Origin of the sequence: Olsenella uli (assembly GCF_901212675.1) — a bacterium.
Taxonomy (GTDB): domain Bacteria; phylum Actinomycetota; class Coriobacteriia; order Coriobacteriales; family Atopobiaceae; genus Parolsenella; species Parolsenella uli_B.
In genome coordinates this window covers 57,672-114,666 of sequence record NZ_CAAKOQ010000036.1, presented here as the reverse complement: position 1 = coordinate 114,666, position 56,995 = coordinate 57,672, and the positions used below count along the sequence as shown (strand labels likewise).

Genomic DNA, 56,995 nt, shown 5'->3' with positions numbered 1-56,995 from the left:
CGCGAGGGCATCTCCTACGAGCAGACGCCGGTGGGTGACAAGTACGTCTCGGCCTGCATGGTCGAGAACGGCTACTCGCTCGGCGGCGAGCAGAGCGGGCACGTGATCTTCTCCAAGTACAGCGCCACGGGCGACGGCATCAACACGAGCCTGCGCGTGATGGAGGCCATAATCGGCTCCAAGAAGACGCTGGGCGAGCTCACCGAGCCGGTCAAGATCTACCCGCAGCTGCTCAAGAACGTCGTGGTGCCCGACAAGAACGCCGTCATGGCCGACGAACGCGTGAAGGCGGCCGTCGCCAACGTGGAGACGGCGCTCGAGGGCGAGGGCCGGGCCGTCGTGCGCGCGAGCGGCACCGAGCCCATGGTCCGCGTGATGGTGGAGGCCGCGACCCCGGCCATCTGCGAGCAGTACGTCGACGAGGTCGTGAAGGTAATCGAGAGCCTCTGACGCGGCTGTCCGGCCCGCCGTCAGCATTCCTCCCCTCGGGGTCACTTTGCTTTGCAAAGTCCCTGAGCCCCTCGGTCCGGAATGCTGGCGGCGGGCCTGCGTTGACGGGAGGGCTCTCGATGGCCGGCTGCGGCGGGCTGGCTTGGACGGGGTCGAACGGCTGTGCTTCTTGTGATTGTTGGGAGGGGTGGGGAGTTGGGAAATGACCCGATAGGTCGGCTTGAGCGGGGTATGGAGGCGTTTACGCCTTCGGAGGCCGCGGCGGCCCGGTACTTCCTGGCCAACCCCTCCTCCGTCGTGAACAAGACCATCTCCAAGGTGGCCGAGGAGGCGGGCCTCGCCAGCACCTCTATCATGCGAATGTGCCAGCGGGCGGGCTACAGCGGCTATGCCGAGTTTCGCTTCTCGATGAACCGCTACCTGCTCTCTCGCGACGGCGGGGCGGGCGAGAGCTCAAAGCCGGCGGATAGCCTCGCGTTCCTTGCCGACGCCTATGCGCTCTATGCGCGCAAGCTTGCCGACGGCGTCGACCGAGACCAGCTGCGCCGCCTGGCCGAGACCATCGCCCGTGCACGGCGAATCAGCATATGGGGTGCAAACCGCACCTACGAGAGCGTCATGCAGCTCTCCATCAGGCTCATGCGCATCGGCATCTTCAATCAGACGACGTCCGACCCTCAGGTCATGGATGACATCTCCACCATCCTCGGCGAGGGTGACCTCTGCATCGTCATCTCGCTGAACGGACGGGGAAATCGCTCGTACGGCTCGCTCATGGGGTCGCTTCGCGACCGCGGGTGCACGGTCGTCCTCATCACGATGAACCCAAAGATCGCCTGTGCCCAGAAGGCCAGCGAGACGGTCGTCCTGCCGTGGATCAGCAACGACTTTGCCTCGCGCCATGCGCTCGAGGACCAGGTCGTGGTCTTTCTCTACCTGGAATGCCTGCTTCGCGAGGTGGCCTCCATAGCCGGGGCGAACGAGTAGCTGCGCTTGGATACTGGCTCCACCTTCGCCACGTGTGTCGCTTCACGCTACCTTCGCTTATCAAACGGCTGCTGTCTGACTTGACCGCGCCGGCGGATGATTCCCGTCCGACTTGAAGCTCGCTGTCTGTCTGCCGCTCGGGCCCCATTGCCTCCCGTTGGCCGGAAAATATTCCATATACCGAGAGGAAATAATGTCGAAACAGTAGACTGGTATTGTTTCCAATAAATCCATGGAACTTTTTCCATAGTTCTCCTCCGGTACCGATGCCTGCTGGCCGAGCATACCGGTTCGAGACAGGCCACGGCCAAGGGAGCGCCCATGAACGTCCTGTACCTGCATACGCACGACACGGGATGCGTCGTCTCGCCCTATGGCTATGCGGTCGACACACCCAATATGCAGGCGCTTGCCGAGGACGGTCTGCTGTTCGAGCACGCCTTTAGCGTGGCGCCCACCTGCTCGCCCAGCCGGGCGGGCCTCCTGACCGGTACGTACCCGCACCAGAACGGCATGCTGGGTCTGGCGCAGCGTGGCTTTGAGCTCGACGCCTCCAAGCACCTGGCCCACGTGTTGGCAGGTGCCGGGTGGCGCAGTGTTCTCTGTGGCGTGCAGCACGAGGTTGGTTACTACACCGACCACGCCCTTGCGCTTAGAACGCTTGGCTACGAGGAGGACATCACCGCCGACGCGACGCCCTATGCCGAGCGCGACCTCGTGGCGTGGGACGCCGAGAACGCCCGCAACCTCGTGCGTTGGCTCGAGGCCTATGACGGGAAGCGCCCCTTCTTCGTCTCCTTTGGCCAGCATGCCACGCACCGTGCCTGGCCCGAGCCGGCCTCGGGGGCGGCCGACTATGCCCGCCCGCCGGTCAACATCGCAAACAACGAGGTCACACGCGAGGACTACGCGGGCTTCCTGGCAAGCGCGCGCTTGGCGGACGAAAACGTGGGCCTCGTCATCGACGCGCTCAAGCGGACGGGGCACTACGACGACACGGTCGTCCTGCTCACCACCGACCACGGCCTTGCCTTCCCGTTCGAGAAGTGCACCCTTTCCGACGCGGGTGTGGGCGTGCTTATGGCGATTCGCGTGCCGGGCGCCACGCTGGCACGTCGCACGTTCGAGGGTCTCGTCTCCCACATTGACGTCGTACCTACGCTGCTCGACCTCCTGGGGATCGACAAGCCCGCCTACCTCGAGGGACGGAGTCTCGCCGCGCTCTTCTCGGGCGAGGAGGTCCCCGGTGACGACGCGGTCTTTGCCGAGGTCAACTTCCACACCTCCTACGAGCCCATCCGCTCCGTGCGCACCGAGCGCTACAAGTACGTGCGCTGCTTCGACGAGGGATGGCTGCGCGTCAACCGGTCGAACGTGGACGGCTCGCCCACGAAGGACTTCTACGAGGCCCACGGGCTCGCCGACGTCACCAAGGACGCCGAGGCCCTCTACGACCTCTACTACGACACCTTCGAGACGAACGACGTGGCAGGCGACGAGCGCTACGCGTCCATGCTTGCGGACATGCGCACCCGGCTGCGGGCGTTCATGGAGAGGACCCACGACCCGCTGCTCAAGGGGCCAATCGCCATCAAGCCCACATGGAAGGTGAATCGTCGGGAGTGCGTGGCCGCCGGTTCGAGGGACCCGTCCGACTACGAGAGCCTCGGCGGGCACTTCACGGTGCGCGAGCGCGGCATGGCGTAGGGCAACCGGGCCGGCGGGCGCAGGAGTCCGTCCGCATCGTTTTCATCGCTTCTTGCGGGCGGCACCGGCGGTTGGCCCCATAGTCCGGCAAGCGTGGACAACGGCCGTGGGGGCACGGAAGGCGTGAAAGGAAGGGCGGGTGCAAGCCCGCGCGGGGCGTCGTGGGGCAATCCCAGCGACGCGAAAGGGAAGGGAGGAGAGCCTTGGACGCAATCGTCTTGGTAGGACACGGAGGACTGCCCGAGGCGCTGAAGGGCTCCGTGGGCATGATCGCGGGCGAGCGTGACGACATCCTCACGGTTAGCCTGGCTGTCGAGGATGGCCCCGACGACCTCGAGCGCAAGCTCTCGGCACTCGACGAGCGCCTGGCTGGGTCGGAGCACGTACAGGTCTTCGCGGACCTGTTCGGCGGCTCGCCCTGCAACGCTGCGCTCAAGCGCTATGCGGACGACGACCGCGTGAGCATCGTCTCCGGGGCCAACCTGCCGATGGTGGTCACGGCTGCCATCCAGGGAGCGGACGCGAAGACGCTCATCGCCGAGGGGCGCGCGGGCATCCGCGACGTCAAGGCCGCGGCCCGCGGCGAGGAGGAGCCCGACGCTGTGCCAGCGCCGGTTCCGTCTGCTCCGGCACCGGCATCTGACGAGCCGCATCAGATCGTCGGCGTGCGCGTCGACGCCCGCGGCATCCACGGTCAGGTGGCGACGGCCTGGGTGCCGCGCCTCGACGTGACGCGCATCGTGGTCATCGACGACCTCGCCGTGCGCGACGAGACGCAGAAGATGGCACTCAAGGTGGCCAAGCCCATCTCGGTGAAGCTCTCGATCCTCACGCCGGCCAAGGCCGTCGAGCGCCTGAGCGATGAGCACGCCTATCCCGGCGAGCGTGTCTTCGTGGTGCTGCCACATGTGGTCACCCTGCGCGAGCTCGACCGGCTGGGCTACGACTTCGACGTCGTGAATATGGGCAACGTCCCCAATCGGCCCGGCACGACGGCGTACGCAAACACCGTCCACCTCACCGCCGACGAGGCAGAAGCCGTCCGCGAGGTCGCCGCAAAGGGCACGCGCTTTACCCAGCGCCAGGTCCCGGCAGATCCCGAGAATGACTTCACCCAGGCGCTCAATCGATAGGAGGAGACCATGGCACTTTGGCAGGCGGCCCTCATCGGCCTGTTCGCATACCTTGGCCGCAACCAGGTTCCCTGGCTGTGCGGCACCACCGGTGGCTGGTACGGCATCGGCAGGCCCCTCGTCGCGGGCCTCATCTGCGGCATCATCCTTGGCGACGTCACCGGCGGCGTGCTGTGCGGCGTGGCCGTGCAGGCGCTCTTCATCGGCCAGATCACGCCCGGCGGTGCGGTCCCGTCTGACCTCAACCTGGCGGCCTTCATCGGCATCCCGCTGGCCCTGGCCGCGGGCGGCAACTCCGACATGGCCGTGACGCTCGCCATCCCGCTGGGCGCTCTGGGCGTGGCCCTGCACAACTTAACGATGACGTTCAACGCCATCTGGCCGCACCGCGCCGACAGGTGCGCCGAGGCCGGGGATGCCCGCGGCATCCGCGTTGCCAACATCAACGGCCAGATCATCGAGTTCGTCGAGCGCTTCTTCATCGTGGCCGCCACGTGCTACCTGGGCGCCCCCTTTGCCGAGGGCCTCTTCGCGGCCCTGCCGCCGGTGGTGCTCAGCTGGCTGGCCGTTGGCGGCAAGATGCTGCCCGCCCTGGGCTTCGCCATCCTGCTCAACCAGATCATCCAGGAGAAGTGGATGGTCTTCCTGTTCATCTTCGGCTGGGTCATCGCCTCGTCGTTCGGCGTCACCACGACGTCGCTCGTGTTCGTCGCCATCGCGTTTGCCCTCATCTACGTGATGGCCCGCTATAGCGGCAAGGGCGCGGGTCCGGCCGTCGCCGCAGCCGCCGCCGCATCCGCCATCGAGGACGAGGAGGGCAACTATGAGGAGCGCTAACGACCAGGCGACTACCACGACCGCCACGAGCGAGACCGCATCCAAGCGCCACGAGGTACACCTGTCCAAGCACGACGTCTCCGTCGCCTCCTGGCGTTGGGCGTTCTTCAGCCTGAGCTCGCAGAACTACGAGCGCATGCAGGGCACGCCCTTCTGCCACAGCCTCTCGGGCGCGCTCGAGAAGCTCTACGGCGACGACAAGAAGGGCCTCTCCGAGGCACTCAAACGCAACATGACCTTCTTCAACACCGAGCCGCAGCTGGGCTCCGTCATCCCGGGCATCACGCTGGCCCTCGAGGAGGAGAAGGCCAACGACCCGAGCTTCGACGAGGAGATCATCAGCTCCACGAAGAACGCCCTTATGGGGCCCTTCGCCGGCATTGGGGACTCGGTGCTCGTGGGCACGCTCAACCCGATCCTGCTCTCCATCGGCATCGGCCTCTCCACGGGCGGCTCGCCCGTGGGCCCCATCGTGTTTCTGGCGCTGTGGTGCGGCATCGTGGTCCCGCTCAAGTATTTCCTGTTCGTGCGCGGCTACTCGCTGGGCCTCGACGCGGTGAAGCTGCTCACCAACGCCGAGCTCAAGGACAAGATCACCACGGCCCTCACCATCGTGGGCCTCATCGTGATCGGTGGCGTGGCGGCCACCACCATCAAGGCGCCCATCACGTGGGTCTACACGGCAGGCGACATGAAGATCGCAATCCAGGACATCCTGGACAAGATCATGCCCAACCTCGTGCCGCTCGTCGTGGCCGTCGTGAGCTACCTGCTCATCTCCAAGCGCGGCTGGAGTGCCAACAAACTGCTGGTGGGCATACTCGTCTTCGCGGCCATCATGGTCGCGCTCGGAATCATGTAGGGGGAGACCAGGTGGCAAACGAGGCGACGGAATCGAAGTATCGTCCCATCGGCCCCCATCGCGTCGAGGTCAGGGGCCATGCGGACGAGAGCGGCTATACCAGCTTCATCACCGACCTGCACCTCAACCTTCATCCGGGGCAGATCGACGAGCTTGAGAGGTGGTTTGAGCACTGCGAGCGCGTGAGCGACTTCTTCACGCTTGCGTACTATCCCTACCACGTGGTGAAGGTGTCGGACTCCTTCTCCACCGAGGCCGAGATAGACCCCGAGCCCATGCGCGAGCAGTGGGGGCGCATCTGCGACTTCCTGCGCAACCGCGAGGAGTCCGACGGCTTCGTGAGCCTGCCGGGCTTCGAGTGGCAGGGCACGGGCGAGGATGGCGACCACAACGTCTACTTCAAGACGGGCGGTGACATCGAGCTGCCGGTACGATATCAGCAGCTGGTGGAGGACTACCGTGGCCAGGACGTCATCGGCATCCCGCACCACTTGGCCTACTCGCTGGGCAACCGCGGCAAGAACTGGGCCACGCACGACGAGACGTTCTCGCCGTTCGTGGAGACGTTCTCACACCACGGTAGCTCGGAGCGCGGCGAGACCTCCATTCCCATGGAGCGTCACATCCACATGGGACCGCGCGTGGACGAGACGAGTGTGGTGGCCGGCATCAAGCGCGGTTATCACTTCGGCATCATCTGCTCGGGCGACAACCACGAAGTGCCGGCCATGGTGCGCTACGGCCGTGCCGGCGTGTGGGCGGCAGACTACAGCAAGGACGCGATTTGGGACGCGCTCGTGTCTCGGCGCGTGTACGGCTTCACGGGCCCGCGCGTCGACGTGTATGCCGAGGCCGAGGGCCATCCTTTGGGGTCGGTGTTCTCGACGGCCTCCGACGAGGTTGCCATCGACGTGCGGGCCGCGGCGGCAAGCAAGGTGGAGCGCATCGAGCTCTACCGCGACGGCGACCTGGCCGACGTGCACGTGGTGCCTTGGCCCGAGCTGGGGGCGGCAGGCACGCCCGGTGCGGCCGACGCCGTGGCGTCGGCGGGTGCGACCATGCGCTTCAAGTTCCGCGTCGAGTTTGGCTGGGGTCCCAACGTCAAGTACTTCCCCGAGGCCACGAGCAAGCTCTGGCAGGGCTCGCTCGAGACCGAGGGTCGCGTCGTGAGCGTCGAGCCCGTGTTCTCGAGCTTCGAGAATCGCTTCGAGGTGGTGGGCAAGCGGCGCGTCGAGTTCACGGCAAAGTCTCAGAAGACGAGCGGCACGCACTGGATGGGCGACAGCGCCATGCGCACGGAGGGCTTCGTCTTTGAGCTCGAGGCGCCCGTCGACGGCGACGTGAGGCTCTCGGTGTCCGGGCGTGACTTCGCGTGGCCCGTCCGCAAGATCTTGGCCGGCAGCTTCCTCGAGGTCTTCGAGGACGAGGCCAAGCGGCTCGTTGAGCAGGCCGGGCATCCCGCGGAGTTCTATCGCAGTGATGCGTGGTACCACAACGCCTACAAGCTCAAGGTGCACCAGGGATTCCTGGCCGACCAGTACGAGGTGGCCACGAGCTTCTCCGTGAGGCCCGAGGCGCGCGAACACAGCTGGTTTGCCAAGGTCGTCCAGGCCGACGGTCAGACCGCCTGGGCCTCGCCGATCTGGATCACGAAGGAATAGCTCACCTTTGGGGCCCGACTGCCACTTGGCGTCGGGCCCCTCTTTTGGGTGCCGACTCGCGGATGCGGGCAAGAACTTGGGCCAGGTGGTCCGCCGGGAGGAGGCCCGCAGAGCCGGAAGAATGGGCGCGCGGCCCGTCGGCGTACAATGTCATCATGACCAAACACATCAGCTTCCTCATCAAGCCAGCATCCTCGGCGTGCAACATGCGGTGCCGCTACTGCTTCTATCACGACGTGGCAGAGCATCGCGAGCATGCGGTCACCTCTCGCATGAGTGCCGCGACCGCCCACGCGATCATCGACAAGGCGCTTGCCCTCGCGCCGGACGCGCAGGTGGCCTTTGCCTTCCAGGGCGGCGAACCCACGCTGGCGGGTCTGCCGTTCTTCCGGGACTTCGTTGCCTACGTTGAGGCGCATCACGAGAGCCAGACGGTCACGTACGCCCTCCAGACCAACGGCCTTGCCGTGGCGGCCGACCCCGCGTGGGCCGACTTTCTGGCCAGGCATCGCTTCCTCGTGGGCGTGTCGGTGGACGGCACCAAGGACATCCACGACTACCTGCGCCCGGACGCGGCAGGTGCGGGGACGTACGGTCGCATCATGAGGGCCATCGCGCGTCTCAAGGACGACGGCGTCGAGTTCAACGTGCTCACGGTGCTGACCGACCAGCTGGCCAAGCATCCCCAGCAGGCGTTTCGGTTCCTCATGCGCGAGCGCGTCGACTACGTGCAGTACATTCCCTGCCTGCCGGGACTGGGGGAACAGGCGGACGAGTACTCGCTCACGCCCCACGCCTTCGCGGGCTTCTATCGCGCGCTGCTCGACCAGTGGCTGCGCGAGCTCGAACGCGGGCACTACATCTCGGTGGGGCTCTTCGATGACATCATGGGCATGAGCCTGGGCCGCCGTCCCGTCCAGTGCGGCATGCTGGGGCAATGCGCGCCGCAGTTCGTGGTCGAGGGCAACGGCGACGTGTTTCCCTGTGACTTCTATGCCCTCGACGAGTGGCGCTGCGGCAACGTCACGCGCGACTCGCTCGAGGACATGGCGACCTGCGATGCCGTGCGGCGCTTCCTTGCCGAGCCCCGCCGCCCGTGCTCCGCCTGCGCGACCTGCCCCTTCGAGGGCATGTGCCACCGCAACTGCAAGCGCCTGAACATCGCCTACTACGACGATGCCTACTGCGGCTACCGCGAGTTTCTCGAGTATGGCTACCAGCGCCTTGCCTGGGCGGCGCGCCTCATCACGCGGGCGCGGTGAGGACGGCGCGCCGTTTGCGAACGCCACCGCCCACAAACGGCGCGGCCCGTCGCAACCAAGGCGACGAGCCGCGTGTCGTTTCTCCGCAGGCCGAGCGTGGCTTCTCGTGCGCTGTCCCTAGATCCTCTCGACGGTGGTCTGGGCCCGCAGCCGCTCGGCAACCTCGAGCTCGAAGTTGCCCGTGCTGGGCGTGAGGCAGTTGGCGCTCGCGCAGGCCATGGCATAGCGCAGGCGCTCGGGCAGCGAGAGGCCGCGCGCGGTCGCCACGGAGAATGCGCCCACAAGCGTGTCGCCCGAACCAACCGTGTTCACGACCTCGATCTTTGGTGCCGTGCCGCGGAACTCCCCGTCCGCACAGCTCATGATTGCCCCGTCGCCGCCAAGGGAGACGACGACGATCTCCACCCCATGCTGCTCGCGAACCTCGCGTGCTGCGGCGACGATCTCGTCGAGTGAGCTGGGTTTGCGCCCAAGAATCGCCGCGATTTCGTCCGTGTTGGGCTTGATCATTGCCGGCCGCGCGCAAAGGCTCTCCGTGAGCAGCTTGCCCGACGTATCAAGGATGACGGGTTTTCCCGCCTTGCGCACGATGCCGATAAGGCGCGCGTACACGTTGTCGTCCGCGCCCGCCGGCACGCTGCCGTCGATGGTCACGACGTCGCTCCTGCCCGCCAACTCGCGCACCTTGTCCTCGACTGCGGCGACGTCGGCCACCGTGACCTCGCGGCCCGGCTCGAGGAACTCGGTCGACGTCCCGTTGGCGTCAAGCACATTGATGCAGCAGCGCGTCTCGTTGGCGACGGTCACGAAGTCGTGGCGGATGCCGTCCGCGTCGAGCAGGCTGCGCAGCAGCTCGCCGTTGTGGCCGCCCACGAATCCCGTCGCGATGACGTCCTCCCCACAGGTCGCCACCGCGCGGCTCGCGTTGAGGCCCTTGCCGCCAGCCGTGTCGTGGGCGTCGGCGACGCGCATGACCGACCCCACCTCAAGCCCCTGGGCGATGCGGTACGCCTTGTCAATGGATGCGTTGAGCGTGACAGTGGTAATCATGGACGGCCTTTCTCGACTTTGGGATTGGAAAACGGCTGCGCCCGAGAGGGCGTTATACGACAAAGGGATGGATGGTCACCCCGTGGACCACGCGTGTGACTTGGCCCGTGGGGCTAGGTGTATCGGGTGTGTCGTCCACGCGAATCGAGTTGTGCAGGGCGATTGTCTGCCCAAAGATCACGAACGGCAGAACGAGGTAGCCATCGGGGAGCGCCTCCTCGCCAGAGAGGTCGAACGACGTGCCGCCAAAGAGCTCGCCCGTATCCTGCTCGATTGCAACCACGCGTTTGCAGATGCCATCCGCCTTGATTTCGTTGAGCATGTCGAGGTCGTACTGGCGGGTGTAGTGATCGTTGCTGACAAAAAGAAAGACGAGAGTGCTGGCGTCTACGAAGCTCTTGGGCCCATGTCGGTAACCCATCGAGGTCCCAAACGACGTGGCCGTCTCTCCGGCGGCAAGCTCGAGGATCTTGAGCTGGGCCTCCTGGGCGAGGCCCCCGAGGGCTCCGGACCCGAGGTATGTGACACGGGAGAAGTCACCCTCGACGTAGGAAGAGACCTGCTCCTCTCGCCTCAGGACATCCCTTCCCAGTCGAGAAGCGGCTTCGACCCACGCGCGCTTGCTGTCGTCGTCACTGGGGTCAAACAGCAAGGTGGCGAGCAGATACATGCAAGAATAGCTGCCCGTCATGGCGAAGCCGTCGTCATTCGCCTTGGGGAGCAGCAGCGTGAGGGCGTCGGGGTCGTTCTGCATCTCGGTGGCAAGGCGGCCGTCGGGCGCGCAGGTGATGTTAAGGAATTTGACCGAGGTGCACACCGTGCGCACCACCTCGATTGCGGCGAGGCTCTCGGGGCTATTGCCGGAACGCGCGAACGAGACGAGGACGGTCGGGTCGTCGGGGCTCAGGAACTGGGTGGGGGCGGACACGAGGTCGGTCGAGGCGACCGGCTTGAAGTCGAAGCCGTGGCCACGCACGACCGAGCGCAGGTAGGGGGAGCAGGTGTTGCCGACGTACTCCGAGGAGCCGGCGCCCGTGAACACGACGGTGACGCGTCCTCCCTCGGCTGGTCGCGCGCTCTCGAGAAACGCCCTGACCTCCTCGGCATGTTGGGCATAGACGTCGAATGTGTCCAGCCAGATGTCCGGCTGCTGGATTATCTCGGAGGTGGTCGCGTAGGCCCCGAGCTCCTCGAGCTCCGCGGCGCTCTTCTCAAACATAGGTGCCCCTTTCGTGGAAGTGGTGCTGATGGGTGGCGCGACTCCCGGTGGGGAGGCGCGCCAGAGAGCTTGGAGAGGACCCTAGGCCTCGGAATCGATGAGGATTTTGCCCTTCACAGCGCCAGGCGTCCGATACATGTCAAACGCCTCGTCGATCTTCGAGAGGGGGAACTTCTTGAAGACGAGCCCTTCGTCGAACTTTATCATACCTGTTGCATAAGCCTCGGCAGTGAGCGACCACTCGTGGCCGGGGAACGGGGCGGAGTAGCTCATCCAGGAGCCCGTCATCGCGAACTCCTTGCGGTTGATGCACTCCCACTCGTCCACGGTGAACGAGATCTCCTTCTTGGGCGTGCCGATGAAGCAGATCTGCGCCTTGTTGGCGGCCAGGTCGAAGGCCATCTTCATCGTGGGCGTCGCACCGGCCGTCTCGAAGAGGTAGTCGTACCCGCGACCGTCCGTGAGGGCCAAGGCCTGCTCGCGATAGTCCTTGTCAAGCGTGTTGACGCCGGCGGTCGCGCCCATCTTCTTGGCGAACTCGAGGCGCTCGGGAACGATGTCGAAGACGGTCACCTCGCGGGCGCCGAAGGCCTTGGCCCACATCGCCGTGAGGATGCCGATGGTGCCGCCGCCGAGCACCGCTACGGTGTGGCCGCCCTTGAAGTCGAGGCGCTCGATGCCATGGAGGGCGATGGTGGTCGGCTCGAAGAGTGCCGCCTGCTCGAAGGTGACCTCGTCGGCGAACTTCACGGTGTTGAGCTCGGGCACGCAGACGTACTCGGCAAAGCTGCCGAACTGGCGAGAGCCCACGAAGCTGTAGTGCTTGCAGAGCGAGAAGTCGCCGCGCTTGCAGTCGTCGCACTCCATGCAGGGCACGAGGGGCACGCCCGCCACGCGGTCTCCCGGCTTCACGCTCGTGACCCCCTCGCCAACCTCGGCGACCGTGCCGGAGAACTCATGGCCCAAGACGTTGGGGAAGTAGTGGCAGGCGGTGCCGAGCACGCGCGGTACGTCGGAGCCGCAGATGCCGGTGTACTTGACCTTCACGAGCACCTCGCCCGCCTTGGGCGTGGGCTTCTCGATCTCCTCGTAGCGGATGTCGTCCTTGGCGTGCACGACGCCGGCCTTCATGGTGGTCATGATTGTTCCTTTCCTGGGGTTTTGAGACGCGACGTCCCAGACACCCCTTTTCAGGTGACACGACAGGTGGTCTTTAGTTGTCGAATGGGTGGGAATCGTTGGCCAGGTGGCCGAGAAAAGCTGAGGTTCGGGAGGCGACGGTCGGATTAGGGGAGGCTGCGGCCCTCCTGGGTGGAGCCGGCTACTGCTGAGCGTCCTTCTCGAGCTCGGCGCGGCGCTTGTTGGAGAGACGGACCGTGAACACGAGGCTGACCACGTAGATGGCGGCCACGGCCACGAGCCCTGCGACGTTCTGGAGCGTGAGACACTGGGTCACGATGTAGGTGATGGGGTTGCCGCCCTGGTCGAGCGCGGCGATCGTAGAGTTGGGATCGATGGATCCCGTGGCGATGCCAAGCGCGGTAAGCCAGGGAATTGTCTGGTTGGTGATCCAGATGGTCAGCGCCATGATGATGAGGCCGGAGAACAGGGTGCGGAAGAGGTTGCCCCTGTGCACGCCCACGGCCATGGCGATGAAGAAGCCGATGGTGGCGAGATCGGCGAAGGGCAACACGCGGTTGCCCGGGATCAGTACGGCAAGCAGCAGGGTGAGCGGGATGAAGATGAGCCCGGCGGTGACGACCTGCGAGTCACCGAGCAGGATCGCGGGGTCAAGGCCGATGTAGAACTTCTCGCCGTTGAAGTGCTTGTTCATGAGCTCCTTGGCGCGCTCGGAGAGCGGCAGGAGGCCGTCCATGATGCACCTGACGACCTTGGGCATGAGGATCATCACCGCAGACATGTTCACGCCCAGGGGCAGTGCGCTCTTGGGGTCATAGCCCGCGAGGAATCCGATGCCGGCGCCAAGGATGAAGCCAATCACGACGGGCTCACCAAACACCCCCACGCGCTCCTGAAGCGTGCCGGCGTTGATGTCGATGTCACGGACGCCGGGGATGCGGTCCATGACCCAGTCGACGACGCAGGCGATGGGACCCATGGTGGCCGAGGTGCCGTGCGGGACGGTGATGCCGTCAAGCTCGAAGTAGTCCTCCATAATCGGCACCCAGAGGTCGCCGAGCTTGTAGGCGATGACCGCGTGGATCGCCACGCCGAGCAGGCCAAGCGCGAAGTTGCCGGTCACGGTGGAGACGATGGCGCCGGTGAACGTCATGTGCCAGATGTTCCAGATGTCGATGTTGACCGTGCGAGTGAGCTTGAGCGCGAGCATGACGACGTTGATGGCGATGGCGAGGGGAATGGCGACCATGGCGACGCTGGAGGCCCAGGTGATGGGCGAGGCGCCCGGCCAGCCGATGTCGACGACGGAGAGCGAGAGGCCAAAGCGCTTGCTCATGGCCGCGGCGGCGGGACCGAGCTGGTCGTTCATGAGGTTGACGATGAGGCCGAGGCCTACGAAGCCCACGCCGATCATGAGGCCGGCACGGATGGCCTTCCCGGGCTTGACGCCGAGGATGATGCTGAGGACCGCGATGATGATCGGGAGCATCACGGATGCGCCCATGTCAACGATGTACTGGATGACCCACATGATGTGCTCCTTACGGGGGCGGGGTTTACTTGTTCAGGACGTCCAGGATGGCCTTCTCGGTCTTCTCGACGCCGACTCCCGAGATGAACGGCATGCCCGTGATGAGGGGGATGCCGTAGTCGCGTTTGACCCTCGAGGTGGTGACGATGAGGCTCGTCCCGTCGAGGTTCGACTCGATCTCGGAGATGCGGCACTGGCAGATCTCGACGTCGATGCCGTTGTTCTTGGCGAGCTCCACGACCTTGTTCGCGGCGATGGTGCTGGTTGCGACGGCACCTCCGCAGGCGACGATGACCTTCTTGTTCACAGTGACTCCTCCTTGGCACGGATGGTTTCGATGACGGCGCGTGCGTCGGTGCACTCGAGAAGCGTCTCGAGGACCTTGCGATCCTGGATGACGGTGACGATGCGTTGCAAGAGCTCCAGGTGGGCCTTGGGATCGACGACGGCGAGCATGAACACGAGGCTCACGTCGACGGGGTCCTCGGTGCCCATCTGGATGAATCGAACGTGGTTGTTGAGGCGGGCGATTGCCAACCCGGCCTTCTTGACGTGACTCACGTCCGTGTGGGGAATCGCGATTCCCACCCCGTCGATGTCGAGCCCGGTCGGGTACTCGGCCTCGCGGGCCACGAGGGCGTCGATGTACGTCGACTTCGCGTACCCCTCCTGGATGAGCCTTCCGCCCACCTCGCTCATGACGTCCGTCGACGTCTGCGCCTCGACGGAGGGCAGTATCAACGGCTCTGTCAGTTCCTCCCAAATCATGTCCGTACCTCTTCCCTTCCCGCACTTCGGCGGTGTCCGGTCCGGCGGTGTCCGGGCCTCCGCCCTTGCGCTGACCCCATGGTATGGACGAGCTTTTCGGGCAGACAGAAAAAAGCCTTTCACGTTCCGTGAAGGGCTCTGTTCTATGCCGTTGAGCTGGAAAGACGCGATTTGCCTCGTGATGGCTGGAACATCGTTTGATCCTGTTTTGGCCCTGTTTTCCTGCCACTTTGCCGCTTGCCGACGCTTTGCTACCGCTCGCGTCCGGCTCGGCCCCCGCGAGTCGTTGACGGGGCGAGGTCTGTCCTCCCACGTGCTGCCAGAGGGCCGCGATGCGGGAGTTGGGCTCTCGCGCCAGCTTTCTGAGCTCGCGGGCGAGGTCAAGGCAGAGGTCCTCCGCTTGGGGACGCGACCCCAGTAGCTCAAGGGACCCGTGGTCGCAACCCCCATAGCGGACGATCCTCGCCGGAGCCCCGAGGACCTCAAGGCGCGTGGCAAACTGCTCCCCCTGGAGGCGGAGGTAGTCAAACTCCGAGGTCACGATCGTTGTTGGGGGAAACCGGGAGAGCGTCCCGATTGCGGCGGGGAGAGCCGAGGCGCACGGGTCCATTGGTGCTATGGGTGACCGTTCACCAGCAATATTCGACCGTTTACCAATTAGATTCTATTGTGATTGGTGATAACGCGTGCGCAGCTTCCACCGCTCAGGCAACGGTGCCGTACTCGTAACGCTCGAGAATGCCGGTAATCTCGGACGGAGACGAGGCGTCGTGCAGCTCCTGCTTGAACTTTGGGTCCCGAATCATGTTAACGAGCGAGAAGAGGGCCTTGAGGTGGGTCTTCTTGTCCGCCGCAGCAAGGCAGCAGACGAACTCGACCGGGTCGAAGTCGCCCGCCCCAAAGCTGACGGGCTCGGCAAGGCGCACGAAGCTCATGCCGGTCTCCACGGCGCCCTTGTTGAGGCCCTCGTGCGGCATGGCAAAGCCAGGTGACAGCACCACGTAGGGGCCATTCTCGCGAATGTTCTCGATCATCGCCTCGATATAGCGCGGCTCGATGTAGCCCTCGGAGAGCAGCGGCTCGGCGGAGACCCTCACGGTCTCCTCCCAGGTGTTTGTCCGCTTGTCGAGGAGGATGTGGCTCGGGATGAGCAGCTGGGGGAGGTAGGGGGCAAAGACCTCGTCCGCGCCGGCGCCGGAGCGCTCCTCGAAGTAATGGCGAACGGCGCGGCGAATCCTTCGTATGAGCAGGGGAGCCAGGTCCTCCGGGGCGACCTCGTGGACGATGGGGGATAGGACGCAGATGAGGTTTTTCGCCTCGTCCGGCTCGTCGTCGACGTGGGTGGGGAGGTTGCGGCTGTTGCGCAGGGCGTCCGCCTTGGCCGCCACACGCACGACATCGTTGTCGTCGAGGAGGGGTGACACGTGGACTGACTCGATGCGGCAGGTGTCCAATGGCACCGTGGTGACCACCATGTCGACCTCGCTGGGCTTAAGGTCCTTGACCTCATGCGAGGCGACGGCTCGCACGATGTCGAAGTCAAAGTGACGGCGGAGCTTCTCGAGCAGAAGCTGGGACGTCCCGATGCCGCCGTTGCATGCGATTGCGATGCGCAACCGGGTCTCGCGATTGTGCTTGCGCTCTATCGCGGCGCAGACGTGGAGCGCGATGTAGCCGGTCTCCAGATCCGTGAGCTCGCGTCCGGCGAAGCTGCGCAGGATCGCGTCTCGCCTGCGCACAGCATTGATGATGCTCTGGTTCTCGGCAATCGCGCGGCGGATCACCGGCGTGTCCGGATACTCGACGGGCACGGGCCGCATCGTGGACTCGAGGTGGCTTGCGAGCATCTCGAACAGGTCGAAGTCGCTGTTGAGGTCCTCGCCAAGCTCCTCGGATATCCTCGCGATGAACTGGCGGGTCACGAGCTGGACGAGAGGCGCGTCGTCCTGGTCCGCCTCCTGGCGCAGGTACTGCATGCGGGAGAGGAGGCTTGAGAGGGCGAGCGCCTCGTCGCGGCCCGCCTCGATGTCGCAGTATTGGGAGACGAAGCGCACGATGTCGAGCGCCATGGGAAACCAGCTGTTCTCGGCGAGGTCCTGCGGCTCGACGGGCTCGCCCATGCCGCAGCGGCTCACCATGATGCGCAGGTAGCGCACAACCTCCTTGAATGACTCCCCCGTGAGCCAGCGGGCGTGGCCCGTCTCCTGCTCGGTGACGATCTTGCTGATGACCTTTGGGTTGCCGGCAAGCAGTGCCGGCGGCGAGAAGACCCCACCTGCTGTCGTGGTCGTCTTGCCTGACGGCGCCAGGGGACCGGCAGGGTCCGCGTCGCCAAGGGACGGGCGCTCTGCGAAGGAGCTGCTCACGTCCGGCTTCGTGTCGACGTCGCTCTCGCGGAGCAAAAACAGCCTGCGCACACTCTCAGGCCCGTCGACGCGCAGGCCGCGGCTTGGGTGCGAGACCACCGTCAGCCCGCTCGCGCCGATGAGTCCCTTCGTGTGCTCCAGATCGTTGATGATGGTGCCGCGACTCACGAGCAGGGCGTCTGCCAGGTTGGAGAGCGTGAGGTAGCCCTGGTAATTTGCGAGCATGAGGGCCTCGGCACGGACTCGCTCTGGGGGCGTGAGCCGCCACTCGTAGAGGTCCGTCGGTGCCAGCTGGGGCAATGCCTGCGAGAGGTCATCGGGCGTGCTCAGCGTGCCGCCACGCCCGATCTCTATTGGAGAGCAGCCCAGGCGGCCGAGCTCTGCGTTGAGCGACTTGAGGTCGTTGCGAACGGTCCGCTGCGACACGCCGAAATGCTGCGCGAGCACGGCGAGGCTCGCCTGCCTGCCGCTTGCGACTTCGCGTGCTATGTCAGCGATCCGCGTGTTCATGGTCAGAATGATACTTGCACGTCTCATCTTTTGCCCGGCACTTCGAGGGGCGCATCGGGCGGGGGCTTAGGTCCGGGTCTTCATTTTTCGGAGTGCGGCCCCGGGACGGACGTGCCGGGGCCGCACCTGTCACGTTGCAAGGGGTGGCTTGACCCTAGGGAAGCCTAGAAGACCTCTATCGTGAACTCGCGCTCGATTGTCTCGCCGGGCTGAGCCACGAGGCAGCCGCGCTTGTGCTCGAGCACGTCGTCCTCGTCCGAGCAGGTGGAGAGGCCGCCCCAGGGCTCGACGGCGACGAAGTCGCCTGCCGGCTTGCTCCAGACGATGAGGTAGGGGAACTTGGGGAACGTCAGGCGGACGCCGAGCGAGCCGTCGGCGTTCTCGAGGGTGGCGGCGCGGCTCTCCAGCGTGTCGTAGATTGTCTCGGCCGGATCGAAGAGCTCATGCGTGATGGCGAGCACGCGGCCATGCTGCGGCGCCTCCAGCCGGTGCTCGACGTCGATGAGCCCCGTGTCGACCTCGGGCGTGGGCACGGTGCGGGACTCGTCCTTCTCGAAGACCACGCGGTAGTCCTCATAGCGCTCGCCCGGGAGGACGGGAACGCGAAATGCGGGGTGGCCTCCGATGAAGAAGGGCATGGGCTCGCTGCCGGTGTTGGTGGTCGCATACGTCACGCGCACCGTGGGGCCCTCGAGCGCATAGTGCGACTCGAAGTGGAACGGGAAGGGGTACTGCTCGAGTAGGGTCGGGGTGCTCTCGAGCGCAAAGGTGATGTCCCTGTCGCTGTGCAGGACGAGCTGAAACTCCTGCTTGCGGGCAAAGCCGTGGCGTGCAAGCGCAACCTGCTTTCCGGAAAGCGTCGTGGCCTTGCCATCGCGGAGGCCCCCGCACACCGGGAAGCAGATGGGCGCCTGGCCCGTCCAGACCGCCGGGTCAGGTTGCCAGAGCCGCTCCCTGCCCTCGGGGTCCTTGATCGACGTGAACGTGCCGCCAAGCGTAGTGAAGCCCAGTGTAAGCATACCGTTGGAAAGCGTGTACTCCATGACGAGCTACCTCCAGCCAGTTACTTAGAGAAGCCCCAACCCGCGCGCGTCCACGGCCCGGGCTTCCGCAACGTTACCGTAGGTCCTCTGGCACATTCCGAAGGAAGGGGCTTAGGGACTTTACGAAGCAAAGTGACCCCGACCGGAGGAATGTGCCAGAGGGCCGTGCGACCGTGTCCTACGCCCGGCCCGTGGAGCCGAGGTTATCCATGTGGTCACCGACGATCTTGGTGATGTTGGCCATGCCCACCTTGGCCGGCTTCTTGGGATCGAAGCAGCCGGGGTTCTCGGCCATGTACTCCATGAAGCCCTTGGTAAAGACCTGACGCAGCTCGGTGGCGTAGTTCACCTTGCAGATGCCGTTTTGGATCGCCTCGGCCACCTGGTCGTCGGGCACGCCGGAGGTGCCGTGCAGCACCAGCGGGATGTCGAGCTTGGAGCGAATCTCCTTCAAGATCTCCTGCTCGATGTGCGGGGTGCCCTTGTAGACGCCATGTGCCGTTCCCACGCCCACCGCGAGGCTCGTGCAGCCGGTGCGCTCGACGAACTCGACGGCCTCATCGGGGTCGGTGAAGGGGTTCTCCTTGCCGGCGTCGGGGCCGTCGTCCTCCTTGCCGCCGACTTTGCCGAGCTCGGCCTCGACGGGCACGCCCATGGCCAGGCCAGCCTTGGCGACCGGCGCGGTCACGGCGATGTTCTCCTCGAAGGGCACGTGAGAGCCGTCGATCATGACGGAGGTGTAGCCTACGCGAAGGGCCTGCATGCAGCGGTCGTAGCCGTCGCCGTGGTCGAGGTGCAGGGCCACGGGGACGTCGGTCTGCGCGGCCGCGGCGGCGACGAGCGCGTGGAAGTACTCGAGGCTCGCGTACTTCACGGTGCCCGGCGTGGTCTGCATGATGACGGGGGACTTGCGCTCCTCCGCGGCGGCGAGCACGGCCATGACGAACTCGAGGTTCTCGACGTTGAACGCGCCGATGGCGTAGTGGCCCCGCTGGGCCTCGAGCATCATTTCCTTGGTGGTGACAAGCATGGCGTTTCCCTTCTGCCGGGCCCGCGGTCGGACCATCCCGGCGTCGCGAGTCGCTGCGCCGGGGATTGCTGATGCCTAGATTCTATGGGACGAAGGGGACGACTCCGGGCCGTCCGGACGGGCTTTGCGCCGCTCTCGGCGAAAGCAAAGCTAAGCCCCGCGTACATGGGGTATGGCCAGTGGGCCGTCTCCGATTCGAAGGCCTTTGCGAGCCAAGTCCCGCGTATGTGGGGCGTGGGGCGAGAGGGCCCTGCGCGCACAGGTGATTCTCGGGATTCGACCCTGCCGTTCGCCACCGGACTGGCTTGGGCGCGGATTCCGCTGGGGAAGCGAATCGAAGGCTTGTCCCACCTTCTCTGCAGATTGAGAAAAAGAAAGAAACGAAAGCTCTTTACTTGTCAAAAAAGAAGGAAAAAGAAAGATACACCATCATAAAATCTACATGATTGAATGACAACTTCGTGAATAGGTGGCGACCATGACGAGAGCCCTGGCATCGAAAAGGCGGGTACCGAAGGACCGGACAAGATAGGGCGTGGGGCCGGGCGCCGAAAGGCCAGGCGAGGAAATTACGGGCCGAACCCCCTGTGGCGCCATTGTGGAAAGGGGCCGGTGGCATCCTTTCCACCGGCCCCAATTCGGGTGAGCCATCAATCTCAGCCAGGGCGCGCCTACCGCTTGGCTTCATAGGTGCGCGGACCGCCCGCCGTGAGACGACCCGACCTGCTAGTCGTGATACTCGCCGCGGTCCCACTTCTCGAGGAACTCGTCGAAGAAATGCGGGTCGGCCTGGGCATGCGGGTCCGCCTGGTTGACGGCGTCGATCTTGGCGACGAGGGCGTCGTGCTCGGGCGTCTTCTGGTACTCGGCGGCGAGGAACGCATCGACGATGTCGGCAATGAGGAACTCGCCGGTGATCTTTCCGCCAAAGCCGAGGACGTTGGCGTTAAGCGCCTTGCGTGAGTAGACGGCGCTGGCCATGTCGCGGACGAGCGCGCAGCGTGTACCCGGCACCTTGTTGACCGCGTTGGTGATGCCCACGCCGGTGCCGCACATCACGACGCCGAAGTCGGCCTTGCCGGAGGTGACCGTCTCGCCGACGCGCTTGCCGTAGATGGGATAGTGCGTGCGGGCGTGGTCGTACGTGCCGCAGTCGATGACCTCGTGCCCAAGCTTCTTGAGGTGGTCCGAGAGGGCCATCTTCTCGTTGGTGACGATGTGGTCGCAGCCAATGGCGATGATCATGGATAACTCCTCCCTAGGCCATCTTGTTGAGCATGTCGACGCGGATCTGGTGGCGCCCGCCGGCGTATGGCTCGCGGAGGAACTCGTCGACGATGCCGCGCGCGAGGTCGGGGCCGACGAGACCGGCGCCCATGGTGATCAGGCGCGCGTTGTTGTGCTGGCGCGTCATGTAGGCGCTGCGCTCGTCGGAGCACTCGCAGGCGATCATGCCCTTGACCTTGCAGGCGGTCATGTAGCTGCCGGCACCGTAGCGGTCGAAGGCGAACCCGAGGCTATCGGGGTTCTCGAGTAGGTCGTGGGCGACGGCGAGCGTCGAGTCCACGAAGTCGGCCGCCGGTTCCGGAGTCTTGTCGACGACCTCGTGGCCAAGCTCGTGGAGGTACGCGGCGACGACCTCCTTGAGGGACGTGCCCTCCGCGTCCGAACCGATGACGATTCTCATGCGCGCTCCTCTCTGGTGAGATTGCGCGGCCGGCGACCGCTGGGTGGCCGGCCGTGGCTCCATCGATTGGGAGTGTACACGCTTGGGTGTTCGAATAGATAAGAACTCGACCAACGGTGAACGAATTAGAACACTTACTATCGCTTTCGCGGGTAGGCCTGCGGTGGGACGCGGGGCTCCGAGTAGCGTACGTTCGAGAGCGCTCGCAGGCATATCCCCCGTCAGATGGCTCGGGGCACTGCTCTTGATTGTTGCCCCGGCGCATCGCCCTAGCAGACAACTCGGCAGTACTGCTCGACCGCCTGGCGCTGGTCTGGCGCGATACCCCCGTCCGTGAAAACGTTATCGATATTGCGGAGTTCGTAGAATGCCGAGAAGTCGCGCCGTCCGAACTTGCTTGCGTCGGTGACGACGTAGCGGTTGTCGGCAGCGTCGAGGGCGGCTCGCAGGATGCGACCGGCCGCCATCGTGTGGCCGAAGATCTGGGTGCCCAGAATGCCGTTGGTTCCCACGAAGGCGCGGGCAAGCCCAAGCGTGCCGAGCGCGTCCTCCGCGAGCGGCCCCACGAAGGCCATCGTCGTTTTGAGGTACGAGCCGCCGATGAGGCAGAGGTCCCAGAGACCGCTGTCGTACTCCGGGTGGGCGACGAGCAGCGTGAACACGGCGAGGCTCGAGGTGACGATCTTGAGCGGCTCGGCGGGCAGGTGCGCCACCATGGCCTCGCACGTGGTTCCCGTCCCGAGGTAGATGGCGTCGCCCTCTTCGATGACGCTCGCCGCCAGCGTCGCGGCATGGTCCTTCTCCGCGGCGTTGAGCTCGTGCTTCTCCACGTGGCTGCGCTCATGCCTGACGAGGGTCTGTCGTACGCCTTTGCTGCGCGCCCCGCCGTGGACGCGTTCGATGCGCCCCTGTCCGTCGAGCTCGTCGAGGTCCCTGCGCACCGTCATCTCCGAGATGCCAAGCTCGCGGGACAGGTCGCGCACCGAGATGGCCCCCCGCGCTTCGCACAGGGCGACGAGTGACTCCTGCCGCTCACTCTTCAACATGTCAACCACTCCCTAGATGCCCATTGTCGCACCGGCCCCGCGCTGGCCTCGCGTCGGACTCGATGTCCCCTCGCCCCGGTCGTGTCAGACTCGAGCCCCCCAACGGCTCCGCGTCCCCTCGTGCCGTCCTTGCGCCCCATTCCAATCCATCTTGCATGATGCGGTGCATACGTTTGCGCACAAATTCATACCGCTCGCCGGCCCGCTGACCTATCTTTGTCCGACAGCGGTTGACGAACAACTTCACACATTTTAGAACGTAGGGGAATAGAAACGCACAATTATGAACACATCGACGGAATCGGAGACGGGGTTCGGCCAGGCTTTGCCGAGAGTCCAAGCGCCGTGGATCGCGAGGGGCGCGCAGGGAGACCCCAATATCCCAGAGGTTACGTATGAGGCGGGGGAGGTGAGTGTCTCCCGCTACAAGGAGCAGGCAATCGCCGAGGTGCGCAAGGCGCTCGGCGCGAGCAAGGAAGGCACAGGGAGAGGAAGCCATATGAGACTGGGAGTGATCGTTGCGAGTCACGGGGACTTTGCCCGTGCGGCTCTTGGCGCCGTCGAGATGGTGGCGGGCAAGCAGGCCGACGTCTACGCGCTCGGGCTTGCCGCAGACACGTCGCTCGAGGACTTCGAGGCCGAGTTCAACGCCGACTACGACAAGCTCAAGGCCGAGTGCGATGACGTGGCGGCCATCTGCGACATCCACGGCGGCACGCCGTTCAACGTCATCTCCCGCGCCCTCGCGAGCGGCAAGGACATGATCGCGTTCACCGGCCTCTCCATGCCGGTCCTCATTGAGCTCATGCTCACCCGCGATCAGCTCTCGGGCCGTGCCGACATCCGCAAGCTCGTGCTCGCGGCCCACGCGCAGACCCTCGGCGAGATTCGCCTGCCAGGCTCCGAGGAGTCTGGGGACGGCAATGCGGCCCCCGCGCCCGCAACGAAGACCGACGCGCCCGTCCACTCCGCGGGGGAGGGCATCGGCAACGTCCGCATCGTCAACATCGACGACCGCCTCATCCACGGCCAGGTCGCCACGACGTGGATTCCCGACTACGGCGTCAAGAGCGTCATCATCGTCTCCGACAAGGTTGCGAACGACCCCGTCCAGAAGTCCGTCGCCGGACTTGCGGTCCCCGGCATCAAGGTGACCGTCTTCTCCGTGGACAAGTTCATCCACGCCCTCACCAAGACCACCATCAAGCGACCGACGATGGTGCTCTTCACCAACTCCGTGGACGCCCTGCGCCTGCACGACAACGGCCTGCCGTTCACCTATCTCAACGTCTCCGGCATGCGCTTCAACGAGGAGCGCCACCGCCTCCACAAGAACATGTCCGTCACCCCGGAGGAGAAGGACGCGTTCGAGAGGCTGCTCGACGAGGGGGTCGAGTGCTGGATGCAGACGACGACGCGCGACACCAAGGAGCCGGTCGCCGAGCTGCTGAAGAACTACGCGTAGCCGGGCAGGATGCTGCGCGCGAGGTGACGCCGGGCGATGCCCGGGCACCCCTTGCCCCGGTCGGTGCGGGCCGCGCCGCGGGGAGACGTTTTGGAAAGGGAAGAAGAAGGAGGAGCCATGATTCAAGCGCTGTTGCTCGCGGTCTGGGCGGGCCTGTGCACCTGGGACCAGTATGGTCCCCACCTCGGATTCAGAAAGCCCCTGCTCGCCTCAGTGGGCGTGGGCATCATCCTCGGCAACCTGCCGCTCGCCATCATGATTGGCGCCACGATGGAGCTCATGTGGCTCGGCGTCAACAACATCGGCGCCTACGTGCCGCCCGACGTCATCTCCGGCACCATCGTGGGCGCGTCGCTCGGCATCATGTCGGGCACTGACACCGCCAGCGCCATCGCGCTCGCCGTCGCCATCGGCGTCCCGACGGCCACGCTCGTCCAGCAGCTCAACATCCTCGTCATGACGACGAACATCACATTCCTGCACGGGGCCGACAAGGCCGCCGAGTCGGGCGAGTTCAACTCCGTTGACAAGTACTTCTGGGCTGCCGCCTGCTGCTTCTTCCTGACGCGCGCCGTCCCGGTCTTCATCGCCACGGGCATCGGCTCCTACGTCATTGAGGACATCATGGCCTTCCTGCAGAACCAGGTGCCCTGGGTGCTCTCCGGCTTCTCGACCGCCGGTGGCGTCATGCCCGCCGTGGGCCTCGCGATGCTGCTCACCATGATGATGAAGAAGGACATGTGGATTTTCCTCGTGCTCGGCTTCGTCTTCGCGGCCTACATGAGCCTGCCCACCGTGGGCGTCGCCCTGCTCGCCGCCGCCGCTGCCGGCGTCTACGACCTCATCATCGAGGGCCAGAAGAAGGCGCCTGCCATCGCGGCCGATACCGTGACCCCTGCCGGCGACAACGATGACGAGGAGTATGATCTCTAATGGGAAAAATCTCAAAGAGCACGCTCAACAAGGTCCTGCTCAGGACCCAGGCCTGCCAGTTTGCCCACAACTACGAGCGCATGCAGAGCCTCTCCATCACCTACTGCCTCGAGCCCGTCCTGAAGGAGCTCTACAAGGACCGCCCGAAGGAGGAGCGCGTCCACGCCCTCCAGCGCCACCTCGAGTACTTCAACACCCACCCCATCGCCATCCCGTTCATCCTCGGTATCGCGACGGCGCTCGAGGAGACGACCGACGAGGACCACAAGGACACAGTCGTCGGCATCAAGACCTCGCTTATGGGTCCGTTCGCCGGTCTTGGCGACTCGCTGCTCAACCTTACGTGGTTCCCGATCGCCGGCTCCATCGGTGCCTCGATGTGCGTGAACAACGGCTCGATCGTCGGCCCGATCGTGATGTTTCTGCTCATCAACCTGCTCTACTGGCCGCTCAAGTACTTTGGCCTGCACAAGGGCTACGAGCAGGGCATGGCGCTCGTGGAGAAGGCCGGCATGGCCATCTTCGACCGCCTTGGCAACCTCGCCAACGTGCTCGGCGTCATGGTGACGGGCTCGCTCGTCGCCACGGCGGTCAAGCTCAAGCTTGGCATTAAGTTCGCCTTCGGCGAGGGTGACCCGCTCGTGATCCAGGACCAGCTCGACAAGATCCTGCCGTGCCTGCTTCCCGTGGCCGTGACCTTCATCTGCTACCACCTCCTCAAGAAGGGCCAGGGCAAGAACTCCGCGCAGATCATCGTGGGCATCATCGTGATCGCGCTCGCCTTTGCGGCGCTCGGCTACTACGTGCCGGCGCTCAAGATCTTCGCGTAAGACGCGTCGCCGTGGCCGTCCGCTCCTGCATGGGGTGGGCGGCCCGGCTCTCCGGGGCCGACATGGCACGTGCCACGCCGGTCCCGGAGAGCCGTGTGCCGCGCAAGCCATACCGTGTGCCTCGCAAGCCGTCGAGAGAAGGAGCTCACATGAGAGCCGTGCTCGTGCTCATGGACACCCTGCGCAGGGACGTCCTTTCGTGCTACAACCCCGAGACGCCGGTACAGACGCCGAACATCGACGCGTTCTGCGAGGACTCCTGCACCTTCGACCAGCACTGGATTGGCTCGGCTCCGTGCATGCCGGCTCGCCACGACATCCTCTGCGGCCGTCCGACCTTCCTCGAGCGCGCCTGGGGACCCATCGAGCCCTACGACGTGACGCTGCCGCACTGCCTGCGCGATGCCGGCTGGTACGCGCACATCACCACGGACCACTGCCACTACATGCGCACGGGCGGCGAGGGCTACCTGCAGCAGTTCAACACCTGGGACTACCATCGCGGTCAGGAGGGCGACCCGTGGGTCTCGCAGATCGACGACCCCTCCAACATGCCCGAGACCCACTACGGCCGCGTGCGGCGCCAGTACCAGCTCAATCGCCAGATGTGGCCCAACGAGGAGGACATGCCAAGCCCCAAGACCTTCTCCTCGGCCTGCGACTGGCTCACCGAGAACAAGGGCAAGGACGACTTCTTCCTCATGGTCGAGGCGTTCGATCCGCACGAGCCGTTTGACGTGCCGGACAAGTACATGGACCTCTACGGTGGCAGCGAGGGCCTCGACCGCGACTACTTCGAGATTCCGGCGTACAAGCGCGTCTCCGAGACCGACGTCGACGCTGGCGCCCTCAGGTACCTGCGCCATCGCTACCAGGCGCTCGTGACCATGTGCGACCACTGGTTCGGCAGGCTCGTCGACCACCTCAAGGAGCTTGGCATGTACGAGGACACGCTCATCGTCCTCACGACCGACCACGGCTACTTCCTCGGCGAGCGCGACTTCCTCGGCAAGAACTACATGCCCCTCTACAACGAGCTTGCCCGCCTGCCGCTCATCGTGCGCTTCCCGGGTGGCGAGCGAGCCGGCGAGCATGCCGGGCAGCTCACGCAGAACATCGACCTCATGCCGACCCTGCTCGACTACGCCGGTGCGCCGGTGCCTGCAGGCGTGCTCGGTCGTTCCCTGCGGCCCATTGCCACAGATCCGGATGCCCCGGGCCGCGATTACGCGCTCTTTGGCTACCACGCCATGGATGTCAACGTCACCGACGGCCGGCACGTCTACATGCGCGCGCCCGTGCCCGGCAACAAGCCGTGCTACGAATATGCCGTGATCCCGACGACAATCCGCCGCATGCTCGGCTGTGACTGCGAGGACCAGATCGAGTGGGGCCGGTTCATTCCCCGCACCGACTATCCCGTCATGCGCATCCCGGTGACGAAGCTTGCCGTCGTGGACCAGAGCGACGACCCGTTGCGCGAGGTCAGCACGACGCGCCTGTTTGACCTGGAGGCCGACCCTGGCGAGGAGCGCAATCTTGCCGGCACTGACGAGGAGCTCGAGGGTCGTATGGTGGCGCTGCTCGATCGCGCGATGCGCGAGTGTGAGGCTCCCGCCGAGCAGTGGGAGCGCCTCGGCCTGGCCAGATAGCGGGCGGGTGCTGGCCATTCGGGGCAAACAGGCGTGAGATGCGGGAGGGATGGGGTTGGCGCCAGCCAGTTTTGGTTGGTGTCGGCCCCGTCCCTTGGTATAGCATGCATTCGGGCTTGAGGGTCGGCACGCGCTCGTGTTTGGGGCGTCGCATACGCTCGGGCCCGAGATTCGGCATGCCTCGGGCCCGGGACCCGGCATGCGCTCGTGTTCGTGGCTGGGACGCGGCTGGAGAGACGCCGGAATGCTGGCGGGGAGACGTGCGGTGAGAGAAATAGCCGGAAATGCACACCGACGGCGCACCTCCACTGTCCTGCCTATGGGCCGTAGGGCCCTTTTCATCGGGATGAGGAGGCCAATAGTGGCGAATTACCTTTCAACGTCCCTAAAAAGGCGACCTTGCGGGGATTCGATGCGCCTCGGGGTGGTTGCGTTTGGCTGGAAGACTGTACATTTCGGTCAATTCTTCTCATTGTTCCGTCAAAAGGGCGCACGATGACCGCCCGGGCCTTTGCGGACGAGCGTCGCGCCGCGATTCTTGACCTTCTCGAGCGCGCCTCGTCGGTGCAGGTCGCCGACCTCTCCCGCACGCTTGGCGTGTCGACCGTCACCGTGCGCGCCGACCTCGACGCCCTCGAGCGCGACGGCAAGCTGCGTCGCACGCACGGCGGGGCCGTCTCGCTCTCGAAGACGATCACGGTGTCCATCCAGGACCGTCGCGTCAACGTGAACGCCGAGGCCAAGCGCACCATCGCGCGCGAGGCGGTGCGGCTCGTCTCCGACGGCGACTCCATCCTCGTCGACTCGGGCACGACGGCGCTTGAGTTCGTGCGCGCTCTCGCACCCCTGGCCGACGTCACGGTGGTCACCGCGGACCTCACGGTGGCGGACTTCATCGACCGCAGCCTGCCGGCCGTCAACGTCATCCTGCTTGGCGGGTCAGTGCGCAAGGGGCACCGCTACCTCTCCGGCCCGCTCACCATTCGCTCTCTCGAGATGCTGCACCCAGACTGTGCGTTCGTGTGTCCCACGTCCTTCGTCCCGGGGCGCGGGTTCATGACCAACTACGCACAGATGGCCGAGGTCAAGGAGCGGTTCCTCGAGTGCGCGGCATCGAGCGTGGTGCTCATGGACTCGTCCAAGGTCGGCGCGCCCGGTCTCGTGAGGTTTGCCGGCCCCGACGCGGCAGACGTCGTCATCAGTGACGCGGACCCTACGGGCGCGCTCGCCGAGGAGCTTGCCGAGACCGGAACGAGGCTCATACTTGCAGGGGAGGCGGACGGTGAGGCTCCCGAGGAGCCGGAGGCGAGGACATCATGAGGCTCATCCTGACAGACATCGACAGCACGATCCTCCCCTGGGGACAGGCCGAGGTCTCCGACCGCATGCGGGCGGCTTTCCACGCGGCGCTCGACGCCGGGCACGTGGTGGGAGTGGCGAGCGGCAGGAGCCACACGTGGTTGCCCCGCTTCTTTGGCGGGGACGACGCCTGTTGCGCCACGGCGGTGGCCACGAACGGCCAGGAAATCTACTGCAGAGGCGAGCTCGTCTGCGAGAAGGCCCTTCCGGCGGAGGCGCTCGAGGACATGCGGCGCGTGGTACGCGCCTGGCCCCATGCCGGTATGCTCTGCTTCGAGGGCTCGACGCCCCTGCTCGTGGAGGGTTCGGTCGAAGAGCTTGCCCCCATCTTTCCCGGCTACGCCAAGACCTGCGTGCCCTCGACGGACATCCCGGCCACGCCGGTCATCAAGGCCAACGTCTTCGTGCCGGGCGATGTGACCGAGCAGCGCTACCTTGCGGAGGCCATCATGGCCGAGGTGCCGGCCCTCGATGTCGACCTCGCGCGCCCGAGCTTCTCCAACGTCATGCCCCATGGCTGGAATAAGGGCACGGCGGTGGAGTTCCTGCGCGACCGCCTGGGCGTGGCCCCCGACGAGGTCTTCGTCTTTGGCGATGCCGACAACGACCTGCCGATGCTGCGCGCCGTCAAGAACTCGGTGGCCGTGGCCAACGCCACGCCCGAGGCAGCGGCGGCGGCGCGCTGGCACATCGGGGATGTGCGCGACGATGCCGTGGCCCAGGCGATCGAGGCCCTCGCGAGGGAAGAGTTCCCGTTCGACAGGTGAGGCGGGACTTCGCTTGACGGCCGCCCGCGTCGTCTGCGGCTCTGCGCCCCTGCGCACGCGGTGACTGGTGCGCCGCGGCAGGATTCCCGCCCGCTCCCTCACCCTTATTGTGACGCGCCCGCGCGAATACCACAGTTCGGTCTCGGACGGCACCAGAAACCGCCACGCGGCAAAAACATACCTTTCACGGGATAAAACAGACCAGTTGCGACTTCTCAACGCACAGGACACCCCCGCGTAACGTACTATCCACATGGCCGCTTAATATATTAAGCAGACAACTTGCTCAACGATGATGAGTACGTTACCGGAATTACGTACTTCACCTCGGAAGATGGGGTATGACTTCGATAGGGTGGCGCCACGGGGGCGCAAATCCCAAAGATGAGAGACGGGGGCAGACGATGGTAAACCACGCGTACACGCAGGGCGAGAGCCACAGCTTCGAATTCGACGAGCACTTCCTGCTCGACGGCGAGCCCTTCAAGGTGCTCGGCGGTTCCATCCACTACTTCCGCGTTCACCCGACCGACTGGCACCGCTCGCTCGCCAACCTCAAGGCCGCGGGCCTCAACACGGTCGAGACCTACGCCGCTTGGAACATGCACGAGCCCCACGAGGGAGAGTTCGACTTCTCCGGCCAGCTCGATATCGCGCGCTTCGTGGACGAGGCGGCCGAGCTCGGCCTCTGGGCCATCGTGCGCGTGAGCCCGTTCATATGCGCCGAGTGGGAGTTCGGCGGCCTTCCCGCGTGGCTGCTCCCCAAGCGCAACATGCGCATCCGCTCCAAGGACCCCAAGTACCTCGCCCAGGTGGCCGCCTACTACGACCACCTGCTGCCCCAGCTCGTCGAGCGCCAGGTCACGCACGGCGGTAACATCATCATGATGCAGGTGGAGAACGAGTACGGCTCCTACTGCACGGACAAGGACTACCTGCGCGCCATCCGCGACCTCATGACCGAGCGCGGCGTGGACGTCCCGCTCGTTACCTCCGACGGACCCTGGCGCGCCTGCCTGCGCGCCGGCTCGCTCATCGACGACGGCGTCCTCGCCACGGGCAACTTCGGTTCGCACTCCGCCGAGAACCTCGCCGCCCTCAAGGCCTTCCACGCCGAGCACGGCCGCACCTGGCCACTCATGAACATGGAGTTCTGGGACGGCTGGTTCAGCCGCTGGGGCCAGCCCGTCAACCGCCGCGCCGCCGACGACTTCGCCCACGACGTGCGCGAGTGCATGGGCATCGCCGACGGCATCTGCCTCTACATGTTCCACGGCGGCACCAACTTCGGCTTCATGAACGGCTGTTCGGCCCGCCGCGAGCACGACCTGCACCAGGTCACCTCCTACGACTACGACGCCCCGCTCAACGAGCAGGGCAACCCCACGGCCAAGTGGTACGCGCTGCGCGACGTCGTGCGCGACCTCTTCCCCGACGCCGAGACGGGCGAGCCGCTCACCAAGGGGAGCATCTCGGCCGCTCCGGCCAAGCTCACGGCCAAGGTGGGCCTCTTCGACACGCTCGAGTCCATCGCCGAGCCCATCCGCTCGCAGTTCCCGCGCCCGATGGAGGACCTGGGCCAGGCCTATGGCTACACCCTCTACCGCACCTACGACGAGGCCGACGCCGACGAGATAAAGTACCGAATCATCGACGCCCGCGACCGCGCCCAGTTCTTCATGAACGGCGAGCTCAAGGCCACGCAGTACCAGGAGGAGATCGGCGCCGACATCATGGCGAGCCCCTCCAAGCCGGTGGGCAACCGCATCGACGTGCTGGTCGAGAACATGGGTCGCGTCAACTATGGCGCCAAGCTCCTGGCCGACACGCAGCACAAGGGCATCCGCACGGGCGTCATGGCAGACCTGCACTTCCTGACCGACTGGGAGCAGTGGTGCCTGCCCATCGACAACACCGACCACATCGACTGGGGTGCGGGCCACGCCGCGGGCCAGCCCGGCTTCTATCGCTACGACCTCGAGCTTGCCGCCGGCGCGCTCGGCACCGAAGAGCAGCCCAACGACGCCTACCTCGACATGCGCGGCTTCGGCAAGGGCTGCGTCATTGTGAACGGCGCCAACGTCGGGCGCTTCTGGGACCTGGGCCCGATCCGCAGCCTCTACGTCCCGCACGGCCTTCTTCGCGAGGGCGCCAACGACATCATCGTGTTCGAGACGGAGGGCGTCTTCGCAGACGTGCTTCCGCTGAGTTCGGAGCCCGTCATCGACGAGGTCCCGGAAGGGGAGGAGTAACCCATGATTGTTGGAGTTCGCATCGACTTTCGCCTCATCCACGGCCAGGTGGCCAACCTCTGGGCCAACGCCAAGCAGGTCTCTCGCTTCATGGTCGTTGACGACCAGCTTGCCACCGACGATATGCAGAAGCAGGTCCTGAGGATGGCCTGCCCAGCTGCCGTCAAGCTCTCGGTGCTGCCGCTCGAGAAGGCCTCGGCCAACATCCAGGCCGGTAAGTACGACGCCCAGCGCCTCTTCATCCTCGCCAAGAAGCCCGAGACGCTCCTGCGCCTCATCGAGAGCGGCGTGCAGCTGCCCGAGATCAACGTGGGCAACATGTCGAGCCTGAACGAGGTTAAGCGCGTGGGCCTCAACATTGGCATGGATGAGGGTGACATCGAGGCCTTCAAGAAGCTCCAGGAGAAGGGCATCCGCATGTATGCCCAGATGGTGCCCTCCGACACCCCGTCCGACTTTACCGTCTAGCGCACATTCGCGCATGACCTGCCGCGCGGGTCGCCTCTCCCGCGCGGGCACATGAGACTGCTGCGATGCGTCGGTTCAGTCCCTGTGCTTCCGAGAGGTACACCTTTTGATACATGGCCACGACCTGGGAGACCGTGGCCCTGTGACAGCGCAGGGCACCTACGTGGGGGCTGCGCGGTACTGCGCGGGGCGTCGGACCCCGTGACTCGGAATCCGATGCCCCGTGGCACCACGGCACTGTTCTTTGCACGTGCACGAAAGGGAAAGGAAAGGGAGGTAAGTCTATGTTTGCCTGGTGGCAGATCCTCTTGCTTACGCTGTACTCGGCGTACCAGATCATGGACGAACTCGGGCCCTACAGCTCCGCGGGCCAGGCGGTCTTCGCCGGCCTCGTCTCGGGCCTCATCATGGGTGACATGGTCACCGGTCTCTACATCGGCGGCTCCATGCAGCTGATGGTCCTCGGCGTCGGCACCTTCGGCGGCGCCTCTCGCGTCGATGCCAACTCCGGCACCGTCGTCGCCACGGCCTTCGCCGTCGGCGCCGGCATGCAGCCGGAGCAGGCGCTGGCCGCCATCGGCGTGCCGGTCGCGGCGCTGCTCGTCTACACCGACATCCTGGCGCGCTTTGCCAACACCTTCTGGGGTCACCGTTGCGACGCTGACGTCGAGAAGATGAACTGGGGCGCCTTCAACGTTCACTACCTGCTCGGCGGCGTCTCCTGGATGCTCTCCCGCTGCCTGCCGATCTTCCTGGCGCTCGTCTTCGGCCAGGGTCTCGTCGAGGTCGTCGTGAACGCCCTCAACAGTGACTTCGCTTGGCTCGCCAAGGGCCTCACGGTCGCCGGCGGCGCGCTGCCCGCGGTTGGCTTCGCCATCCTGCTTCGCTACCTGCCCGTCAAGAAGCACGCCCCGTACCTGCTGCTCGGCTTCACGATCGCGGCGCTCTTCTCCACGGTCTTCACGAGCATCAAGGTCGTTGCCAGCGACGTCGCCACCATCGGCGCCTCCGACGCAGTGGCCTCCGTGCTCGCCAATGCCGGCGTGACGCTCAGCGGTGGCACCTTCAACACGCTGTCCATGCTGACCATCGCCCTCATCGGCCTTGCGCTCTCGCTCATCTACTACCGTAACAACCAGCAGGCGCCTGCTATCGCCGCTGCCTCGAGTGTGGAGGAGGACGACGATGACGAGCTCTAAGCTTCCGAACGGCACCACCGGCTACAAGCTGACCAAGGCCGACTTCCGCCAGATCAACATCCGCAACCTGGCCGCCTTCCAGGCCGGTTGGAACTACGAGCGCATGCAGCACTCCGGCTACCTGTGGATCATGCTGCCGCAGCTCATCAAGATCTACGGTGACGGCACCCCCGAGCTGAAGGAGATGGCGCAGGCCGAGTGCTCGCCCTTCTTCAACACCTCGAACTTCTTCAACACCATCGTCACCGGCATCGACCTGGCCCTCCAGGAGCAGGACGGCGTCGCCTCCAAGGACGCGGTCGCCGGCCTCAAGACCGGCCTCATGGGCCCGCTCGCCTCGATCGGCGACTCGATCTTCGGCTCGCTGCTCCCGACGATCTTCGGCGCGCTGGCGGCCAACATGGCCATCGCCGGCAACCCGCTGGGCATCCTCATCTGGGTCATCGCCAACATCTTCGTCGACTGGTTCCGCTGCAAGCAGACCTACATCGCCTACGAGCAGGGCACCAAGCTCGTGACCACGATGAGCGACAAGCTCAACTCCATCACCGACGCCGCCTGCGTCATGGGCGTCTTCATGGTGGGCGCGCTCGTCTCCACCAACGTGGGCATTGTGTTCTCCTGGGCCCCCGAGATCGGTGGCGTCGCGGTCGACGTGCAGAACATCTGCAACATGATCCTTCCCAAGCTCGTCCCGGCCTGCCTCGTGGGCTTCGTGTACTGGATGCTCGGCAAGAAGGGCATGACCTCGACCAAGGCGATCTTCGTCGTCCTGATCCTCACCATCGCCCTCGGTGCCCTCGGCATCATCTCCAAGGGCTAGGCCTCGGTCCTGGCCTGGTTGCGGCGCCGGGTTACGCCCCGGCGAGGGTTCGGCGCCGCAGTCTCCCGCTCTACAATGGGCTCCGGCTTGGGCTCTGCCCGCCGGGGTCCATTGCCATTTTTCGGCCGCGCCCGCTTGGGCGGCGTCGCGTTGCGTCACAGACGAAGGGATGCGCATGTCATTCGAGATGAAGCCGGAGGCGGTGGCCTTCATCATCCTGCTCGTGGCCTACTTCCTGGGCAGCGAGTTTGCCCGCAGGCACACGTTCTCAAAGTTCGAGCGCACGTTCCAACGCGGCGACTTCGACGAGTGCCTGAGGCAGCTCGACGGCGTGCCGCTGCGCATCTCGCAGCCGCGCTACAACCAGCTCATGATGCGCTTCAACGTCTACCTGGCGCTCGACGACACGGCCAAGGCCTCCGACATGCTCGACATCCTGCTCAAGATGCGGCTCTCCAAGAAGCAGCGCACGGTGCTCATGCTGCGCGCGTTCAACTTCTTCGTCGAGAACGAGGACAAGAAGCGCGCCAAGTCCGCCCTGGACGAGCTTGGCAAGCTCGAGGTGGGCGACGCCATCCTCAAGGACTGCCAGCGCACCTTCGACATCCTGTGCGCCAAGGGCTACGGCTACATCGACGAGATGACTGCCGAGCTCGAAGGGGCCAACGAGGAACAGAAGCTGCGCCTGTACTTCCTGCTGTCCGAGCAGTATGCCAACAAGGGCAGCAAGGGCGAGGCCAAGCGCTACCGCGAGCTGGCCAAGAACGGCATGGAGCGGCTCATGAGTCGCGTGGTCGACGATGCCTCGAAGAAGGCCGAGGCAGAGCGGGCCGTCACCGGCGAGGCGACCGACGCCGAGAGCCAGGAGGCCGCGCAGGCGCTTGCCCGCGAGCGCATGGAGAAGCTCAAGCGGCTCGACCGCACGAAGCGCTAGCAGAAGGGGCGTCCCACGGGGCGCCCTTTCTTCGTCTTGGACCTCTGCGCGGGCGTGCACATGCGTGAGCAGCCGTTATATGAGCGCCGTCGGATTGCTGGGTGCCGCCGCCGTCCTGCCGCGCGTCACGAACTCGATCTTGAAGTACTCCCAACGCTTGTAGGCGATGACGTCCTCCACCGCGCGTCCCGAGGCGAGCGTGGTGAGCTTGTGCTGGTAGACCGTGGGCGTCTGCTCGTCGATGCCGAGCAGGGCCGCGGGCTCGGGCGGGGTGGGGAAGGTGACCTCGTCGGTCTCGGTGGCGTGCTCCTCGTAGAGGTGCAGGCCAAAGTCCTCGCGCAGGCGGCGGTAGATCGAGTCGTAGTAGTCGGGCGCGGTGTCGTCCTTGATGTAGCGGCTGGGTATGTGGGAGTGCGAGACGAGGAACGGCGTCTCGTCCACGTAGCGAACCCGCAGGATGTCGTGATAGCCCTCGCCGGGCTCGAGGCCCAGGCGCTCGCGCACGGCCGGGTCGTCGCCGGGCTTTGCCGAGACGACCCGCACACTCTCGCGGTCGAGGTGGCCGGCGAAGGTCTCGATGTCGGTGAGCTCCACGAGCTGGCGCTTGCGCGAGCGCGACACGAAGGTGCCCTTGCCCTGCTTGCGCACGAGGTATCCCATGCTCACGAGGTCGCGCAGCGCCCGCACCACGGTGATGGAGCTCACGTCGTAGCGGGCGAGGAGCTCCGCCTCGCTGTGGAAGCGGTCTCCGTACTCGAACTTGCCGCTCTCGATCTCGTCTTTGAGCTCCTGCTCGATGAGCAGGTACTTGGGGATTCTCATGGCTTGGCCGATCGACGGCGTCCGGCAAATGGTCCCGGACAACTTGATATATGTACTTATTTGAAACAAGTATATGCAGCTAAAGTGCTATTTCTTACCGTGGGGTCAAAGTCACAACCTGCACATAGCCGGGGCTTTCTTTTGTGTGCGACGCATTCCCGCGGGGTTGTTCGTGGCGCTTTCTTGGTCGGGTGGTCCCTGCGCGCGCAGGGCAGGCTTGCGAGATGGGCTGCCGTGCCATTTTGTGCCTGACAGCTCCTGCGAACGGGGCGAAATCCGGCACATATGCGGCGGCCGAAAGGTCCCGATGCATAACTATCGAGCTTGCTGCAGTTCAAGCCCGGATGCCAAAGTAGACGGAATCGGACCGAGTCGGCTACCAGCGGTTTTGCAACCGCGATTGAGAGGTCTACTTTCCGTTCCCGAGTTCGACTGCAGCAAACTCGATAGTTTCTTTCTTGGGAAGCCGGCTCGGGGGATTTCGGGCCGTCCCGTTGGGCCTTGGGACGCTCTGGACGCGCTTCGAGGCGTATCCGGACGTGCTTCGGGACAAGCTGATGCGGCGTTTGGGCTCCCGGGATGGGTCCTTGACCCCCCCGGGATGGGTCCTTGGTCCTCGGCTGCGTGTTCTCTGCGAGCTCAAAGATGACCGTTCGGCGACTGGCGGAGAAGCAAAGTGATACGTGACGGCGAAAGGTGCCGTTTACCGGGTGATGGGAACCTATCGCCCCTTGCCTCTTGACGCAACAGGTATCTAACTGGTATTAAGGTAATGACCAGTTGAGGAGGTGCCGTGCCCACCAAGGCTCGCAAGCAGCCGCTCTACGACCAACTCGTGGACGTCCTGCGCGACAAGATCCAGAACGAGCTCAAGCCGGGCGACTTGCTTCCCTCCGAGCGCGAGCTCACGGAGCGCTACGGCCTCTCGCGCACCACCGTGCGCTTGGCCCTGCGCGAGCTCGAGAACTTGGGGCTGGTCGTGCGCCGGCATGGCAAGGGCACGTTCGTGGCCTCCGCGGAGACGCAGGCCACGAACCTCTCGCAGACCTACAGTTTCACCGAGCAGATGCGTGAGCTGGGGCGCGTTCCCACGACGGACATCCTCGAGTTCGGCCGCATCGAGGCCGACAAGTACCTTGCCAGCCATATGGGCCTGCGCATCGGCGACCCCGCGTTCGTCCTGCGCCGCCTGCGCTCGGCCGACGGCGTGCCCATGATGCTCGAGCGCACCTACCTGCCCGTCCGCCGCTTCCTGTCGCTCACCCGCGACCAGCTCGAGGGCGTGTCGCTCTACGACGTGATGGAGGGTGCCTTCCACGAGCGCATCCGCCTTGCGGAGGAGGAGTTCTCCGCGAGTATCGCGCGTCCTGAGGAGGCCCGCATCCTTGGCGTCAAGGAGGGCTCGCCGGCGCTCGACCTCGTGCGCACCACCACCAACGACGACGGCGAGGTGGTCGAGTTCACGCTCTCCGTTGCGCGGGCCGACCAGTTCAGGTACAAGGTCTCGCACTGGCGAGGCTAGGCTCTGCCGGCGGCTTGCCCGCCGTTTCCATATCAGCGGCCTGCGCACGCGCGCACGGCCACGGGCGGTACGCCGCCCAGAGAGGAGCAACTATGTTCGAGAAGAGCGTCGAGGAGCTCACGGCCATGGGGGCCAACATCACCACCGCCGAGATTCGCCAGCAGCCCGAGCTCTGGGAGGACACGCTCGGCATCTACCGCAGCAACCTGGCCAAGGTCGAGGAGTTCCTCGCCGAGGCCCGCGCCATGGCGAACGGCCGCCTCACGGTGATCTTCACCGGCGCTGGCACGTCCGACTACGTGGGCGACACCATCGCCCCCTACCTGCGCCGCCATGGTGACACCGACGCCTACGAGTTCAAGGCCGTCGCCACCACCGACCTCGTGAGCGCCCCGTACGACTTCCTGCGCGCCAAGGACCCCACGCTGCTGGTCTCGTTCGCGCGCTCGGGCAACAGTCCCGAGAGCCTCGCCGCCGTCGACGTGGTGCGTCAGGTCGTCGACGACGTGCGCTTCCTCAACGTCACCTGTGCGCCTGAGGGCCACCTCGCCGTGCAGTCGGCCGACGACCCGCACGCGCTTACGCTGCTCATCCCGCGCGCCAACGACAAGGGCTTTGCCATGACGGGCAGCTACTCATGCATGGCGCTGCTCGCCACGCTCATCTTCGATTCCGCCCCAGACGACGAGAAGGCGGCATGGGTGCGCGCTGCCTCCGAGATGGGTGCCGAGGTCATCGAGCGCGAGGACGAGGTCGCGGCCTTCCTCGCCGGCAACTACGACCGCGTGACCTACCTGGGCTCGGGCTCGTTCGGCGGGCTTGCCCAGGAGGCCCAGCTCAAGATCCTCGAGCTGGCGCACGGCCTCACGGCCACGTCGTTCGACACCTCGATGGGCTACCGCCACGGGCCCAAGAGCTTCGTGGACGACAAGACGCTCGTGTTCGTGTTCGTGAACAATGACGCCTACACGCGCCAGTACGACCTCGACATCCTGCACGAGATCGCTGGCGACGACATCGCGATGAAGACCGTGGCGGTGCAGCAGGCCGGCGCCACCGAGTTTGGCGGCGAGTCGTTCACCTTCGCCGGCCACGACGCGCTGCCCGAGGCCTACGCGGCGCTGCCGTTCGTGATGGTGGCCCAGGTGGTGAGCCTGCTCAACTCCGTGAAGGTGGGCAACACCCCCGACACCCCGAGCCCCACCGGCACCGTGAACCGCGTGGTGAAGGGCGTGACCATCCACTCGCTCGACGCGTAGCGGCCGGCCCTCGGCCGCGGGCCGACGGGGCCACGCCGCCTCGGCCAAGCCCCGTTTGGCTCCCGGAGCCTATCCGGGGACACCCAAGGCCGTTTGCGGGTACAACCAAGTCATACGCGACGCGCCCGCCCGAGCACCTGCGCCGGGCGGGCGCCCTTGACGAGAGGAGTCTGCATGAGCTCGTACGCAATCAAGGCGGACAAGTTCTTCCTGCCGGGCGGGGCCGTCAAAGGCGGTTTCCTCACGGTGTCCGACGGCAAATTCGGTGTGTGGTCCGCCGAGGCGCCCGAGGGCGTGGAGGTGCGCGACTACGCGGGCAGCTGGATTGCGCCGGGCATGGTCGACACGCACATCCACGGCTTCTATGGCCACGCCACCACCGACAACGACGCCGACGGCGTAAACGCCTCGAGCCTGGCGCTTGCCAAGCATGGCACCACCTCGTGGCTGCCCACCACCTTCACGCAGTCCGCCGACGACCTGGCCGAGTCCTGCGCGGCCATCGCCAAGGCCGACGACGCGCGCGGCGCCGACTTCCTGGGCGCCCGCATCCAGGGCATCTTCCTCGAGGGCCCGTTCTTCACCACCAAGCACGTGGGCGCGCAGAACCCCAAGTTCCTCATCGACCCGAGTGTCGAGGTGTTCGACCGATGGCAGAAGGCCTCGGAGAACCGCATCGTCAAGAGCGCCCTCGCGGCCGAGAAGCCGGGTGCCCTCGACTACATCGCCCAGCTCGACGCCAAGGGCATCGTGACGGCCATCGGCCACTCCGACGCCACCTATGACGAGGCGCTCGCCGCGGTGAACGCCGGCGCCACGTGCTTCGTGCACACCTACAACGGCATGCGCGGCCTGCACCACCGCGAGCCGGGCATCGTGGGCTGCGCCATGTCCACGCCCGACACCTACGCCGAGATCATCTGCGACGGCCGCCACGTGAAGCCCGCGGCCATCCGCGCGCTCGTCCAGGCCAAGGGCTGGCAGCACGTGGTGCTCATCACCGACTGCCTGGGCTGCGGCGGCCTGCCCGAGGGCAACTACATGAGCGGCGGCCTGCCGGTGGTGCTCGAGAACAACCTGTGCTACCTGCGCAACGAGGACGGCTCAAAGGGATCCATCGCGGGCTCGGTGCTCACGCTGGCGCGCGGCGTCAAGAACATGGTCGACTGGGAGATCGTCACGGCCGACCAGGCCATCCGCATGGCCACGGAGGTGCCGGCGCGCTCGGCGCACGTCGACGGCAAGTGCGGCTTCATCAGGCCGGGCCGCGACGCCGACTTCGTGGTCTTCGACCCCGAGCTCAACCTCAGGGAGACCTACGTGGGCGGCGTCTCGGTGGGCTCTGCCGAGTAGCGAGCGTTTGGGCACGCGGGCCGAGGCGTCACGGGCGTCTCGGCCCGCGTTGCTATCATGGCGATACGGAAGCGCGGGCGTGCGGGTACGTGGCGTCCCGCGATGCGGAAGGAAGGAGCCCGGATGGGCACGAAGCTCTACGTTGGCCTCGACATCGGGGGCACGACGGTCAAGGTGGGGGTGTTCTCGGAGGCGGGGGAGCGCCTGGGCAAGCTGGCCGTTCCCACGCCGCCGCTCGTCGACGAGAAGGGCTACGGGGCGGTGACGGACGGCATCTCGCAGCTGGCCGCCTCGCTCGAGGCCGCTGCGGATGACGTGCGCGGCATCGGCCTCGCTGTGCCGGCCCCCGTTCCGGCCGACGGCAACGTCCAGATCGTGGCCAACATGGACCTGGACCTCCTGGGCCTTAAGGCCGCGCTCGAGGTCGCGTTTGCCGGTGCCACGGTCGCCTACGTGAACGACGCCAACGCGGCCGCGCTGGGCGAGCTCTGGCAGGGCGGTGCGTGCGGCCTCAAGAGCTGCGTGCTCATCACGCTGGGCACGGGTGTGGGCGGAGGCGTGGTCGTGGACGGCAAGGTGGTGGCCGGTGCCAACGGTGCCGCCGGCGAGATCGGCCACATCACCGTGAACCCGGTCGAGCCGCTCGAGTGCGGCTGCGGGCGCCGCGGCTGCCTCGAGCAGTACGCCTCGGCCAAGGGCATGGTGCGGGTCTACCGCGAGGAGTGCGCGCGCCTCGGCACCGAGCCGGTCGCGCTCTCCGGCGACACGGACACGCTCTCGCTCTTCGACGCCTACAAGGCCGGCGACGAGGCCGCGAAGGCCGCCGTCTCGCTCATGTGCGATCGCCTGGGCCTGGCCCTCTCGATCGCCTCGGGTGTGACCGACCCGGAGCGCTTCGTCATCGGCGGCGGCGTGGCGGGCGGCTTCGACCTCTTCAAGGACGAGCTCGCGGAGCGCTACCGCCACTACGTACTGGGCTGCTGTGCCGACACGCCCATCGTGGTGGCCGAGCTTGGCAACGACGCCGGGATCTACGGCGCCGCCTACGAGGGGCTCCTCGCCGCGCAGGCATAGGGGGTGCGTGGCGGGCGCGGGCTGTGTCGCGCCACGCAACTGCGAAATCGATTGGTGGGCGTGGCGCCTGCGAGCCTCCTTGCGGGCGCCACGCTTTTCTTGGCACTGCCACAGCTGACACGTATTTACGTATATATGACCTCATGAAGCCCACAAATGCTCCTATGCGTGCAAGCTACGTCGTGGTCGCTTACAGCTTGCACGTATATACACATTTGCGAACGGATGAGGACCGCAAATGCTCCCGTGCGTGCAAGCTCTTAATTCGAGCAGATGATGTGCGCAGGATATTTGGTCGAGAGGCATCCGGGTGCGCCAAAAAGAGGGCGAGCGCCCCGCCGCCGGGACGCTCGCCCTCACTATCTCGAGTAGTTCGCCCTCAAGCCTAGTCGCGGCGGATCGCGGCGAGGCGCAGGAGCAAATCGACCGTGCCCACGTTGTAGCCGGCCGTGGCATAGAGCGACTCGAGGCCGCCGTCCTTGCCCGGGGCAAGCAGCAGCGCCAGCGGCATGAGCTCGGGGTTGGCGTACGTGCGGCGGGCAAGGCGCTCGGGCAGCTCGGTGAAGTCGTCGTAGGCCACCGTGACCTCGGGCAGGGCCTTGAGGGTGCGCGTGAGCGTGGGGTCGGAGAGGACCGTGGCGTCGCGGGCCACGAGCGTGACCGAGAGCTCCGCGGCCCGCACGTCGTCGGCGCGCTCGCGCAGCTCGTTGAGCAGGTGCTCGGTGGGCTCCATGCCCTGCTCGACGAAGGCCAGGATGCCGCGACCGTTGCCGCCGAGCGTCGGCACGAGCGCCTTGCCCTTGCCGTCCGCGAGCTCGAACGCGGGTAGCTCGATGACGTTGAGCATGTCCTCGAGGCTTGGCTCGCGGTGGCGCAGCGCCAGCGCAAAGCCGTCGCCGTCGGCCGCGAGCCCCTCGGCGTGGCCGTCCGCGAGCGTGAAGACGAGCTCGCTTGCCTGCTGGTCGCCGCTCGGCAGGCGCGTCGTGGTGATCACGCGATACGTGCCGTCCTCGAGCTCGAGGTCAAGCCTGCCGTCCGTGAACGTGGACCCCGTGAGGTCAAGGTCGCGGAAGTCGACGGACTCGTGGCTGTTGGGCGCGAGGAAGGCCTCGAGCCGGCCGATGGACCACGACGTGAAGTAGGCGGGCGCGTTGGCGGGATCGGGGCAGGAGATGGTGACGCGGCTCGTCTTGGGCGCGCGCGGCTCCTCCACCGGCACGAAGCGGCCGCCCTCCATGAACTCGGGGTGGCTCGTCTCGGGGTTGAGGCGCGCGGCCACGCCCAGGGTGCGGCAGATGGCGACGAACGCGCAGCCCCTGGTGGCCGTGGCGGCGATGCCCGAGAGGATGACGCTCATCGGCGTGCCGATGGGGCGCGTGAGGCCCTCGCGGCCGTCGAAGCGACAGCAGCCCTCAAGCCAGCCCCAGACCTCGCGCGGCTGCTCGGCAAAGCGCAGGCGCTGTTCGAGCGGCAGATGGGCGAGGATGTAGGGACGCCAGTCGCTCAGATCCTCGTAGCTCGAGCGCGGGCACATGACGGCCGAGACGTACGTCTCGTGCGCGGCCTTCTCGTCGAGGCCCTGCTCGCGCAGGCGATGCTCTGCTGCCTCGCGCACCTGGCGGGCGTGGGCGAGGTGGCTCTCGAGCATGGTGGCGCGCACGTCGCAGAAGTCCTTGTCGGTGAGCGTTCCGAGCATCTCGAGGCGGTCGGGCTCGTCGTCGAGGGAGAGGAAGCGCGCGATCTGGTCGGCGTTGGCGAAGGCGTGCTCGAAGGCGTGTCCGGCGGCGGGCCACCTCTTGGCGAGCTCGGCGGCGTGCGCCTGGAAGGCGCCCACGCGCGAGCGGCGCAGCTCGTCGGCGGCGGCCTTGCGCTCGCGGGTGCGGGCGGCCTGCTCGCTCGTCATGGCGTGCGAGGGCGCGGGGTTGTCGGCCGGCGCGGCCACGTCGATGTCGTGCCACTCGCCCAGCTCGGGCAGGGCCTGGGCGGGCTCGGAGAGCTCGAGCGTGGCCTCGTGGACGCTCCTCGTGTCCACGTTGACGGAGGCCACGAGGCCGTCCGCCGCCGCGTGCACGCGCAGGGTGGCAAGGCCCAGCTGCAGCGTCACGTGGCCGCGCTCGTCGGTGAGCACGGTGGCAGCCGCACGCCAGGCGGCCATGTTGAGCACCTCGACCGAGACCGTGGCGCCACAGACGGGCTTGTCGTCCCGCGTGACCTCGATCTCGAGTGGCTGCGAGATGGCAAAGGAGTCGGTGACGTTGAGCAGCCGCGTGCTGCCCACGCTGCCCGAGTCCTGCTCGGTCACGGAGTCGTCGCGGTAGTCGGAGAACATGCGCGTCTCCTCCATGAGCGCGCGGCCGCTGGCGTTGGTGAACCAGCCGCGGTCAAGCTCCTCCTCCGGCTCGCAGGCGCCGAGGTAGTGCCAGCCGTCGCCCGTGAAGGCCTCGACCCAGGCGTGGTTGTCGTCGCAGTGGGCCCACCACGGCGTGTAGATCTGGCGCGCCGGGATGCCGATCGAGCGCAGCGCCGTCACGAGGAAGGTCGACTCCTCGCCGCAGCGGCCGTAGCCCGAGCCCAGCATCGCGAGCGGGTTGAGCGAGCGGTCGTCGGTGGTCTGGTAGGTGGCCATCTCGCAGCACCAGTAGTTCACCTCGCGCACGGCCTCGTAGGGGGTGAGCCCGGCCACGCGCTCCCTGAGCAGCCCCCAGAAGGTGGGGCGGCTGTCGAGCATGGGCTCGCTGTTGATGCGCGGGCACATCACGTAGTGCACGAACATGCCTTCGCCCAGCTCGCGCGTCCACGCCACGTCGCGGCGAAGCATGAGCGCGTGGCGCACGAACGACAGCAGCACCCGGGGCGCCACGTCGAGGCAGTCGGTGACGGGCAGCGTGCCGTAGAGGTAGCGAAGCAGCGTCGCCTCGTCCTCGTCGCCGGTTGCGGCGATGGCGGCGTCGGCCCGGTCGATGACGGGGCCGAGCAGCTCGCGGCGCGCCTCGTAGCGGTCGCGCGCGTAGTGGGAGAGCTTGGCAGAGAGCATGGTTTCCCTTCTTGGTCTCGTGTCGGCGCCCGGCCTTGCTCCCGGGCGCCCGGACATGCGGGTCTGGGCGTGGTCGACTCCTCGGACGGCCGATCCCTTGATGGCCGGCTCCTCGATGCGAGCGGAGATGCTAGCGGACCTTGACGGCCAGGACGGTGTCCACCGGGTCGGGCAGGACCGGGTCGGGGCCGAGGTTCGCGAACGCCACGTCAGGGTAGTCGCTGTGGACCCAGCTCGTCGAGAGGGGAACCTCGGTGCCGTCGGCGAGGCGCCTCATCGACACGATGCGATCCTTGGGCACGCCCACGAGCGGCAGTGGCCCGATCGCGTTCTCGTAGAGGTGGAAGTAGTAGGTGTCGCCACTCCTCGTGACGCGGCCGAAGTCGGGCTTGGCCAGCTCGCCGAGCGGGCCTCCCTCGACGCTGCCCGCGCCCCAGATGCTTGCGTGGTTGCGCCCCATCCACGCGCCGATTGCGCGCAGGCGCTCCACGGACGCCTCGGGGAAGCGCCCCGTGGCGTCGGGACCCACGTTCAAGATCATGTTGCCGCCCTTGGAGACGCACTCCACGAGCTTGCGGACGAGCATGTCGGCGGGCTTCCAGGCGTGGTCGGTGGCGCAGTAGCCCCAGTTGTTGTTCATGGTCACGCAGGCCTCCCACGCAAGCGGGCGGCCCTCCACGTCGTGCAGGCCCTGGGGCGGGATCATCTGCTCGGGGGTCACGAAGTCGCCGTGGTAGGGGGTGGGCCTGCAGGCGGCAAGCGAGCCGAAGCCCTCGCCCGAGACCTCGATGCGGTTGTTCACGATCACGTCGGGCTGGAGCTCGCGCACCATGCTCATGAGCTCGGTGCCGCCCCACTTCTCGCCGGTCATGTCGTCGTAGGAGAAGTCGAACCACAGAAGGTCGAGCTTGCCGTAGTTGGTGCACACCTCGCGCACCTGGCCGTGCATGAACTCGAGGTAGCGGTCCCAGTCTTTGCCCTCGTTGGCGCCGGCCACGGGGTCGTTGCGCAGCGGGGCCTGGCGGTCGCCGTACTGCGGGAAGTCGGGGTGGTGCCAGTCGATGAGCGAGAAGTAGAGGCCCACCTTGAGCCCCTCGGCGCGGCAGGCCTCGACGTACTCCGCCACGATGTCTCGCCCGAAGGGCGTGTTGGTGACCTTGTAGTCGGAGAGCTGCGTGTCATAGAGGCAGAAGCCGTCGTGGTGCTTGGCGGTGAGCACCACGTAGCGCATGCCCGCCTCGCGCGCCATCCTGGCCCAGGCGCGCGCGTCGAAGGCATAGGGATCGAACTCGTCGAAGAAGGGCTGGTACTGCTCGACGGTGAGCTCCTCGGTGCTTCTCACCCACTCGCCCCGCGCGGGGATGGAGTAGAGCCCGAAGTGGATGAACATGCCAAAGCGGGCCTCGCGCCACCAGGCCATGCGCCTCTCGTAGCGCTCGCGGTCGAACTCGTACATGCGGCTCCTTTCGCCATCGTGCGTACCGTCTGCCGGGGCAGGGCCACCGTCTGCCGTGCCGGGGCGGCCCCATCCTCGGGTTCGTGTTAAGCCACCATTACATTACCTGTGCCCGATGTTAGCGGCAGGTAATTGAAACGTTATGATATCGCCCAAACAGGCGGGGGAGCCGACGGAGTGGCCAAACGGTCGAGTCGGGTCGCTCGCAGGTGCCACGAGGCTTTCCGGCACCGGGGGCGGGATGCGGCAGGGCCCGCGTCCCTACAAAGCGAAGGGGGACTTCGTCATGCACAAGAACGAGAATCGAGGCGTCAGCCGCAGGACCTTCCTGAAGGGCTCCGCCGCAGGCGCGGCACTGCTCGGCCTTGGCCTGGTCGGCTGCGGTGGCGGCTCCAACCAGGGTGCCACCACGCAGCAGGCCTCGACCGGCTCTGCCGCCACGGCCGACGCCGACGGCTTCATCGTCAAGGCGTCCAAGACCGACGGCAAGTCCTCCGACAACGACCTCGTGGTCGCCATTGAGGGCCACATGTCGGTCCTGCACCCGATGAACTGGTCCGACGGCAACGACGGCAACGTCGTGAACGCCGTCTACGAGCCGCTCGTCAAGCTTGACGACGCCAACCAGAACGCCATCCTTCCCTGGCTGGCCACCAAGTGGGAGGTCTCCGACGACGCCCTCACCTACACCTTCCACCTGCGCGAGGGCGTGAAGTTCACCGACGGCTCGACGCTCAACGCCAAGCTCGTCTGCGACAACTGCGACTACACCACCAACGTCGCCAACAAGTTCCGTCGTCGCCGCATGTTCGTCATCTCCAACGAGGACGGCTCCGAGACGCCGCGCATCGCCAGCTGGAAGGCCGTCGACGACATGACCGTCGCCTTCACCCTGGCCGCGCCTTGGTCGCCGTTCCTGACCCGTATGTCCCAGTTCTACATCCTGGGCGCCAAGGCCGTCGCCGACCCCACGCTCGACCTCAACCAGCAGTCCTACGGCTCGGGCCCCTTCATGCTCAAGGAGTGGGTCAGCTCCGACCACACCACCGTCGTCCCCAACCCCGACTTCTGGGGCGACAAGAAGCCGTCGGTCGACTCCGTCACCTTCCGCGAGATGCCCGAGGCGGGCGCCCGCATCGCGGCCCTGCAGACCGGCGAGGTCGACTTCGCCTACCCGACGCCGTCCGACCAGATCGAGACGATCCGCAGCGCCGGTGACGTCAACATGAAGGCCCAGAAGTCGGTCGTCATGCGCTACGTCACGCTCAACGTGAACATCGACGGCCTCAAGGAGGAGAAGGTCCGCCAGGCCATCAACTACGCCGTGGACAAGAACGCCTGGACGCAGGTCATGTACTCCGGCTTCGCCGACGTGGCCAAGTCCTGCATCCCCGAGCCGGTCTCCGGCTTCAAGGAGCAGACGCCCTACGACGTCGACCTCGGCAAGGCCAAGAGCCTCATGAAGGAGGCCGGCTACGAGAACGGCTTCGACGTGACGCTGTGGTGCGACTCCTCCACGCAGGAGCAGAAGGGCGGCACCTTCATCATGCAGCAGCTGCAGCAGATCGGCATCAACGTCGACGTGCAGCCGATGGAGGCCGCCACGGTCGCCGACAAGGTGGCGCTGCCCGAGGGCGAGAACGAGGTCCAGATGTGGTACGTCAACTGGTCCCAGAACGACGCCGACGGCTACATGCGCTCGCTGCTTGACTCCGCCAGCGTCCCGCCCGTCGCCTACAACACCGCCTTCTGGAAGAACGCCGAGTTCGACCAGGAGCTCGACGCCGGCAACGCCGCCGCCAGCACCGACGAGCAGAACCAGCACTACGGCAAGGCGCAGGACATCGCCTGGCAGGCCTGCCCCTGGATCTTCCTCGGCTCGGACAACCTGCTCTTCTCCTACAAGGACTACGTGTCCGGCATCAAGATGACCTCGGACTCCACGATCGACATCTCCGAGGCCGCGCTCGAGCACTAGGAAACAAGCTCGGCGCCCTGGCGCCGAGAGGGGTGCCGGCCGGGGCTTGTCGGCACCCCAGGCATTTTCAGAGGGGGAGGTCGCCTTCTCGGGCGGCTTCCCCCGCTTCGCGACGATGGTGAGGGGGAGGGATGGGACGTTACTTCGTAAAGCGGATCCTCAGCATGATTCCGCTGTTGTTCGTCATCTCCATTCTCGTGTTCATGTTCATTCACTGGATTCCCGGTGACCCGGCGAGGATCATTGCCGGCAAGGACGCAAAGGTTGGAGACATTGAGCTCATCCGCCAGCAGCTGGGTCTCGACAAGCCACTGCTGACGCAGTACGTGACGTGGCTGGGCGACCTGCTTCACGGTAACTTCGGCGAGTCGTTCAAGAACCACCAGAGCGTGCAGTCGCTCGTCGTTCCTCGCCTGCCCATCACCATCTACCTCACGATCTGCTCCATCACCTGGTCTGCCATCATCGGCATCTTCCTGGGCGTCATCTCCGCGGTGAAGCGAGGCAAGCCGCTCGACCTCGTGTGCATGGTAGTCGCCATCTCGGGCATCTCGGTGCCGAGCTTCTGGCTGGGCCTCGAGCTCATGCAGCTCTTCAGCGTGGGCCTGGGCTGGCTGCCCACCGGCGGCGTCGACGACTGGCGCGGCTACATCATGCCCTCGCTTGCCATGGGCGCGGGCATCATGGCCATCCTCGCCCGCGTGACCCGCTCGTCGATGCTCGAGAACCTCAACAAGGACTACATCCGCACGGCGCGCGCCAAGGGCCTGCCCGAGGGCAAGGTCATCATGCGCCACGCGTTCAAGAACTCCTCGATCGACGTCGTGACGGTGGCGGCCCTGCAGATCGGCGCCCTCATCGCCGGCTCGGTCATCATCGAGACGGTGTTCTCGATCCCGGGTCTGGGACGCCTCTTGGTCGACTCGATCAACACGCGAGACTACCAGGTGGTGCAGACGTTGATCTTGTTCTTCTCGTTGGAGTACATGGTCATCAACCTGCTCGCCGACATCCTGTACGGCGTCATCAACCCGCGCGTTCGCTACGAGTAGAGGAGGGAGCCACATGACTGATCAGAGCAAGACGGGCCAGGCCCCCGCCAGCGAGTTCGCAGCGGGCGAGGAGCTGCCCAAGGCGCAGAGCCGCGCCAAGGTGTTCGTCAAGAAGTTCATGCGCAGGAAGACGGCCGTGGCCGGCCTGCTGTTCCTGGTGCTCGTCGTCATCATCGCCATCACGGCGCGCGCCTGGATCCCGTACGACCCCAACGCCTACGACTACAGCGCCCTGTACTCCGGGCCCACGGCGCGCCACCTCTGGGGCACCGACGAGTTTGGCCGCGACGTTTTCAGCCGCCTCATGGCCGGCACGAGCCTTTCGCTGTCCACCGCCATCTCGGCCTCCGTGCTGGGCACCGCCGTCGGCGTGGTCTTCGGCCTCATCGCCGGCTTCTGCGGCGGCGTCGTCGACTCGGCCATCATGCGCGCCTGCGACGTGCTCTTCGCCTTCCCGGGCATCCTGCTTGCCATCGCCGTCGTGGCCATCCTGGGCCCCGGCATCCAGAACGTGATGATCGGCGTGGCCGTGGGTACGATGCCCACCTTCGCCCGCATCATCCGAGGCGCGGTGCTCGAGGTGCGCGGCGAGCTCTACGTGGAGGTGGCCCGCTCCATCGGGTGCAGCCCCCTGCGCATCATGTTCGTGCACATCTTCCCGGGCACGCTCCAGGCTCTCATCGTCAACTTCACGATGAACGTAGGCGGCGCCATCCTGTCCGCCTCGGGCCTGTCGTTCCTCGGCTTTGGCGCCAGCGTCACCGAGCCCGAGTGGGGCGCCATGCTCTCGAGCGGCCGCAACTACCTGGCCACGGCGCCGCACATGGTGCTCTTCCCGGGCCTGCTCATCTTCCTCACGGTGCTCGCGTTCAACCTCCTGGGCGACGGCCTGCGTGACACCCTCGACCCGAAGCTCAACTAGGGGGTACCCATGGCAAAGACACTGCTTGAGGTGAAGAACCTCAAAACCGAGTTCAGGCGCGACAAGAAGTCGTGGATCACGGCCGTGAACGGCGTCTCGTTCACGGTGAACGCCGGCGAGATCGTGGGCCTCGTGGGAGAGTCTGGCTGCGGCAAGTCCGTGACGTCGCTCTCCGTCATGCGCCTGCTCGACAAGGACTCGAGCCGCGTGACCGGCGAGGTGAGCTTCGAGGGAACCGACGTCCTGGGCCTCTCCGAGGGCGAGATGCAGTCCGTTCGCGGCAACGACATCTCGATGATCTTCCAGGAGCCGATGAACTCGCTCAACCCCATCATGCGCATCGGCGACCAGCTCGTCGAGGCCGTCCGGCTCCACAGCGACATGGACGAGAGGCAGGCGCACGAGCACGCGGCTGAGGCGCTCAAGAGCGTGGGCATCCCCGAGCCGGAGATGACGCTTGCGAGCTACCCGCACGAGCTCTCGGGCGGCATGTGCCAGCGCGTCATGATCGCCATGGCCATGAGCTGCGAGCCCAAGCTCCTCATCGCCGACGAGCCCACCACGGCCCTCGACGTGACCATCCAGGCCCAGATCCTGGCGCTCATGGAGCAGATTCGCGACCAGCGCAACACCGGCGTCCTCATGATCACCCACGACCTGGGCGTCGTGGCCGAGACCTGCAGCCGCGTCATCGTCATGTACGCGGGCAACATCGTGGAGGAGGCGCCGGTCGAGGAGCTGTTCGCCAACCCGCAGCACCCCTACACCCAGGGCCTCATCGCGAGCGTGCCGCGCCTCGGCAAGCGCGTGCGCAGGCTCCCGTCCATCCCGGGCTCCGTGCCCGACCTCGCGGCCATGCCCAAGGGCTGCCGCTTCGCCCCGCGCTGCAAGTACGCCCAACCCCAGTGCTGGGAGGGCCTGCCGCCCACGCACGAGGCCGGCCCCAACCACCGTTGTGCCTGTCTGTTCCGCATGAGCGAGAGGAAGGAGGCGCTCGCACATGACTGAGCCCCTGCTGTCCGTCAAGCACCTGACGAAGCGCTTCCCGGTGGGGAAGAGCTTCTTCGGGCGTCCGATCAAGTTCGTACACGCCACCAATGACGTCTCCTTCGACATCATGCCGGGCGAGACCTTCTCGATCGTGGGCGAGTCCGGCTGCGGCAAGTCCACCGTGAGCCGCCTCATCAACCGCCTCATCAAGCCCGATTCGGGCGAGATCTGGTTCGAGGGCAAGGAGCTCTCCAAGCTCTCCGACAAGCAGATGCGCCCGCTCAGGGCCGACATGCAGATGGTCTTTCAGGACCCGCACGGCTCGCTCAACCCGCGCATGAAGGTCCAGGACATCATCAGCGAGCCCCTGCTTGTGCACACCAAGATGAGCTCGGGCGAGCGCCTCAAGAAGGCCCAGGAGCTGCTGAGCGTCGTGGGCCTCTCCGCCGCGCACGGCGAGCGCTACCCGCACGAGTTCTCCGGCGGCCAGCGCCAGCGCATCGGCATCGCGCGTGCCCTGTCGGTGCAGCCCAAGCTCATCATCGCCGACGAGCCGGTGTCGGCCCTCGACGTGTCGATCCAGGCGCAGGTCCTGAACCTCATGCGGGACCTGCAGGAGCGGTACGACCTCACGTACCTGTTCATCTCGCACGACCTTTCCGTGGTGGAGATGATCTCGGACCGCATCGCCGTCATGTACCTGGGCTCGGTCATGGAGATGGCTCCCAACGAGGAGCTCTACAGCCACCCCGAGCACCCCTACACCCAGGCGCTGCTCTCGGCTGTGCCCGTGCCCGACCCCACGGTCAAGAAGAAGCACGTGCTGCTCCAGGGTGACCTGCCGAGCAACACCAAGCCGCCCACGGGGTGCCTCTTCCACACGCGCTGCCCGCACTGCACCGAGAAGTGCAAGACGGAGTGCCCCAAGATGCGCGAGATCCGTCCGGGCCACTTCGTGAAGTGCCACTACGACGGCCTGAAGCTCTGATAGCACATGGCACGAAGGGAGACCGTGCCCACCATCAAGGACGTCGCACGCATAGCCGGCGTCTCGGTGGGCACGGTCTCGCGCTATCTCAACGGGGGCCATGCCCGCTCGCAGAACGCCGAGCGCATCGATGCCGCCGTGTCCGCCCTGGGCTATAGGCCCAACGTCTTGGGCCGCTACCTCGTCACGGGAAGCCCGCGCACCGTGGGAGTGCTCGTGCCGAGGGCGGCCAACGTCTTTGCCGCGACCATACTCTCTGGCCTGCAGCTTGCCTTCGAGGAGGCGGGCTATGCCGTCGTGGTCATCGACTATCAGGCCTCGCCCGAGCTTCTGCGCAAGCGCATCTGGGGCCAGCTGCTCTCTGGCCGCGTTGACGGGCTCGTGGTGCTCACGAGCGAGCTCGCGCGCGACGAGTACGCCTTCCTGGCAGATGTCGACATCCCGCTCGTGGTGATAGACAACCCGCTCGATGCGCCGGGGGTGGACTCCGTCGTGGTCGACAACAGGAGCGCCTCGAGAAGGCTCGTGGGGGCCATGCTCGACGCGGGGCACGAGCGCGCGGGCCTCGTGGGCATGCGCTCCAACACACACGTGGCCAGGGAGCGCCGCCTGGGCTGGGAGGACGCCTACCGCGAGCGCGGGCTTGCCGTGCCGGAGAGCCTCGCCCTCGAGGCGGAGGCCACCAAGGACGCCGGCAGCGCGATGGCGAGCAGGCTCGTCTCGCGCGGCAGCGTGACGACCATCTTCGCCGCCAACTACTACCTGGCCCTGGGGTCGCTCTGCACGCTCGCGAGGCTGGGTCTCAGGGTGGGCGTCGACATCGGCTTCGCCACCTTTGACGACTATGGCTTCGGCGATGTCTTCGTGCCGGCGCTCAGCACGGTGCGCCAGCCTTCGGCCGAGATCGCGCGCACGGCGGCGGACCTGCTCGTGCGCAGGATCAAGGGCACTGACGACCGCCCCTCCCAGGTGTCGCTCGTGCAGGCCGAGGTGCGCGTGACCGACTCGGTGCGCGGCGGGCTTTGGGACGAGGCGCACCTGCTGTGGGCGGCCTGGAACAAGCCGCAAGCGGTTTAAATCAAATCCAGCGCCGCTCACGCCTGAAAACAAACCGTTCACCGCAAGAATTGAAACGGTTACAGACTAGATACATAGAACGTCGACAACCTCCATATACTAAATCCCGAATCCAGGGCCCGGATTCCCTGTGCTCGAGTGCCCGCCCTTGGCGGTGCAGCTGTGACGAGGCGCGGGTTGCTCCATGCCTGCAGTTTGTCGGTCCCGAGGGGGCCGACGGAAGTCCGGAGGGGCTTCGGAGGAAAGGGAAGGTGATAGGGGAATGCAAGCTTGGCAGATTCTGCTTCTGACTCTGTACTCTGCGTTTGCCATCTGGGATTCGCTGGGGCCAAACTTCTTCTTCGACAAGCCGGCCGTGGTCGGCTTCTTTGCTGGTCTCATCATGGGTGACGTGGCCACCGGCCTCTACGTGGGCGGTACGCTACAGCTGCTCGTCCTGGGCGTTGGCACCTATGGCGGATCCTCGATCCCCGACTACATGTCGGGCACGCTGATCGGCACCGCCTTCGCCGTCACGAGCGGCAGTACCGACATCGGCCTGGCCGTGGCCGTGCCTGCCGGCGTCCTGCTCGTCCAGTGCGACATCCTCGGCCGCTTCTGCAACACCGCGTTCCAGAACATGGCCGATGCCGGCGCCAAGGAGAAGAACTGGCACAAGGTCGAGATGGGCTGTCTGCTCGGCGTCATCCCCTGGTGCCTGTCCCGTGCCATCCCCGTGTTCCTGTGCCTCGTGCTTGGCCAGGGTCCCGTCCAGGCCGCCGCGAGCGCCGCTCCCGAGTGGCTCATCAACGGCTTCAAGCTCGTCTCCGGCATGCTTCCCGCCGTCGGTATCGCGATTCTTCTGCACTTCATGCCGCTCAAGCGCTTCTGGCCGTTCGCCCTCCTCGGCTTCGTGCTCGCTGCCTACATCAAGGTCCCGATGCTGGGCGTGGCCCTCTTCGGCCTCGTCTTCGCGGCCGTGAAGTACGCCGAGTTCACGCAGAAGCCGGTTGCCGCGCCCGTTGCCGCAGCGGCCTCGAGCACTGAGGGAGGTACCATCGATGACGACGAGTAACGAGAGCACCAAGCTTTCTCAGAAGACCCTCAACAGCGTCTTCTGGCGTTGGTTCCTGTGGGGCCAGATCGGCTGGAACTACGAGAAGATGCAGGGCTCCGGCTACTGCTTCTCGATGATGCCGGCCCTGAAGGAGATCTACAAGGGCGATGACGACGCCCTCCAGGAGGCCGTCGAGAACCACCTGCAGTTCTTCAACACGACGCCGCACACCGCGTTCGTGATCCTCGGCATCAACTGCGCCGTCGAGCCCGAGCTCAAGCTCTCCGGCAAGGAGGCTATCGCCGGCATCAAGACCGGCCTCATGGGCCCGTTCGCCGGTGTGGGCGACTCGATCTTCGGCGTCATCATCCCCACCATCTTTGGCTCCATCGCGGCCTACATGGCGCTGTCGGGCAACCCCGTGGGCTCGTTCATATGGATCATCGCCGGCGTGGTCACGGCCTTCATCCGTTGGTGGCTGTTCAAGCTCGGCTACACGCAGGGCCAGTCCGCCGTCGATACCATCGCCGAGAACATGAAGCCGATCACCGACGCAGCCGGCATCCTCGGCCTCGTGGTCGTGGGCGCTCTCATCTGCACGGTGGTCGCCGTCACGGCGCCGGGCACCTTCGCGATGGGCGACGTGAACCAGAAGGTCCAGGACCTGCTCGACGGCATCATGCCGGGCCTCCTGCCTCTGTGCGTCACCGCGTTCGTGTATTGGCTGCTCTCCAGGAAGGGTATGACCTCCAACAAGGCGATCGTCATCGTGATCGTCATCGGTCTGGTCCTGGGGTGCACCGGCATTCTCGCCAAGTAGTCCAGGAAGGGAAAGTAGGAGGTAGCACATGGCTAAGGATGAGTATGAGGGCATGCCCGGCGTCGTTGGCATCCGCATCGACGACCGTCTGATTCACGGGCAGGTTGTGGCCTATTGGTCCAATTCGCTCCAGCTCACGCGCATCATGGTCGCCAATGACGAGGTTGCCGTGGACGACATGCGCAAGACCGTTCTGAGGATGGCGGTCCCTGCTGGCATCAAGTCTTCGATCATCCCGGTCGAGCGTGCTGCCAAGCAGATCCTCGAGGGCAAGTATGCCGGCCAGCGCGTGTTCCTCATCGTGAACTCGCCGGCCGACATCCTGCGCCTCATTGACTACGGCCTGCCCATCAAGAAGTTCAACGTCGGCAACCTTGGCGGCAAGGAAGACACCAAGCCCATCAAGAAGTACGTCAACGTCACCGACGAGCAGATGAAGCAGTTTCGCGAGCTGCTTGACCGCGGCATCGAGATCACGACCCAGCTCGTGCCGCAGGACCCGGTCACGCACCTGACGGACTACCTCGACAAGTAGGCCTGCGCCCGCATCTGCGCGAGGCGCGTAAGCCCGTCCGGGACTCATGCTCGGACGGGCCTTCCCTTCAATGGGGAGAAACGGCGCATGAACAAGACCGCGGAGCGCTTCAAGGCCGAGATCCTGTGGAGGCTCGACGAGGTGACCGAGGGTCAGGACGAGGCCATCCACGAGGCCGCACGATCTTTGCCAACACCATCGAGCGCGGGGGCATCATCCGCGCCTTTGGCTTGGGCCACGCCTACGCCAACGCGCTCGAGATCTGCGGGCGCGCGGGCGGCTACATCCAGGCCCGCATCATCAACGAGCCGTCGCGCGGCATCCAGCCGCCGGTGTTCAAGAGCGCCAACATCGACGGCGGCCCCGAGTTCAACCAGCGGCTGCTCGACACGTTCAAGGACCGACTCGCGGAGTTTTAGGGGGATTGCATGGGCGTCACGCAGGTTGTGCGCACAAAGGCGGGGGACGGCTTCGAGACCTGGGACATCTCCCTGGCGGGAGCGGGGCTCGGCGGGGACGCGGCACCGTCCGAGGCGCTGCCGCTCGTCGACGAGGCGCTCGAGGCGGTGGGCGAGGAGCCGCTCTTCGTGCCCAAGGTCCTCTCCGTGGGCGAGGGTGGCATCAAGGCCTCGGTGTTTCCGATGCCCGTGGGCGAGATTGCCTCGTCGGCGCCTTTTCCGCTGGGTCCCGTCAAGCGCCCGCGCGTGAGCGACGCCGAGGTGGACGAGGGCGTGGCCCAGCTCGTGGCCGCGCACGGCACCTTCGCCACCGACATCTCGCGCACCCAGCCCCGCATGGGAGACACGGTGGTCATCGACGTCCAGGCCCGCGCGGCCGGCGGCAGGGTCGAGGACCTCTCGCGCACGCTCTCGCGTTTTCGCGTGGGGTCCGATGAGCTGCCGGGCAAGGTCACCACGCTGCTTCTGGGCATGCGGCTCAGGCAGTCGAGGCGCTGTGAGCTCTCGAAGGGCTGGCGCGTCAAGGGCGAGCTGGGCGACGGCGGGCGCTCCCGGGCCTGCGAGCTCAAGGTGACGCTGCGCGACATCCTGCGCCTCAAGGCGCCCGAGCTCACCGACGCCTGGGTGGCCGAGCACATGCCCAACGCGGGCAGCGTCAAGGGGCTGCGCGCCATCGTGCGGCGCACCCTCGAGGACGAGGCCGAGCGCAAGGCCCACGACGAGCTGCTCCAGCGCGCGGCGGCCCAGGCGGCCGGCCGCGTGACGAGACGCCCGGACCACGATGCCGTGGCCGCGATGGCGCAGTCGTCGATGGAGGGGCTGCTCGAGCAGGTGCACGGCGGCGGCTACACGCTGAGCGAGTACCTCACGTCTCGCCAGACCGACGAGGCGGGCCTGCGCCAGATGCTCGAGGCCCAGGCGTCCTCCGAGCTCTCGCGCCTTATGGCGCTCGACGCCATAGCCCGCGAGAACGCCCTCGAGCCCGCCGACGACGACTTTGCCCAGGCGGCCCGCTCGCTCGGGCAGGCGGGCATCGAGAGCCCGCGCGAGGCGCTCTCGGCGTCGCTCGGCCGCGTCTACGCCACGCAGCAGGCGCGGCGCGCGTGTGCCAACGAGTGGCTGCTCGAGCGACAGGGCCTGGGGAGGTAGCGCGGGTCCTTGCGGAGGGCGGGTTGGCTGGCAGGCGAGCGGATGGGCCATGCTCGCGCCCGTCTGCCGTCGCTGCCACTTGCGCGGTCTCAGCCTGTTACCTGCCGTCTGCCGAGACACCACCTACCGTTTGCAGACCCCGTCGCTTAAGTGATGGACCCACGACACATACTCAATCTTTGCTGACGCGGGCATATGCCCGTCCAGACATACCAACGACCAAGGAGGTCACCATGATCGGATTTCTTCTCACGGGCCACGGCGAGTTCGCGCCCGGCCTCGCAAGCGCGCTCGAGCTCGTCGCCGGCAAGCAGGAGGCGTTCAAGGTCGTGCCGTTCGACGTGGAGAAGGCCGCCGAGTACCCTGAGCTCCTCCACACCGAGATCGAGCAGCTGCGCGAACAGACCGACGCCGTGCTCGTCTTCGTCGACCTCCTGGGCGGCACGCCGTTCAACCAGGCCATGATCAACACGCAGTCGATCAACGATGTCAACGTCGT

50 protein-coding genes and 1 pseudogene (2 of these 51 only partly in view) are annotated in these 56,995 nt (G+C 66.0%); 35 read left to right on the top strand and 16 right to left on the bottom strand.

Annotated elements, in window-relative coordinates; genetic code table 11:
- The 8 genes from glmM to EFAMC1_RS05060 form a co-directional block, all read left to right on the top strand.
- On the top strand, positions 1–450 hold the final stretch of the coding sequence (glmM, locus tag EFAMC1_RS05095) for a phosphoglucosamine mutase (protein ID WP_154053228.1). The gene continues 882 nt to the left of window position 1, outside the view; the window shows 450 of its 1,332 coding nt (coding positions 883–1,332); its start codon lies beyond the left edge, outside the window; it ends in the stop codon at positions 448–450.
- A 231-nt stretch (positions 451–681) separates the two neighbouring features.
- Complete coding sequence (locus EFAMC1_RS05090) at positions 682–1,437, top strand: MurR/RpiR family transcriptional regulator (RefSeq protein WP_154053227.1); 756 nt, start codon at positions 682–684, stop codon at positions 1,435–1,437.
- A 321-nt stretch (positions 1,438–1,758) separates the two neighbouring features.
- Positions 1,759–3,144, top strand: a complete 1,386-nt coding sequence (locus tag EFAMC1_RS05085; protein WP_154053226.1) for a sulfatase — start codon at positions 1,759–1,761, stop codon at positions 3,142–3,144.
- Between the two features lie 203 nt (positions 3,145–3,347).
- The gene (locus tag EFAMC1_RS05080; protein ID WP_187324572.1) at positions 3,348–4,277 is read left to right on the top strand and encodes a PTS mannose/fructose/sorbose transporter subunit IIAB; all 930 of its coding nucleotides are present in this window, start codon (positions 3,348–3,350) and stop codon (positions 4,275–4,277) included.
- Between the two features lie 9 nt (positions 4,278–4,286).
- Positions 4,287–5,114, top strand: coding sequence for a PTS mannose/fructose/sorbose/N-acetylgalactosamine transporter subunit IIC (locus EFAMC1_RS05075; protein WP_154053224.1), 828 nt, complete (start codon positions 4,287–4,289; stop codon positions 5,112–5,114).
- Positions 5,101–5,976: a PTS system mannose/fructose/sorbose family transporter subunit IID gene (locus tag EFAMC1_RS05070; RefSeq protein WP_154053223.1), complete on the top strand. Its 876-nt coding sequence runs from the start codon at positions 5,101–5,103 to the stop codon at positions 5,974–5,976. Before EFAMC1_RS05075 ends, EFAMC1_RS05070 begins: the two co-directional genes overlap by 14 nt.
- Positions 5,977–5,987: 11 nt before the next feature.
- Positions 5,988–7,637: a DUF3604 domain-containing protein gene (locus tag EFAMC1_RS05065; protein WP_222838651.1), complete on the top strand. Its 1,650-nt coding sequence runs from the start codon at positions 5,988–5,990 to the stop codon at positions 7,635–7,637.
- Between the two features lie 155 nt (positions 7,638–7,792).
- Positions 7,793–8,899, top strand: coding sequence for a radical SAM/SPASM domain-containing protein (locus EFAMC1_RS05060; RefSeq protein WP_154053222.1), 1,107 nt, complete (start codon positions 7,793–7,795; stop codon positions 8,897–8,899).
- Positions 8,900–9,016: 117 nt separating this feature from the next.
- On the opposite strand, the gene EFAMC1_RS05055 is transcribed toward EFAMC1_RS05060, so the two are convergent.
- The 13 genes and pseudogenes from EFAMC1_RS05055 to EFAMC1_RS04995 all read right to left on the bottom strand — a co-directional run bounded on the left by EFAMC1_RS05055 (position 9,017) and on the right by EFAMC1_RS04995 (position 22,289).
- Positions 9,017–9,949, bottom strand: a complete 933-nt coding sequence (locus EFAMC1_RS05055) for a 1-phosphofructokinase family hexose kinase (protein ID WP_154053221.1) — start codon at positions 9,947–9,949, stop codon at positions 9,017–9,019.
- 52 nt (positions 9,950–10,001) lie between these two features.
- The gene (locus EFAMC1_RS05050; protein WP_154053220.1) at positions 10,002–11,168 is read right to left on the bottom strand and encodes an SIS domain-containing protein; all 1,167 of its coding nucleotides are present in this window, start codon (positions 11,166–11,168) and stop codon (positions 10,002–10,004) included.
- Between the two features lie 81 nt (positions 11,169–11,249).
- Positions 11,250–12,308 carry a galactitol-1-phosphate 5-dehydrogenase gene (locus EFAMC1_RS05045; RefSeq protein WP_222838650.1) on the bottom strand — a complete coding sequence of 353 codons (1,059 nt, stop codon included), beginning with the start codon at positions 12,306–12,308 and terminating at the stop codon, positions 11,250–11,252.
- A 181-nt stretch (positions 12,309–12,489) separates the two neighbouring features.
- Positions 12,490–13,839 carry a PTS galactitol transporter subunit IIC gene (locus EFAMC1_RS05040; RefSeq protein WP_154053219.1) on the bottom strand — a complete coding sequence of 450 codons (1,350 nt, stop codon included), beginning with the start codon at positions 13,837–13,839 and terminating at the stop codon, positions 12,490–12,492.
- Between the two features lie 25 nt (positions 13,840–13,864).
- Positions 13,865–14,146, bottom strand: coding sequence for a PTS galactitol transporter subunit IIB (gatB, locus tag EFAMC1_RS05035; RefSeq protein ID WP_154053246.1), 282 nt, complete (start codon positions 14,144–14,146; stop codon positions 13,865–13,867).
- Entirely contained in the window at positions 14,143–14,607 is a 465-nt protein-coding gene (locus tag EFAMC1_RS05030) for a PTS sugar transporter subunit IIA (protein ID WP_154053218.1), read from the bottom strand. Before EFAMC1_RS05030 ends, gatB begins: the two co-directional genes overlap by 4 nt.
- A 439-nt stretch (positions 14,608–15,046) precedes the next feature.
- Positions 15,047–15,217 (bottom strand): annotated as a pseudogene (locus tag EFAMC1_RS11435) (alpha/beta hydrolase fold domain-containing protein); the annotation flags it as partial.
- 94 nt (positions 15,218–15,311) lie between these two features.
- Positions 15,312–17,483 (bottom strand): BglG family transcription antiterminator, encoded by a 2,172-nt coding sequence (locus EFAMC1_RS05020; protein WP_187324571.1) that lies wholly within the window; start codon positions 17,481–17,483, stop codon positions 15,312–15,314.
- Positions 17,484–17,647: 164 nt separating this feature from the next.
- Positions 17,648–18,526, bottom strand: coding sequence for an aldose 1-epimerase family protein (locus EFAMC1_RS05015; protein ID WP_154053216.1), 879 nt, complete (start codon positions 18,524–18,526; stop codon positions 17,648–17,650).
- A gap of 178 nt (positions 18,527–18,704) precedes the next feature.
- Positions 18,705–19,556, bottom strand: coding sequence for a ketose-bisphosphate aldolase (locus EFAMC1_RS05010; protein WP_154053215.1), 852 nt, complete (start codon positions 19,554–19,556; stop codon positions 18,705–18,707).
- Positions 19,557–20,282: 726 nt separating this feature from the next.
- Positions 20,283–20,801, bottom strand: a complete 519-nt coding sequence (gene lacB, locus EFAMC1_RS05005; protein WP_154053214.1) for a galactose-6-phosphate isomerase subunit LacB — start codon at positions 20,799–20,801, stop codon at positions 20,283–20,285.
- A gap of 13 nt (positions 20,802–20,814) precedes the next feature.
- Positions 20,815–21,243, bottom strand: a complete 429-nt coding sequence (gene lacA, locus EFAMC1_RS05000; protein ID WP_154053213.1) for a galactose-6-phosphate isomerase subunit LacA — start codon at positions 21,241–21,243, stop codon at positions 20,815–20,817.
- Between the two features lie 269 nt (positions 21,244–21,512).
- On the bottom strand, positions 21,513–22,289 hold the full coding sequence (locus EFAMC1_RS04995; protein ID WP_154053212.1) for a DeoR/GlpR family DNA-binding transcription regulator: 777 nt from the start codon (positions 22,287–22,289) through the stop codon (positions 21,513–21,515).
- A gap of 499 nt (positions 22,290–22,788) precedes the next feature.
- Here EFAMC1_RS04995 and EFAMC1_RS11205 point away from each other — a divergent pair, with 499 nt between their 5' ends.
- From EFAMC1_RS11205 to EFAMC1_RS04935, 11 genes are all read left to right on the top strand, one after another.
- On the top strand, positions 22,789–23,754 hold the full coding sequence (locus tag EFAMC1_RS11205) for a PTS mannose/fructose/sorbose transporter subunit IIAB (RefSeq protein ID WP_261981776.1): 966 nt from the start codon (positions 22,789–22,791) through the stop codon (positions 23,752–23,754).
- A gap of 117 nt (positions 23,755–23,871) precedes the next feature.
- On the top strand, positions 23,872–24,687 hold the full coding sequence (locus tag EFAMC1_RS04980) for a PTS mannose/fructose/sorbose/N-acetylgalactosamine transporter subunit IIC (protein WP_154053211.1): 816 nt from the start codon (positions 23,872–23,874) through the stop codon (positions 24,685–24,687).
- Entirely contained in the window at positions 24,687–25,517 is an 831-nt protein-coding gene (locus EFAMC1_RS04975) for a PTS system mannose/fructose/sorbose family transporter subunit IID (protein ID WP_154053210.1), read from the top strand. Before EFAMC1_RS04980 ends, EFAMC1_RS04975 begins: the two co-directional genes overlap by 1 nt.
- Positions 25,518–25,666: 149 nt before the next feature.
- On the top strand, positions 25,667–27,169 hold the full coding sequence (locus EFAMC1_RS04970) for a sulfatase-like hydrolase/transferase (protein ID WP_154053209.1): 1,503 nt from the start codon (positions 25,667–25,669) through the stop codon (positions 27,167–27,169).
- 495 nt (positions 27,170–27,664) lie between these two features.
- A complete protein-coding gene (locus EFAMC1_RS04965) occupies positions 27,665–28,489 on the top strand; it encodes a DeoR/GlpR family DNA-binding transcription regulator (protein WP_154053208.1) in 825 nt (274 codons plus the stop codon).
- The gene (locus EFAMC1_RS04960; RefSeq protein ID WP_154053207.1) at positions 28,486–29,295 is read left to right on the top strand and encodes an HAD family hydrolase; all 810 of its coding nucleotides are present in this window, start codon (positions 28,486–28,488) and stop codon (positions 29,293–29,295) included. The genes EFAMC1_RS04965 and EFAMC1_RS04960 overlap by 4 nt, the downstream gene beginning before the upstream one ends.
- Before the next feature lie 404 nt (positions 29,296–29,699).
- Positions 29,700–31,547 carry a glycoside hydrolase family 35 protein gene (locus tag EFAMC1_RS04955; protein ID WP_154053206.1) on the top strand — a complete coding sequence of 616 codons (1,848 nt, stop codon included), beginning with the start codon at positions 29,700–29,702 and terminating at the stop codon, positions 31,545–31,547.
- A gap of 3 nt (positions 31,548–31,550) precedes the next feature.
- Complete coding sequence (locus EFAMC1_RS04950; RefSeq protein WP_154053205.1) at positions 31,551–32,015, top strand: PTS sugar transporter subunit IIB; 465 nt, start codon at positions 31,551–31,553, stop codon at positions 32,013–32,015.
- Between the two features lie 284 nt (positions 32,016–32,299).
- Positions 32,300–33,214 carry a PTS mannose/fructose/sorbose/N-acetylgalactosamine transporter subunit IIC gene (locus EFAMC1_RS04945; RefSeq protein ID WP_154053204.1) on the top strand — a complete coding sequence of 305 codons (915 nt, stop codon included), beginning with the start codon at positions 32,300–32,302 and terminating at the stop codon, positions 33,212–33,214.
- Positions 33,201–34,037 carry a PTS system mannose/fructose/sorbose family transporter subunit IID gene (locus tag EFAMC1_RS04940; RefSeq protein WP_154053203.1) on the top strand — a complete coding sequence of 279 codons (837 nt, stop codon included), beginning with the start codon at positions 33,201–33,203 and terminating at the stop codon, positions 34,035–34,037. The genes EFAMC1_RS04945 and EFAMC1_RS04940 overlap by 14 nt, the downstream gene beginning before the upstream one ends.
- A gap of 175 nt (positions 34,038–34,212) precedes the next feature.
- Complete coding sequence (locus EFAMC1_RS04935; protein ID WP_154053202.1) at positions 34,213–34,971, top strand: hypothetical protein; 759 nt, start codon at positions 34,213–34,215, stop codon at positions 34,969–34,971.
- 75 nt (positions 34,972–35,046) lie between these two features.
- On the opposite strand, the gene EFAMC1_RS04930 is transcribed toward EFAMC1_RS04935, so the two are convergent.
- Entirely contained in the window at positions 35,047–35,793 is a 747-nt protein-coding gene (locus EFAMC1_RS04930) for a GntR family transcriptional regulator (RefSeq protein WP_154053201.1), read from the bottom strand.
- Positions 35,794–36,586: 793 nt separating this feature from the next.
- Between EFAMC1_RS04930 and EFAMC1_RS04925 the strand changes: the two genes are divergently transcribed.
- The 4 genes from EFAMC1_RS04925 to EFAMC1_RS04910 all read left to right on the top strand — a co-directional run bounded on the left by EFAMC1_RS04925 (position 36,587) and on the right by EFAMC1_RS04910 (position 41,001).
- A complete protein-coding gene (locus EFAMC1_RS04925; RefSeq protein WP_154053200.1) occupies positions 36,587–37,315 on the top strand; it encodes a GntR family transcriptional regulator in 729 nt (242 codons plus the stop codon).
- 92 nt (positions 37,316–37,407) lie between these two features.
- Positions 37,408–38,574, top strand: coding sequence for an SIS domain-containing protein (locus EFAMC1_RS04920; RefSeq protein ID WP_154053199.1), 1,167 nt, complete (start codon positions 37,408–37,410; stop codon positions 38,572–38,574).
- Between the two features lie 174 nt (positions 38,575–38,748).
- Positions 38,749–39,927, top strand: a complete 1,179-nt coding sequence (gene nagA, locus EFAMC1_RS04915) for an N-acetylglucosamine-6-phosphate deacetylase (protein WP_154053198.1) — start codon at positions 38,749–38,751, stop codon at positions 39,925–39,927.
- A 123-nt stretch (positions 39,928–40,050) separates the two neighbouring features.
- Positions 40,051–41,001: an ROK family protein gene (locus EFAMC1_RS04910; RefSeq protein WP_154053197.1), complete on the top strand. Its 951-nt coding sequence runs from the start codon at positions 40,051–40,053 to the stop codon at positions 40,999–41,001.
- Between the two features lie 385 nt (positions 41,002–41,386).
- Here the strand turns inward: EFAMC1_RS04910 and EFAMC1_RS04905 are convergent, their stop codons facing one another.
- Positions 41,387–44,035 carry a transglutaminase-like domain-containing protein gene (locus EFAMC1_RS04905; protein WP_154053196.1) on the bottom strand — a complete coding sequence of 883 codons (2,649 nt, stop codon included), beginning with the start codon at positions 44,033–44,035 and terminating at the stop codon, positions 41,387–41,389.
- Positions 44,036–44,165: 130 nt separating this feature from the next.
- A complete protein-coding gene (locus EFAMC1_RS04900; protein WP_154053195.1) occupies positions 44,166–45,491 on the bottom strand; it encodes an alpha-L-fucosidase in 1,326 nt (441 codons plus the stop codon).
- A gap of 286 nt (positions 45,492–45,777) precedes the next feature.
- Between EFAMC1_RS04900 and EFAMC1_RS04895 the strand changes: the two genes are divergently transcribed.
- From EFAMC1_RS04895 to EFAMC1_RS04840, 12 genes are all read left to right on the top strand, one after another.
- The gene (locus tag EFAMC1_RS04895) at positions 45,778–47,469 is read left to right on the top strand and encodes an ABC transporter substrate-binding protein (RefSeq protein WP_154053194.1); all 1,692 of its coding nucleotides are present in this window, start codon (positions 45,778–45,780) and stop codon (positions 47,467–47,469) included.
- A 131-nt stretch (positions 47,470–47,600) separates the two neighbouring features.
- On the top strand, positions 47,601–48,521 hold the full coding sequence (locus tag EFAMC1_RS04890; protein WP_154053193.1) for an ABC transporter permease: 921 nt from the start codon (positions 47,601–47,603) through the stop codon (positions 48,519–48,521).
- A 13-nt stretch (positions 48,522–48,534) separates the two neighbouring features.
- Entirely contained in the window at positions 48,535–49,443 is a 909-nt protein-coding gene (locus tag EFAMC1_RS04885) for an ABC transporter permease (protein WP_154053192.1), read from the top strand.
- 9 nt (positions 49,444–49,452) lie between these two features.
- Positions 49,453–50,451, top strand: a complete 999-nt coding sequence (locus tag EFAMC1_RS04880) for an ABC transporter ATP-binding protein (protein ID WP_154053191.1) — start codon at positions 49,453–49,455, stop codon at positions 50,449–50,451.
- Positions 50,444–51,421, top strand: a complete 978-nt coding sequence (locus tag EFAMC1_RS04875; RefSeq protein WP_154053190.1) for an ABC transporter ATP-binding protein — start codon at positions 50,444–50,446, stop codon at positions 51,419–51,421. The genes EFAMC1_RS04880 and EFAMC1_RS04875 overlap by 8 nt, the downstream gene beginning before the upstream one ends.
- A gap of 24 nt (positions 51,422–51,445) precedes the next feature.
- Complete coding sequence (locus tag EFAMC1_RS04870; protein WP_187324570.1) at positions 51,446–52,498, top strand: LacI family DNA-binding transcriptional regulator; 1,053 nt, start codon at positions 51,446–51,448, stop codon at positions 52,496–52,498.
- Positions 52,499–52,760: 262 nt separating this feature from the next.
- Entirely contained in the window at positions 52,761–53,552 is a 792-nt protein-coding gene (locus EFAMC1_RS04865; protein WP_154053188.1) for a PTS mannose/fructose/sorbose/N-acetylgalactosamine transporter subunit IIC, read from the top strand.
- The gene (locus EFAMC1_RS04860) at positions 53,539–54,354 is read left to right on the top strand and encodes a PTS system mannose/fructose/sorbose family transporter subunit IID (RefSeq protein ID WP_154053187.1); all 816 of its coding nucleotides are present in this window, start codon (positions 53,539–53,541) and stop codon (positions 54,352–54,354) included. Before EFAMC1_RS04865 ends, EFAMC1_RS04860 begins: the two co-directional genes overlap by 14 nt.
- A gap of 28 nt (positions 54,355–54,382) precedes the next feature.
- Entirely contained in the window at positions 54,383–54,889 is a 507-nt protein-coding gene (locus EFAMC1_RS04855; RefSeq protein WP_222838649.1) for a PTS system mannose/fructose/N-acetylgalactosamine-transporter subunit IIB, read from the top strand.
- Between the two features lie 125 nt (positions 54,890–55,014).
- Complete coding sequence (locus tag EFAMC1_RS04850; protein ID WP_261981775.1) at positions 55,015–55,308, top strand: SIS domain-containing protein; 294 nt, start codon at positions 55,015–55,017, stop codon at positions 55,306–55,308.
- Positions 55,309–55,317: 9 nt separating this feature from the next.
- The gene (locus EFAMC1_RS04845) at positions 55,318–56,496 is read left to right on the top strand and encodes a hypothetical protein (protein WP_154053186.1); all 1,179 of its coding nucleotides are present in this window, start codon (positions 55,318–55,320) and stop codon (positions 56,494–56,496) included.
- 233 nt (positions 56,497–56,729) lie between these two features.
- Positions 56,730–56,995, top strand: the 5' portion of a protein-coding gene (locus EFAMC1_RS04840; protein WP_154053185.1) for a PTS sugar transporter subunit IIA. The gene runs 163 nt beyond the window's last position; the window shows 266 of its 429 coding nt (coding positions 1–266); the start codon lies at positions 56,730–56,732; the stop codon falls past the right edge of the window.

Excerpts from the sequence above, each read along its gene's own strand:
- EFAMC1_RS05090 (WP_154053227.1), top strand. The coding sequence starts at position 682 with ATGGAGGCGTTTACGCCTTCGGAGGCCGCGGCGGCCCGGTACTTCCTG.
- EFAMC1_RS05085 (WP_154053226.1), top strand. The coding sequence starts at position 1,759 with ATGAACGTCCTGTACCTGCATACGCACGACACGGGATGCGTCGTCTCG.
- EFAMC1_RS05075 (WP_154053224.1), top strand. The coding sequence starts at position 4,287 with ATGGCACTTTGGCAGGCGGCCCTCATCGGCCTGTTCGCATACCTTGGC.
- EFAMC1_RS05070 (WP_154053223.1), top strand. The coding sequence starts at position 5,101 with ATGAGGAGCGCTAACGACCAGGCGACTACCACGACCGCCACGAGCGAG.
- EFAMC1_RS05060 (WP_154053222.1), top strand. The coding sequence starts at position 7,793 with ATGACCAAACACATCAGCTTCCTCATCAAGCCAGCATCCTCGGCGTGC.
- EFAMC1_RS05055 (WP_154053221.1), bottom strand. The coding sequence starts at position 9,949 with ATGATTACCACTGTCACGCTCAACGCATCCATTGACAAGGCGTACCGC.
- EFAMC1_RS05050 (WP_154053220.1), bottom strand. The coding sequence starts at position 11,168 with ATGTTTGAGAAGAGCGCCGCGGAGCTCGAGGAGCTCGGGGCCTACGCG.
- EFAMC1_RS05045 (WP_222838650.1), bottom strand. The coding sequence starts at position 12,308 with ATGACCACCATGAAGGCCGGCGTCGTGCACGCCAAGGACGACATCCGC.
- EFAMC1_RS05040 (WP_154053219.1), bottom strand. The coding sequence starts at position 13,839 with ATGTGGGTCATCCAGTACATCGTTGACATGGGCGCATCCGTGATGCTC.
- EFAMC1_RS05030 (WP_154053218.1), bottom strand. The coding sequence starts at position 14,607 with ATGATTTGGGAGGAACTGACAGAGCCGTTGATACTGCCCTCCGTCGAG.
- EFAMC1_RS05020 (WP_187324571.1), bottom strand. The coding sequence starts at position 17,483 with ATGAACACGCGGATCGCTGACATAGCACGCGAAGTCGCAAGCGGCAGG.
- EFAMC1_RS05015 (WP_154053216.1), bottom strand. The coding sequence starts at position 18,526 with ATGGAGTACACGCTTTCCAACGGTATGCTTACACTGGGCTTCACTACG.
- EFAMC1_RS05010 (WP_154053215.1), bottom strand. The coding sequence starts at position 19,556 with ATGCTTGTCACCACCAAGGAAATGATGCTCGAGGCCCAGCGGGGCCAC.
- lacB (WP_154053214.1), bottom strand. The coding sequence starts at position 20,801 with ATGATCATCGCCATTGGCTGCGACCACATCGTCACCAACGAGAAGATG.
- lacA (WP_154053213.1), bottom strand. The coding sequence starts at position 21,243 with ATGAGAATCGTCATCGGTTCGGACGCGGAGGGCACGTCCCTCAAGGAG.
- EFAMC1_RS04995 (WP_154053212.1), bottom strand. The coding sequence starts at position 22,289 with ATGTTGAAGAGTGAGCGGCAGGAGTCACTCGTCGCCCTGTGCGAAGCG.
- EFAMC1_RS11205 (WP_261981776.1), top strand. The coding sequence starts at position 22,789 with ATGAGACTGGGAGTGATCGTTGCGAGTCACGGGGACTTTGCCCGTGCG.
- EFAMC1_RS04980 (WP_154053211.1), top strand. The coding sequence starts at position 23,872 with ATGATTCAAGCGCTGTTGCTCGCGGTCTGGGCGGGCCTGTGCACCTGG.
- EFAMC1_RS04975 (WP_154053210.1), top strand. The coding sequence starts at position 24,687 with ATGGGAAAAATCTCAAAGAGCACGCTCAACAAGGTCCTGCTCAGGACC.
- EFAMC1_RS04970 (WP_154053209.1), top strand. The coding sequence starts at position 25,667 with ATGAGAGCCGTGCTCGTGCTCATGGACACCCTGCGCAGGGACGTCCTT.
- EFAMC1_RS04965 (WP_154053208.1), top strand. The coding sequence starts at position 27,665 with ATGACCGCCCGGGCCTTTGCGGACGAGCGTCGCGCCGCGATTCTTGAC.
- EFAMC1_RS04960 (WP_154053207.1), top strand. The coding sequence starts at position 28,486 with ATGAGGCTCATCCTGACAGACATCGACAGCACGATCCTCCCCTGGGGA.
- EFAMC1_RS04955 (WP_154053206.1), top strand. The coding sequence starts at position 29,700 with ATGGTAAACCACGCGTACACGCAGGGCGAGAGCCACAGCTTCGAATTC.
- EFAMC1_RS04950 (WP_154053205.1), top strand. The coding sequence starts at position 31,551 with ATGATTGTTGGAGTTCGCATCGACTTTCGCCTCATCCACGGCCAGGTG.
- EFAMC1_RS04945 (WP_154053204.1), top strand. The coding sequence starts at position 32,300 with ATGTTTGCCTGGTGGCAGATCCTCTTGCTTACGCTGTACTCGGCGTAC.
- EFAMC1_RS04940 (WP_154053203.1), top strand. The coding sequence starts at position 33,201 with ATGACGAGCTCTAAGCTTCCGAACGGCACCACCGGCTACAAGCTGACC.
- EFAMC1_RS04935 (WP_154053202.1), top strand. The coding sequence starts at position 34,213 with ATGTCATTCGAGATGAAGCCGGAGGCGGTGGCCTTCATCATCCTGCTC.
- EFAMC1_RS04930 (WP_154053201.1), bottom strand. The coding sequence starts at position 35,793 with ATGAGAATCCCCAAGTACCTGCTCATCGAGCAGGAGCTCAAAGACGAG.
- EFAMC1_RS04920 (WP_154053199.1), top strand. The coding sequence starts at position 37,408 with ATGTTCGAGAAGAGCGTCGAGGAGCTCACGGCCATGGGGGCCAACATC.
- nagA (WP_154053198.1), top strand. The coding sequence starts at position 38,749 with ATGAGCTCGTACGCAATCAAGGCGGACAAGTTCTTCCTGCCGGGCGGG.
- EFAMC1_RS04910 (WP_154053197.1), top strand. The coding sequence starts at position 40,051 with ATGGGCACGAAGCTCTACGTTGGCCTCGACATCGGGGGCACGACGGTC.
- EFAMC1_RS04905 (WP_154053196.1), bottom strand. The coding sequence starts at position 44,035 with ATGCTCTCTGCCAAGCTCTCCCACTACGCGCGCGACCGCTACGAGGCG.
- EFAMC1_RS04900 (WP_154053195.1), bottom strand. The coding sequence starts at position 45,491 with ATGTACGAGTTCGACCGCGAGCGCTACGAGAGGCGCATGGCCTGGTGG.
- EFAMC1_RS04895 (WP_154053194.1), top strand. The coding sequence starts at position 45,778 with ATGCACAAGAACGAGAATCGAGGCGTCAGCCGCAGGACCTTCCTGAAG.
- EFAMC1_RS04890 (WP_154053193.1), top strand. The coding sequence starts at position 47,601 with ATGGGACGTTACTTCGTAAAGCGGATCCTCAGCATGATTCCGCTGTTG.
- EFAMC1_RS04885 (WP_154053192.1), top strand. The coding sequence starts at position 48,535 with ATGACTGATCAGAGCAAGACGGGCCAGGCCCCCGCCAGCGAGTTCGCA.
- EFAMC1_RS04880 (WP_154053191.1), top strand. The coding sequence starts at position 49,453 with ATGGCAAAGACACTGCTTGAGGTGAAGAACCTCAAAACCGAGTTCAGG.
- EFAMC1_RS04875 (WP_154053190.1), top strand. The coding sequence starts at position 50,444 with ATGACTGAGCCCCTGCTGTCCGTCAAGCACCTGACGAAGCGCTTCCCG.
- EFAMC1_RS04865 (WP_154053188.1), top strand. The coding sequence starts at position 52,761 with ATGCAAGCTTGGCAGATTCTGCTTCTGACTCTGTACTCTGCGTTTGCC.
- EFAMC1_RS04860 (WP_154053187.1), top strand. The coding sequence starts at position 53,539 with ATGACGACGAGTAACGAGAGCACCAAGCTTTCTCAGAAGACCCTCAAC.
- EFAMC1_RS04855 (WP_222838649.1), top strand. The coding sequence starts at position 54,383 with ATGGCTAAGGATGAGTATGAGGGCATGCCCGGCGTCGTTGGCATCCGC.
- EFAMC1_RS04845 (WP_154053186.1), top strand. The coding sequence starts at position 55,318 with ATGGGCGTCACGCAGGTTGTGCGCACAAAGGCGGGGGACGGCTTCGAG.